The following is a 42,182-nucleotide window of genomic DNA, read 5'->3' as shown; positions in this document are numbered from 1 at the left end:
AAAACGAACCGACAGAGCGTGATGAAACCCTCGGTAAATTCAACTATGTTCTACCAGCATGAAATCCCGAAGTTATTTCCGAACAGCTCCTAAGGGTTTTCCCTTGATAGAACCACGCCCCCACGATCGCATTACTCTCAGCGCTCATACTAACGGTCGTCGTTATCGTTTCACCGAATTGCGCGTCTTTGGGGTCTGCCGGAGAGCAACTGAATTGATACCCCTCAATTTTTCGTCCCATCAAGAAGACATCACATTGGTCTTGGAGCATTCCCGCATCGACACCTGGAACAATCGCTAGCCGCGCACATTCATAGGCGGCCAGTTTCAAAGATTGCCGCAGATAAATCATTCGGCACGTTTCTAATGTCCCGAGTGAAACCGCAAGCAGTACGGGCAGGCAAACCACAAATTCAATCAGCGCAGCCCCACGTCTCGATTTGGTGCGTCGATGAGATGTCATGTTTCATGCCCGTTGTAAATATCGGAAAACGCTATCAGTAGAACTCTGGCGTAAGCTTTCAGACAATGAACGCTAGGTCACTAAAACGTGATTAATGTTCCGAAAAACACTTGCGTTAGCACTGGAGTCCTCATCGGCGAATCAAACATGCCGAATATCGCAGGTGTAAGGTTTTCCACCTTTGCGGCAAGTGAGCGATCAACAAGGTCCCCCCTCCCTGCAAAACCGAAATCGCCCGATGGAAGTAGCGATCGTGAACTCAACGACCTTCCCAGCCTCATCGGACACCTAGAAACTCGGCTCCTGTCCGCTTGAGTGATCCCACGCACGCATCACTGAATCGAAATGGTGAAACGTCTCCCAAAGGAACCGATGACGGAAGAATCGTTGCAACCAAAATCTTCGGAACATCTTCATCTTGCGCCCCCCTCCGCATTCATTTCGTTGCTGATTTTTGTCGTTGATTCGATGCCCGAATCATTCGCGACATAGTCTTGGAGTACTACTGTCCACTAAACAATCCATGCCACGGGGGCACACGAACTTAATTGTAGGGCAGATTGTTCGCATACTTATCAGACTATAAACACCATGGCCACGATTGACGTCACACTGAACCATCACCACGAAAACGCGGAAAAGCCTCAAGACTCATTTTCGGAACGTCTCGAAGACAGAATAGAGCGTCTCGAACAGGCGCTTCGACAGTGTCAGGCAACGCAAGCTGACTCGAACAAACTCAATCTATTGGTCTTTAGCGGGTACCGAGACCGCTTACTCGCATCATTCGTCATGGCCACCGGTGCGGCAGCCTGCGGAATGGAAGTGACGATGTTTTTCACTTTTTGGGGAACCGCCGCACTTCGTAAAGGCGGCCCACAGCTCGGCAAAAAATCCCTGGTCGAACGCGCATTCGGAATGATGCTTCCGAACTCGTTCAAACGTACAAAGCTCTCACAAATGGACATGGGCGGCATGGGACGATTGCTGATGGACAAGGAGATGAAGAAAAAGAACATCGCCAACCTCGACGATTTGATCGCAACCGCAGCCGAACTCGGAGTATCGATCCGAGTTTGTGAAATGTCAATGAACTTGATGGGAATCCGCCCCGAAGAGTTGATCGACTATCCCGGGCTAGAGTTCTGTGGAGTCGCAAGTTTTGTTGACGACTGCTCGTCCGCCAACACAACGCTTTCGGTCTAGGACGCTTCTCCTCATGCCGGACAACAACTCCACCGCACTCGATCTCGCGTCAACGAATACACCAAATTCATCGGTTGGCACGCCACGATCCGAACCGTCCCTCCAAGTCTCCGTCTGCGAAGACATGGTGGACGCATCCATTCTTTCGATCGATCATTTACTATCGCTCGCAAAGGCCGATGATTTAGCATCTCGGCCCTCGGCATGCATCAAATTGGTTGAGTCGATGGCCAGCTCAATGGCTCTGCTTAAAGCGGAAGTTCAACAGCGAGATGAACAACTCGAAAAGCTGACGCAAAAATCGGAAAGAATGGCTCGAGCGCAGGCCGACGCGATTGTGCACTCCGTCGAAATCATCGACGAACTGGAGATAACCAAGCGTAGCCTCGACATCGCAAGGACCGCGGCCGAGAACGCAGCACAAGACACAAAGCGACTCGCCGACACGATTTTCGAGCGAACGAACGACGCCGTCATGGTTTTTGAGAACGAAACCTGCGTTGATTGCAATGACAATACGGTCAAACTGTTCGCATGTGCTCGCGAAGAAATCGTAGGCGGGTGGCCCGATGCATTTCGGCACGCAAAACTCGAAGACGGAAATTCGGCAGATCCTAGTCTTCGATATTTATACCAAAGTGTTGACGATCGGAATTCCAAGCACGCTGAAGTACGGATGTGCGACGAAAACGGAAATCAATTTTGGTCTGAAATCAGATTCAGTTCCTTCTCCATGAGAGGAGGCGGTCACGTCCTCGTGGTTGTGCGAGACATCACAGCTCGCAAACAATTTGAAACGGAATTGTGTCGACACCGCGACTTCCTCAACAACGTCATCAGTGCCGTCCCTGATCAATTGAGTGTCCGTTCGTCCGATCATCGACTCGTCTTGGCTAACGACGCATTCTGCGAAGCTCATTCACTCACTCGGTCCGATGCAGTCGGACGCAAAATGCACGACCTCGGATTGGAATCCTATGCATTCCCCTCCGAAAACCTGCGGCATCCGATGGCTCCCGCGCATTCGAATGACGCGATTGAAGAATCCTTCGTTGCCGCAGACGGATCCAATCGTATCGCGTCGATCAAACACTCAACGTTCTCCGATGCCACCTCGGGAGAGTCCTATCTCATTGCGACATCGCGGGACATTACCGAAGACCGCCGACGAGAAGACCGCCTGCGGGTCCTAGCGAGCGTATTCAACAGCGCGTCCGAAGGTGTTGCGATTCTGTCCAGCGATGGACTCATTCGGGAAGCCAATCCGGCCTTCGTATCCATGGCGAGCAATGCGCTCGGCGTGCCGACATTGGAAGCGACCGGTCTGCTCGACGTACGGTTTTGCGATGCAATGCAGATCGATGCCGACCTGTTTGAGTCGACACTCAGTGACCTCAACTCGGGGACTCCTTGGTCCGGTAAGGCCACAGTGAAATCCGATACCAGCCGCGGGCAAGCTGTTTGGATTTCCCTCAGCCCTTCTCATTTCCGTGACACGAGCAGTGATGAAATCATTGCCTTAGTATCCGACATCACGGAACTCGAGAACAGCCAGATCGAACTCCATCGACGAGCGATGCACGACAGCTTGACGACCCTACCGAACCGAGTCTATTTCCGCGAGGAGCTTTCGCGACTAGTTAGGCTCGATCAATCACCGCACGACGGTCTTTCTGTTTGCTTCCTAGACTTAGATGATTTCAAATTAGCCAATGACTCGCTGGGGCATGCCAGTGGCGATCAGCTACTGTGTTTGGTCGGAGAGCGAATCCAAAAAAACATGGGCGATAAAACATTCGTAGCCCGGTTTGGTGGCGATGAATTCGCGCTAATCATGCAAGACAAACACCTGGCACGCGAGCAACAAGATCGCTTGCTAGACCAACTGATTCGTTCCTTCCGAGAGCCCTTTCGCCTTGACGGAGACGAAGCTCGCATCGGACTCAGCATTGGTGTGGCAAGATGCCCTGCGGACTCATCCGACGCAGATGTTCTCATGCGTAACGCCGATATCGCGATGTACGCCGCCAAAAACGCCGGGAAAAACTTAGTCCTCGAATTCACACACGAGATGCAGAATGGCGTCGACCTCCGCCATCAAGTTCAGTCAAAACTAAGAAGAGCGTTGAGCAATGGTGAAATTGACGTCTACTATCAACCAAAGATCAATGCTAGCACTCATGAACTGGTCGGATGTGAAGCACTCGCGAGATGGAAGACGAGCGATGGGCACTACATTTCGCCCGCCGAGTTCGTCCCGATCGCGGAACAAACCGGACTCGTCACGGGATTGGGTGATCTAGTTTTCGAACTCGCCGCGGAGCGAGCTGTACAATGGCATGAAGCCGGAATAATTCCGAAAATTGCCGTCAATGTCTCGCCGCATCATCTCAGACACCCACGTTTTTTGATGACGCTCGAATCAACACTTCGAAGTAGTGGTGCGAAGGCAGAGTGGTTTGAGCTGGAGATTACTGAAAACGCAATGATGGAAAATGTCGACCATGCAATCGATATGATTCGACACCTGGGGGAGATGGGATTCACGGTCGCCATTGATGACTTTGGCACTGGGTACTCTTCCTTAAGTTACCTCAAGAGCTTTCCCATTGACACGTTGAAAATCGACCTTTCCTTCATCCGAGATATATCAACCGACCCTCAGTCCGAAGCGATTGTACGGTCGATCGTTTCCCTCGGTGCTGGTTTGGGTCTTGATGTAGTTGCCGAAGGAGTCGAGTCCGTCGACCAACTTGAGATACTCGAATCCATGGGCTGCCCCATCGTTCAGGGCTACCTCATCAGTCGCCCTCTGCCCGAGAACAAATATCTCGCGTGGGTCGCCGATTGGAAACGCCAAAAACAGACACTCGGTGCGACTGCCAGTCTATGCTGTCAATGACAACTTTTGACATCGAATGATCAGTGGCGTTTGAGACGATACAACGGCCGTGTTTGCCGATGGCCGTGTCTATTTAAAATGAGATCGTAGTACCTCCGATAGCAAGATCTAACACGGTCGCAAATCCACCAATTTGGATCCCCGGAAGCGTTTTCGTTGGATACGTATCACTAGGCTTACCTGCGCTGCACGTTCGACTGCAGACGGAACAGAGAATGATTCTCCCGCCCTCCTGCAGATAGTTTTCAATCAGCTCCTCCAACGGTGGAAATCCCTGGACGGCGATTCCTAACGCACTTCCTTCGTACCCCCAAACCGCGCCGTCACTGGTCAGAAAAATCACCGTAGGCTTCGCAATGGCCAACGAAGAAACTCCGCACGAGAACGCCATGGTTGCGTTCTTACCGTTGTCCGCCTTTCCTGCCGTAAGAATGATCACCACATTCCCGTTTGACTCGCTCATACCTTGTTCAATCCTGTACTCAAAACAACACTCAGTGTGAAAAGCGGATTTGCAAACTACCTCGTCACTTGGGCGGGCCGAGTGAGATGACGGCTTTCTGTACTTCGCCGTCTGACTCGTAGCTCGTTATCTGGTGTCCCATGCGTCGTGCCCACGCTTCAACATCAGGCTTGAACGCCATGTCAGTAGCGGTTACCTCGATTTGATCACCCTCCGAGAGGGTTCGTGCGGCTTTCGTCAGTTCAACGATCGGCATCGGACAGTTCATGCCCTGGCAATTGAGGGAATGCACCTTCATTCTGAATCTCCTCACTCTTGGGTAGTTCGTGCGCCGAACAGATTGGAATCCTTCTCATCGCGATATCGCATCCATCGGACAAAGGGAATCCACAGAACAGTCGGAATCGACAAATTGAGACGGTAACATCGATTATGCACAAAAATCGCTTTAACGACTCGATTTCATGCCGCTCAAAAGGTAAATCGCTGGCAAGCGTCTGGCGTTGACATCCCCGAGTTCACGATCCCCCCACTTCATGCCGGGCGACTCGAGACGTCACGTTCAGCACACCTTCTGGACAAAACCGTATCCTCAACGGGCCTGAAAAGCGAACAGAGATCGGCGCCCGTACGATCGTATCGCCCGCCCGCAGCGTGACCTCTGAGCCCGCCAGCAAATCACACGAGGTTCCGCTTCCAATCCCTTTCCAGGGAAACTCACTAGCGGAGAAGAGGCGGTCCTTCTGCGACAAAATAAACGCGTATGGGTGCCGCATTACTCAATAGACCATGCTATCGTCGCCAAATCTCAGATGCTATGCTTTTGGCCTTCTCCAAATCCATAGGGGGCCGGCGTTCCAGCCTGACCGACGCTTCGATCAGGTTTCAAATGAAAAGCGTCGTTTAGCCCGATCAGCGGAAATTCCACACATCACAGGTTTTTGATAGGGCCGCGATGACAACCAACGAAGCGACACCAGACTACCGCAAGCCATTCATCACGATCACGATGCTGTTTTTCCTTTGGGGATTCATCACGGTCATGAATGACGTGCTGATCCCCTATCTGAAGGACAGTTTCGACCTCAGCTATTTCCAAGCCGGCCTCGTTCAGTTTGCCTTCTTCGGGGCGTTCTTCTTTGTCTCGCTGGTCTATTACTTCGTCTCGCTATCGAGTGGCGACCCCATCAACCGGATCGGCTACAAGTTCAGTATCATCGTGGCGCTGCTGATCTGCGGACTAGGATGCGCCATGTTCTATCCGGCGGCTGAATTCCAGGCCTATCCGTTCTTCCTCGGCGCGTTATTCCTACTCGCCACAGGCGTGACACTTCTACAAATTGCTGCAAACCCCTACGCGGCCATCTTGGGAAAGCCTGAAACCGCATCGAGCCGTTTGAACCTAGCACAAGGTGTCAATTCGCTCGGCACAACGATCGCACCGATCGCCGGCGGGTTGTTGCTCTACAAAGTGTTTGCGACCGACGGTGAAGTCACAATCGACTCGATCAAAATCCCGTACCTGATCTACGGTTCCCTTTTTGTTCTCTTGGCAGTCATCGTTTGGCGAAGCCACCTGCCGAGTTTTACCAAAGACGACGAAGGCTCCAGCAGCAGTCTCGGCGCGCTGCAATTTCCTCACCTGCGTTTCGGGATGATTGCGATCTTCATGTACGTCGGAGGTGAAGTCGCCATCGGCAGCTACCTGATCAACTTCATGAAGCACGAAGACATCATGGGTCTTCCCGAGTCAACCGCGAGTATTTATCTCGCATACTACTGGGGCGGCGCGATGATCGGTCGCCTCTGCGGTGCAATTTCCCTGAGCGACATCGCGAGCCAATCCAAGAAATACGGGGCGATGATCGCAACCGCGGTAGTCGTGTTTTTCGTTGTCTACTTCGTTACCGCGATCCGGTTAGATGACGGAGTGTTCACGATGGCCTTCATGACACCGAGCCAAGTCGCGCCGTTCTTCCTGTTGATCGCCCTCAATTTTCTTGCTTTCGTGTTCGGACAAGGCAACGCCGCTCGCGCGTTGTGGGTGTTCTCGCTTTCCATGATCGTTCTACTCAGCATCGCGGCCTTCACCGGCGGATCGCTCGCGTTTTGGGCCGCTCTCGGTACCGGACTTTTCAACTCGATCATGTGGTCCAATATCTTTACATTGGCCATCAAGGATCTGCGGCAACATACGTCACAGGGATCGTCGCTGTTGGTCATGATGATCGTCGGTGGAGCAATCGTGCCGCTGATCATGGGCGCCGCCGCTGACCGAATCGGCATTCAACTCGCGTTTGCAGTTCCAATCGTTAACTACGTCTATATCGCGTTTTATGGTCTGATCGGCCATCGCCATGTCGCCGTCGCCGATGATCAACCGGAGCTGGCCGCATGAACGACGATCGAATCGTTTTAACCCTCGATGCCGGCGGAACGAACTTCGTTTTCTCTGCAATCGACGGCGGCGGCGAAGTCGTCGAACCGGTTCGCTTGCCCGCCGAAACCAAAGATCTGACGAGAAGTTTGACGACGATCGTCGACGGATTCACACAGGTCACGCAAGCTTCGCCTCGGCCCCCCGTCGCGATCAGCTTTGCTTTTCCAGGCCCCGCAGACTATCCACGCGGGATCATCGATAACGTAGGCAACCTGCCGGCGTTCGCCGGTGGTGTCGCATTGGGCCCCTATCTCGAGGAACAGTTCCGCCTGCCGACGTATATCAACAACGACGGCGACCTCTTCGCCTATGGCGAAGCGATCCGCGGCCTACTACCTGCGGTCAACGAGATGCTCGAGAAAGCAGACAGTCCCAAACGATACCGGACTCTATTCGCCGTGACCCTCGGCACGGGACTCGGTGGCGGGCTGGTACATAACGGTGAACTGTTCATCGGGGACAATTCAAACGCGGCCGAAGTTTGGCTGCTCCGAAATCGGCTCCACCCGGAGTGCTTTGCCGAAGAAGGAGCCTGCATTCGTGCCGTACGCGGCAGCTACGCACGCATCACGGGCACTTCGCTCTCCGACGCACCGACGCCCCAAGAAATCGCATCAATCGCCGAAGGCCAATCGCCCGGCGACAAATCTGCCGCGATCACATCGTTCACCGAAATGGCACAAGTCGTCGGTGACGCACTGGCCAACGCCATGACTTTGCTCGACGGACTCGTCGTGATCGGGGGCGGAATCGCCAACGCCCATCACATCTTCATGCAACCGCTCATTGATGAGATGCAGGGACGTATCCGAACGTACGACGGACGCGAGATGGCCCGAATCGTTCAAAAAGTCTTTAACCTCGAATGCGAAGAACAGACTAAATCATTCGTGGCCGGGGCGAACAAAACGATCACGGTCCCCGGCAGCAATCGCCCGCTCTCTTACGACCCGATGAAACGCATCGGTATCGGAGTCAGCCGGTTGGGCACCAGCACCGCGGTCTCGGTCGGCGCCCACGCCTTCGCACTCAATGCGATCGATTCCCAATAGAGCTTCCGTTCCGACTAAACTGCGGAAAAGCAAGCCGTTGCGCAGTCGACACCCGCGTCGCTGCCGAGCGAATGGGTTCGCTCCTCTGCACCTCCGGCGCCGACTCGACGCACACACGAACAACGCGGCCGCAATCTGCGAGTAAAACAACACCACGATAGAGAGACGCCCCGAATGGCATTCAAGACTCACACGCTGATCATCGCAACATTATTAGGCTGTCTGATCCCGGGCGGCCTCTTCGCCCAAGCACCTGTCGATTGGGTGGATCCGTTGATCGACACGCACGAATCGCGTTGGTTCTATTTCAACTCCGCCTCACGCCCATTCGGCCTAGTCAACCTCAGCCCGGATACCCAAACCAAAGGATCATGGAAATCGGGCTACCTCTACGGTGACCAATCGATTCGATGCTTCAGCCACATTCATGCATGGCAACTCTCTGGCATTCCCGTCATGCCCATCGTCGGTGAAATGACTGGGCACCAAGGAATGGACGTCTATCAGTCGGAGTTTTCCCACGACGATGAAACTGTCGAAGCGGGTTATCACAAAGTCGTGTTGAAAAAATATGGCGTTACCGCCGAACTGACTTCAACCGTCCGAACCGGATTCCACCGCTACACCTATCCGACCACCTCCGACGCGTACGTCCTTTTCGACGTCGGCGCCATGTTAGGACACGGACCGACCGTCGAAGCCGAAGTCAGCAAAATCAATGAACGCGAAATCGCGGGCATGAGTCTGATGAAAGGGACGTCACGTCGCAAAAAAGACACACCCATCTTCTTCGTGGCGAGGTTCAGCGAACCGATCACCTCGTTCGGCGGATGGCAAAACGAGAAAATCGAAGACGTCACGGACTCCATTGCAGGCGAGGAGATCGGAGCGTTTGTTCGATTCGACACCAACGCCGACACGCCACTCTTGATGAAAGTCAGCATCAGCTACACGTCGGTCGATGGCGCACGGAAAAACCTAGACGCGGAGCTTCCTCACTGGGACTTTGACAAGGTAGTCAGTGAATCCAAAGACGACTGGAACTCACGCCTATCGCGAGTCGAAGTCGAAGGCGGTACGGACGCGCAGAAGACAAAACTCTACACCGATCTTTGGCGATCGATGCTCGGACGACGGATCGTCAGCGACGCCGACGGCGCGTACTGCGACATGACGACCGACGAGCGTCGAGTGCTCAACGTCCCTACCGACGCCGAAGGCAAACCCGCGTTCAACATGCACAACTTTGACGCTTGGTGGGGCAGCCATTGGAGCCTCGATATTCTCTGGCCGTTGGTTTGCCCTGACGTATATAGCGACATCTGCAACACCTCGATTCAGATGTACCAAAACGGAGGCCTAATTCCTCGCGGCCCCTCCGGAGGCAACTACACCTTCGTCATGATCGGCGACTCTGCTGCGCCCGCGATCACATCCGCCTACGCCAAGGGCATCCGCGATTTCGATGTGGAACTCGCCCTCGAAGGACTGGTCAAAAACACCGGCCCCACCGGTGGTCGCTACTACGGCGGATACGCAAAACAACCAACACCTGCGGCTTATAAAGAATATGAATCCAAAGGCTACATTTCGTGGGGTAATTCTCTTTCGGGTGGACACGGCAAAGCCGTCACCAGCCTCACGCTCTACAACGCCTACCACGACTGGTGCATCGCCCAAATGGCGAAAGACCTCGGCCAAGAAGACATCTACCATAAGTTCATCAAAGGCTCGCAAAACTATCGCCACGTGATCTGGCCCGAAAAGCAGTCCGCTTGGGTACGAGAAGCCGACGGCAGTTGGATGAAGAATTTCAAACCGCGAGAAATGCGTTTCGAACAGGACGGATTCTGCGAAACCAGTGCTGCGGTCACCACGTTCTACGTTCCCCACGATCCGATGGGACTCGCCGAGTTACTCGGTGGCCCCGACGCTGCCGCTAAGAAACTCAACGACCAATTCGAAGCCTCCGTCGAGGAACGCTTCCACCTGCGTGGCCGCAGCCATGGCAACGCCTTCGTTGATTATGCCAACCAAGACGGGACAGGCATGGCGCACTACTTCAACCGCATCGGATTCCCGTGGCTGAGCCAAAAATGGGTGCGTGCCGTCCAAAGTGCCACCTTCAGCGGAACGGATCCTTACAGCGGATACAATGGCGACGAAGACCAAGGGCAAATGGGAGCGCTGAGCGCATTACTCGCACTCGGCCTATTCCAGTTTGATGGTGGTTCAGGCATCGATCCAAAATATGACCTCACCGCCCCGATCTTCGACAAGGTGACCCTCAAACTCAGCCCTGACTACTACGGAGGAAACACGGTCACGATCGTGACTCAAAACCAGTCCGCCGAGAACGTCTACATCCAATCTGCGACCTGGAATGGAGAGCCGCACAACACGTGCTGGCTCTCTCACCACGACTTGATCCAGGGCGGTGTGCTCGAACTCAATCTCGGCAGCGAACCCAACAAGTCCTGGGGAAAATAGCTGCACTGCAGGGCTGTTTCGAACCGAAACCGAGTTCGAAGAAACCTCTAGGAAACCGAAACACGCTGACGAGCGTGATAGCATTTCATAGACGACGCACCCGAAACGCAGCCACGTCGTCCTGAACGTAACGCTCCGTCCTGCGACGGAGGCTACGTCTCTTTTCAAATCGCTCTAAACCGACGCGACTTCGCGATCACTAATTCTTGATCTTCGCCTGCTTCTTCAATCGGTTCAGTTTCGACGGGCCACCCTCGTTGATTTCCATCACGAAGCGAGCGAGATCCAAAAACTCTTCTCGGGTTTGCAATGTGTTTGCCAATCCGATCGGCATCGTCGAAGTCGTTGACTTGATCACGTCTTCAACGTCGTCCATCGGAATCACCCGCGGCTTGCCTTGGTCAGCCGAAATACTCAGGGTGATGTTGTCATCCGTTTCTTCAACCAGGAACCCCGACAGGATTGCCCCGTCGACCGTTATCACGTTCACCGTTTGATAACCGGCGAGAATCTTTTCAGATGGTTTCAAAATGGATTCGACCAAGTGTTCGTCTGTGATGTCTTTGCGAGCCGTCGTCAAATTTGGCCCGAGTTGATACCCCTCACCAACATCATGACATGTCGCACACCCGGTCTTCTCCCAATAGAAGAGCTTGGCACCACGCAGCACATCGCCATGCTCGCGAATACCACGTACCAAATCCGCAATCGGCTCGGCAAGTAATTCCTTCTCGAGTTCGCTAGCGGCGATATCTTCCTCGATTAGCTCCGGCCGACTGCCTTCCTCGAAGGGATGCATTTCCAACAACTCTTCAGGACTGTAGAAGCGTTGCCGATCTTCCGTCGCCGCACGAATACGTTTGACGTCTTCGAGCGATACTTCGTCTGCGTCATTGCCCCAACTGTTGCGTACATACGTCAGCACACTTGCAATCTCCGCGTCCGAAAACATGTTACCGATCGCCGTCATCGGCGGCACACCTTGATTGGGCTCGAAGACTTTGCCGCGAACGCGGATCTTGCCCCAAATTCCGTGCAACGTCAGCTTAATCAGTCGCTCTGGGTCTCCGTTCACCCATTCGCTACCCGCGAGTGGCGGATAGATCCGAACGATCCCCTCGCCATTGTCGCGGTGACACGCATAACACGACCCCTCTTCAAAGAAGACTTGTTGGCCGAGGGCATACTTTCGTGCAAAGTCTTTGTCCTTGAATTTCTTTGACTTCGTTCGGTAATCCTTCGGCTTCATCGCCCCTTCTAATTTCCCGGCGAGCAACTGATCGTACTCCACCAACAAATCATCGGGTTGGAACGACTTCTCCTTCACCAGCTGCTCAACATCGGACTTCATCAGCAACATTGCGGCGTTGAGCGCATTGCGGATCCAGCGGTCCGTTTTGTAGGACGCCACCGTCAACAAAACCTCCGCGCCCGGTTTTCCGCTCAGCCATGATCCGGCGGAAAGAGCCTCCAATCGAACACGAGGATGCTCATCCTTGGCTGCCGTTAACAGATACGTTTCCGGATGATCCAACAGGTGTAGACAGTGTCGAACCACACGAACCGCGGCCGATCGCACGCGATGATCTTGTGCCTGCAAACATTGATCGATCAACGCAGTGGACGGTTCCTGTTGTCCCCATGTCGCCCACAAGGATTCCAAAACCAAACGTTCGTCGCTCGCGTTTTCATTCGCAAAAGCCATCGCGGCATCGAGCACCGCCTGTTTATCGCGACCTCGTAATTCCCGGTGCGATCGCTTGCGTGCGTTCACTTCCGGCAATTTCATATTCTCGAACAGCTGGCCGATTTCAGCCCCCGCGATCGTGGGCGGATCGACGAGGGGACGGTCGGTCGCCGTAATTTGGTAGATTCGCCCGTACTCCGAATTACGCATCGGATCACGTGCACTGTGCTGCATGTGTCCGATCAACGTGTTGTGCCAGTCGATGAAATACAAACTCCCGTCCGGGGCGATCTCCAGATCGCATGGGCGGAAGTTTCCGTCCGATGATTGGATCAGATCCTGGCGAAACTTGCCTTTGATTTCGACACCGTCTTCGATCGTCTTGTATTGCTTGATCCCAAGGAACCCGATCGTGTTGGCGTACAAGTAATCGCCCTGAACTTCGTCCGGAAAGTGACTGCTGTAGAGGAACTCGGATCCCGAGGTGGGACGAGCGTGGTGTTCGTAATTGAACTTCGAAACCTTGGGAATTTCCGCTGAATGCGGCATCTTGATCGAATAGCCCAACATCCAATACTGCGCACCGCCGGACGCGTCGTTCACGAACGTCTGTCCGTATTCATCATGAGCGACGCCCCAAGGATTCGACACGTCCGATTGCATGACACGTTCTACCTTCCACGAACTCGGATCAAATCGCCAGATCCCGCCGTCCGTCATCCGCTGCGGTCCCCAAGGCGTTTCCACCTGCGAGTGCAAGAAACGACCTTCACACATGTAGATTCCACTACCATGATCGGAATCAAATGCCGAAATCGCATGGTGCGTGTCGTGCGGATCAAAACCATCGAGCAAGTACTCCATTTTGTCCGCGTGGTCGTCACCATCGGTGTCTTTCAACAGAACCAAGAACGGTTCCTGCGAGAGATAAACGCCTTCGGGAGCCAACTCGAATCCGATCGGCATGTGCAACCCATCGGCAAACACGATCTCCTTGTCCGCGCGGCCATCCCCGTCGGTATCCTCGTAAATCAAAATCATGTCATTCGGTTTCGAGTCTCCCGGTTTGTAGTGCGGGTAACTCGGCAGCGTTGAAACCCACAACCGACCCCGATTGTCAAACCGCATCTGTGCGGGGTTACCTAGATTCGGAAAGTCCTGCTCCGACGCGAACAACGAAACGTCGTAACCTTCCGGCAACGTGAACGTTTCCATCGCTTCTTTTTCGGCGTTCAAGAAATCCGGCGTACCGTTCTTTTCGCTTAGCCGAAAGTTGGTTTCCACCGACGACAAAGGACGCGTGATCGAGTCGTCGACCTCGAGCGTCGACGACTTCCCTTGAGCGATCGCCCAAACGTTCCGGTCACGCAGAACCGTCATTTGACGAATCTTCTCAATTTCTTCGGGGTAGTTGAAATTACCGTAGGGAGCCCATCGCCGTCCGTACGCGTGGACACCATTGAGCATTCGATAGTCGTTTCTCCAAAACCACGCTTTGTCTTGCACGGCTCGATACAACAATGAACCGGACTGGCCGGTCTCAGAATCCGCACCGAACAATTGGCTCATCAGGACCGGGGCGAGCTTTCGATAGCCCGCGTCGGACAGATGCACACCGTTGATTGTCAGCGATTGATCCGCCCCCTCGAACCACTGCATTGTCGGCGTGAAGAGGTCAACGAAGCCAACTTGTTTCTCTTTCGCGACTTCACCCACGGCATCCGCATAGGCTTTCAAAATCGCATTCCGCTGGCCGGCGTCGGGCAGGTTAAATTGCCGGAGTTGCTGCATCGCGATGGGAGTCGCCAACACGAGACGTGGCGACTGAGCGGCGTTTCGCTCATACGACCGCGACAGCGTATGATCGACGAAGGCACGTAGTTCGTTCTTGAAATTCTCGATGCCCTCCATGCCGTCAAAGGACTCGTTGAATCCGAAAAACGCCACGATCGTGCTTGCTTTGACAATCGTCAGCCACTCGTCCGGTTTCGGATAATGCCCTTCACCAAGGTGAGCTTGAATCTCAGGGTGAAACTTGTCTCCCCCCGGAAACGCCCAAGGATCTTTGTTACCAGCCTCCGGACGGTAAGCCGGCGTGTGTCCCGGAAATCCCATGTTGCGGAACGTCAACTCGAGATCGGGGTACTGCTGATAAAGTGCCGTTTCAAAGTGGTTGAACAACTCCATTCGCGACGCCAACGTGTTCCCCAAAAACACGAGCGACTCGCCTTTGCGAGGTTTCAGCGGCAGCGTCGTTGGAGAAGCCTTACCATCAACGGGAACCGGTTGCAAATACTCAGGCCGCACCCGTTTCTGTTGCTGGATTTCCGCGTCGGTGACGGTGGTGATCACATCGGGGACAACGCCGTCATCCAAATCGCCGCCCTCGGCAACGGCACAAGAAACGGAGACGGCCAAACTAACCGACACCAAAGAGAAACGGGCAAGACACCAAAAACTGCTGTATAGAGAAACTAGTTTCATATGCTTTTCGTACTGGACCTTGCCGACCGTGATTGGTAGCAGACAAGGCGTATAGAGGTGGGAAGGGAAGGTGGGACGCGAATGGAGCCTCATTGTAGTTAAGAAGCCCACCCCCGTGACCATCACATTGTGTCCGTTTCGCCTCCGTTGGCAACACGCGTCGACTCGGAAGCTGCGCCAGTTCAACAAGAAGCGACAATAATCAGACAAGATGATGTTTACCAAACACCGATCCGACGTGATCCGAGACGAAGCAAGCATGATTGCACTCGCGTGAAAAACGCAGCCTCGAATCAACATGTCGACGCGCAACCGACGCCCATCGACCAACGACATGCCGGTCCACCGCTAACGTATCGTCGCCAGAAAACCTTCCGCGTTCGCGATGTGCTGATTCCGCTTATCCTCATCCATTTTCTTAGCCATGCTGCACATCATTGCCCATCGTGAATTCTTCGACAGCTCGTCGGCGTGATTCCAAATCCATCGCCAGTACAACCCGTCCCATACCTCGCACCAAGGCCCACGCGGATAGTGACTCATTTTACGAATGTACGATGATCCCGAAAAATACGGTTTGGTCGTAATCACGCCACCAGCCGCATCTTGGCTCATTCCGTAAACGTTCGTCACCATCACCCAGTCATAGCTATCGATGAACATCTCCATGAACCAAAGATAAACGTCGTCGGGATCGATTTCGCAAAGAAACATGAATCCGCCCAAAACCATCAACCGCTCGATATGGTGACAGTAGCCGGTTTTCAGAATGCGACGAATCGTATCGTCAATCGGATCGATTCCTGTCGACCCGTCGTAGAAACAATCCGGCATCGCGCGGCGATGACGCCAGTGGTTCGTCGTTCGCATCGACACACCGAGATCTTCGTAAGTGGCCCGCATGAATTCCCGCCATCCCACGATCTGCCGCACGAAGCCCTCGAGTGAATTGACAGGTACGTCATTCTTCTCGGCGAACCGTATCGTCGCATCGATCACTTCGGAGGGTGTCAACAACCCGACATTGAGAGCGGGCGTCAAGACACTGTGCCACAACCAAGACTCGCCTTCCACTATCGCATCTTCATACGCACCGAAATTTGCAAAACGCTTCGCCAAAAAGTGCTCTAACCACTCGCGTGCGGACTCATGCGACGTCGGATAGTAAAGCTCGCCTAATTGACCGGGGTTTTCGGGATACGCCTGCTTAACGTACTCACGTGCGTTGGTGTCAAACTCGTCTCGAGCTAATGCCAGGTTTTCAGGAATCGTGCTGAGTAGCTTCTTCGGCACCTTCTTACGGTTCTCTTCATCGAAACTCCACTGACCACCAACCGGTTCACCGTCTTCCATCAAGAGATCGAGTCGTTGCCGTTGCCACTTGTAGAAGTCGGCCATGTACCACCGCTTCTTCCCGTCTCGATATTCCTGATTCTCTTCGGTCGTGTTGAGAAACCCCGGGTTAGGCAGGAAACGACAATGCACTCCATGCTTGTCGCAAGCGGCCAACAATCGTTTCTCGACGAGAAAGTCGGTCGGTTGCACCACACACAGCTCCTCGCCTTTCCCAAACGATCCCTTGATAAACTGAAGCAAGTCCGCCGTCGTTTGGTACGTATCAGGACGGTGCTCGATATACTGAGTCTCAAAACCTCGCGATCGCAAGCTTGACTCGTATCGCTTCATCGTTGCACGGTGCAGCCACAATTTTTGCTTATGAAATTGAGCAGGATGGTGCTGGTCCCCGAAGAACAACGAATGCTCAAACAGCACAATTCGTTGTGGCCCCAGCTCGACACCGGGATGCACGTCGAAGAGCTGGTTAGGAAGGATCAACAATTGCACGACGCGGAGGCCTCTCGTCTCGCAGACTTTTATAAATAGGTGGATTCAGTCAGACCGAATTGTACCCGTCGAGCAAGTCGCCTCCCGACCACCCGTTTTTCGCGTCAACGAATCTCGCGAGTTTACTTTCTCGATTGCATTTGAAGAGACAACGTCGCGCGTCTGGCACTCGACGCATCTGCAACGCACTTCGCGTTCTGTCCTCTTGCAACGCCCGTTTTTTGACCAAAAGGTCCAAACAGGCTAGAATAGTAAAATTCGCATAACGAGAATTGCACGCTAGGAAACGCAATGCCCTGGGAAAAGTCTTTTGACGAATCCGATGTAGTTGAAAAAACGATGCAAGTGTTCTGGAAAAAGGGATACGCCGCAACATCCATCTCCGACATCCTCGACGTCACCGGCATCAAACGCGGCAGTCTCTACAACGCGTTCGACGGCAAAGACGATTTGTTCATGCGTGGACTACTGAAGTATGACGCGGAACAACGACGGTCCATGATGCGAGAACTGGAGTCTGTCGACGATCCTCGGGAAGCGATCTCGATGTTCTTCGATTTCATCGTTCGACGTTCGAACTCGGATTCCGATCAGAAGGGCTGCTTCTTGGTCAACACGTCGCTGGAGTTTTCGCAGCACAGTGAAGCGGTCCAGAAAGTCGTCACCGATGCATTCAAAGAAATCTCTGCCTTCTTCGAGAAGCAAATCAAGCGAGGCCAGGAAGGCGGCAGCATCCCCGATACGATCTCACCTCGTGAGACCGCCAAGGCTCTCGTGGCCTCGCTCGTCGGCATCCGAGTCATGGGCAGAGGCACATTTGGCAAAGCCGCTCTCCAACAAATCGCCGACCAAGCCAAACGGCTGATCGCGTGACAGATTGATTTGAGAGCTGAAATAGCGAGAGCGATCGTGGCGGGCACAACGAGAAGATCGTCACGATCGTTGGACCGGTTATTGCCCTGTCCCTATCGGTCAACTCGCAATTCGCTGACACTTTGTCCACGTTTCCTGGGTGGTTTCACCGCTCTCCTCTAGAAACTCGTCACCCCGGTTTGATAAGTTCCGATCGGCGCACGTGGAACCGCGTTGGAGACCACGCCGACCGTCACGCACCCTCGGGACAATGCGAGCGATGAACGACTATCAAGATCAACCGGGCGGTGGATTCAGTAGTGTTGGGGGATACGACGACATCGCCGGATCTCAAGCCGAAGAACAGCGGCGAATGCAGGAAGACGAGCTGAATCGTCAAAGAATGGAACAAGCGGCGAACGACGCCGCTGCGGCCGCCGCACAAGCCGAGACAGAAAATTTACCTCGGCAACCAAGTTCAAACGCGGGCAGCAACAACAATCACCACAGCAGCTCACGTCAATCAACGACTCGCACGCAGAAACGGAAACCTGCTTCAGCGAAGAGTCCGCCTCCAGCCACGGCGAGCGAGATCAATACCGGATTCGCGATCCTCGGATTCGTCTTGGCTGGAATCTGGGGAATGGGACTGCTCGAAGGTGACGGCCGCTGGTTCAGCGGCTTAGTCGTCGGACTGATCGGAGCACACGTCGCGGGCTATTACCACAAGGTATTGATCGCGGCAGGATTGGTTGGTGGGTGTTGGTGGATTTTGTATCACTATGACGCGTCGAGTTCGATGCACGCTACCTCAACAGACGCGGTAGCAGCGACCACTTCCCACGAGACAATTTCCAAACCTTCAATCCCTATCGCTTCGACTATCAAAACACCGGTCGAGGCATTTGCCGAGACGACCGTCGCACAAACTTCAGAACAAGAAGTCGCTGCACGCTTTCCCTATCCGCCGAAGCCCAGCCTGTTGCTAAGGCCGCACCAGAACTTCACGACCGATCCAACGCGGATGCGTGAGTTTCAGGACATGATGTTTGACTACGAATCCAAGACGGGAAAATCCTTTCTTACCGATCATCGGTCAATGAAGCCAGTTTCCCTCGTTCGGTATGACTACGTCTCTCGATACGGTGACGGCGAACTGCTGGAAGGGCAGCTGCCCATTCCGGAGCTCTCTGCCATTGAAGGCGTGTGGGATTACAGCGGTCCCCAATTGTGGGAATTGGACTTGAAAGCAACGGTCGATCAACACTTTCTCTTTCGAACCAAGTCCCCCGACGGACGCGTCCGAGAGGGCGTCTTTCGGACCTATTCCGGCGACGGCCTTTGTTACCACCCCATGTCGAGACCGTTTTCAAAGGACGGCCGACAACACGAAAATTTCCAAACACCCGTCCAAGGCGGAGAGGTCTGGAGAGAATTCGTTCGGTCGGTATATACAGCCAAAACGGACGCCGAACTCCTCTCGCTCGACCCCATCAATCTCGCGATCGCACAGACCCACCGAAACATTGCCAAACAAAAAGCAATCCACGAAGCACAACTGCAACTGATCGACCGCCAACGAGCAGCAACTCTCCCGCTCGTACAAGCGGCCTGGCGCATGCATTCAACACAAACAAAACGATAGCCTCACGACAAACGGAAGCCCCTCCGCGAAAAACCAAAATCGCACAAAGCCACACACTCCCCCACTACAAAACCAACGAACGAAAGTGGCCGAGAATGCTCCGGCGACGGTGCCATTTATTTGTGTTCACGTCTAATTCTTAGTGACCGCGCCCCTTCCAGGCGAAAAAGCTGCCTGATGAGATGCGGGTGATTTAGCGCAAACATGCCAGTCACGCTTTGCCCCAATTGCTGAGTGGCGATTATGGTCGCAGGCCGCCTGCTAGACTGGCTGCGAGGCGCACGGTTCGACTGCGGCGCCGTTGAGCATGTGGGGCCTCCCGCGTGATGCCCCGACGCATCCGAGCCAATCGCTTCGTTGCATTCGACGACATAACTCGACATCGATGGAAAGCCATTTGTCCTCTCATCCCTCCCCGCTTCGAATCACTCGTATCGTGCTGGCACTCGCCGTGCTGATCGGGATCGGGTTCTCGATTCGATACAATCTCGAGCTATCTCGGCTTCGCGAAACGCACGCCGAACTTCGAGAACAGATTGGACTTCTCGACGTTGCGGATCCGAAAAAGGTTGCGATTGCCCACGTACCGCTTCCGGACGACGCGATCCCTCCCGGTGTCGAACACGCACATGTATGGCGGTACCGAATTCACATCCCCGCCAACTACGGACCGTCTTACAAAATTCAACGCGGACTCATCAAAGCAGACTCGCCACAAGGACGCGGAGGCTCGGGCAGCTCTTGGTCCAGCCCCCAAAAAAACAGCGAAGAAGCATTAGCCTCGATGGCGTTAATTAAGAGTGACGGCAGATGGATTTTTTGCCGAAGCACCGGAGGCGGTTCGAGCACGTCGAGCATGCCTAACGATTTCGATTTTGATAGCCTCGATGATCTCGTCATCGAGACGGCAATCTCACCTGACGACAAAACACGCATGTTTGAGACCGATGAAGCGATCTGTCTCATTCGCCTGCGAGAAAAAACTCTCGCGAAAAAGCGCAACGGCAAGAACGAAGAAGGACTCTATCGCGGCTTCTCTGTTTACCTCTACAGCGCCAAACACCGAGACGCGTTCGAGGCGTGGTCCGAAGGCGAGACAACGTCAATGCAAGGGACACCGATGAATGGAACGCCATTGCAAGGAGCAACGCCATGAAAGATGCCGAGCCCTCACATACGCCTTTGGACTCACTGGGTCCGACTGATGCTTCACCGAGTGGTCACTCGCCGGCCGAGACACCTCCGATCGTGACGACCACTTCACCACGCCGACGAAAACGCAAACGCGTACGATTCGGATTGCTCGAGTTGCTATTGCTAACCGCTCTCGTTGCCGCGTGGTTGCCGGTCATTCTAGCGCAGCGGAAAATCCCCGTGTTCGAATCCGAAATCGAAACGATGCGTTTGGCGTCAACCCAGCTTATCGTCGTCGATGATCGGAAACTGAATGCGAGAACCATGCCGAGCATCTGGAGCAACATCAACAGTTGGAAATACTACTTACCCGCCAACGCAGACCACGAGTTGCGATTGGCGACAGAGCACATTAATTCAGTTAGCTCACCGTCGGATTATCTCGCCGCGGCGTTACCCGCAGGAGAGCACTCAATCCACTTCAAGTGCACCAACGACGCCGACGGGTATCACTCCGTCGTGTACGTCGATGACGAGATTGTCTTGGAAAAACACCACCCCAAATCATGGATCGACTCGCAGGGCAGTTCGAGCACCGGTGACTTTTCGGGTCAATCGACGGCCTATCCGTTGGATGTGCCGCTCAAGCTCAAGATCCAGCGTTTTTCAGCGAAACATCCGCTCAAAAAATATCAATCGATGGACGTACCGGACGAGTACGACAGCAAGGGCAACTATCTTTGGATCTCGCCGACCGCAACGGTGCCCGAACCCAGCCCCGTCTTTTATCTCTCAGGCAACAAATACTCACACGATGGAGTCGGCCATCGCCAAGGCACAAAAGTTTTCAGGTCCCAACAAACCGGATTCATCGGACTGATCGGCATCCTGCCGTCGATCGAGGCAACGCGGGGTGACGACCGACAATTCTATCCGTATTGCCCGCTCGGCATTACGGTGCATCCCGTCCTCAACAGCCAACAAGACGCTGACGCTCGCGAAGAAAACGGCACATCGCTGGGTGTCCCTCTTTCACTGCGAGATTCGTTGACGCCACCCGAGCGACATGACGAGAGCTACGCACGCGAACCAATTACAAAGGCATCCATCAAAGAAGACGGCAAGTCGATGCGAATCTTCGCGCACTACAAACCGTTCAAAACGGGAGCGAAACCGATCGTCGAAATTTTCTTTGACGCCGCGCATCCCAACCGCGTCGGGTTCCTTCCTCATGCCGCGCCGGGAAGTGCGCCCATGAAAGCTTGCCAATTCATGACACGATTTGATGCCCGGTATCTATGGCGGGAAATCGAATTGTCCACCGATGAAACGCAGGAAGGACCGAGCGAACACGGGCGTCAACCGCTCGCCTCGCTCTACCCGAACACCGACTTCACCGAACCAGACTATCCGACCGTCGCGGACATCGCCCCGTTCGCGTGGCGAAACATCGCGATCTCGAAATTGCCGATCTCCAATTCGCTTGTTGCAACGATGCAGAACACGAACGTCCAGACGCGTCAACTAAACCTGACGACGAACGTCGCCAATGCTACCGAATTGAACTATCCCCCGGGCTTGCCTGACAACTGGCGTTACGAAGGAATTCCCAATCGACAAACCTGGTTATTGCCGACGGCGGGTTCTGAAAACGAGCCAGAGATCACGATCGAATTGAGAGGAGGCTCCGTCTTTCCGACCGCGCAATTGCCGGTGCCCGGTGGGCCAGTGATTCAGAACGTTCGCATCACAGTCCCGATGCCCGCGCAAGCCCCAGTGTGGCTCGAGATTGCGGCCGACCCAATCGCTGCGTCGCAATAGCGATCGCGTGAGTCTCAAAACGGGCGACTGCCACCTGGAGGCTCCGTCGGGACGAACCCGAGCGAAGCCGCGAACACAGTTTTTTCTACCGCAGGATGCCTATTGAGCCACTGCCGGTTCGGGGACATAGGTCGCCGGTGGATCGGCGGTAGTGGCCGAGTGGCCGAGACGGAAGTCTTCTGGTTTCAGGCCGCGTTCTTGAAAGTACGCACTGTTGAGAAAACCGAAGAACGAAGGCTGATAAGGATCCATAAAACCGACGTCGGCCTTCTCCGGAACGTCTTCACCGGTCAGATACAGACACGCATTTACGATCATGCGACGCAGATCTTCGTTGCGAAAGTCAACCGCTCCGCCTGCTGTCGTTGTGAACGCTTGACCGGTTTCCCCCGACTCAACCGAGTACGGCTTCACCCAAGCGTACGGCATCATCGGGTCATTGCGACCATCCGTTACCGGTGGCGAGGCGGGATCAAGAAGTTGCAGAACCTGACCACGCAGCAATACGGTTGCCTCGTCTTCGTCGAGATGCACGACACCGTAAACATCACTCGGCGTGTAAACGTCTTTGACGCCGTTAAGGATCGGGTGTTCCGCATTTTCACGAACGATCAAACCGCGAGCGCCTTCAACCTTATGCTTGCCATGGTGGCTGTGCCAGTTCTCGCCGAGCACGTTAATCCCGAAATTCTTCCATTCGATACCGCCATATTTGCCACCTTTGAACGCGTGCGTCGCCGTGCGATACGCTACCAACGGTTTACCCGCTTTCAAGTAATCGAGAAACGGTTTCATCTGCTCATCAGGAAGCATTCGAAATCGTGTCGTCAGGACGCACAGGTCCGCGTCCGCGAGCGTGTCCATACCAGGAATATTACTGGGTTCGTACGGGTTGATCACTCCGGTCTCGCGATCAATCGCAAACAGCACCGTACACTTGAACCCGAATCGTTGACTGAGAATCTTAGCGAACATCGGACACGACTCTTCCGAACGATATTCTTCGTCGCCGGAGATCAACACAATATGTTTTCCGTTGGCGGTGCCTTCAGCCGGTTCGATCACGAGCCGATCGTCAGCGGACGCGTTTACGAGAATCGCGAAACTCAAGGACGCGGCGAGACATCCCAACAACACGTGACGGAAAGTTTGGCGCGAGCGTTTCCAGATAGTTTGCAGATGGTTTGATTTCATGTTGCTCTGTGGTAGGGAATTGGGGAGAGGGCAAACGTTGTAAAGCAAGTGATTCAGCGCGAGTCCCGGGCGTCGTTCACACCGGGGGCATCTCGCGTGCGAATGACAATGTAATCAAATCAGGCGCACCAGTGTTTCCAACGAAACGGCGACGACGGCCTCTGCCGCAGGAAACCGGCATACCTGCGACCGCGTTGTACGCCATCCCGCCCCACGTCCGTGTTCAACTGCACACCGTTTCCGCAGTCAATGATTTTACAATCACAGGTTTCGCAGTCTGCACCGCGCGTGCAAAACATCGGCGCGTGTGACGAATGTGGACAAGGTCGCTGCCCATTTAATAACGCAAATCGCCCAAATGTTCGCTTCGCATCCTAAGTGCGCACTGTTTTGAAACGGCTACGCGTCGTTAGGGCAACTCGACGAGCTGTCGGCGGGCGTCGATTTGATCGTCCATCAATCCGGCTTCACGTAGTCTTTTCATAACAGCGGCTTCTGCCGAGGCGACCGCGTTGGGTGTGCGAGCGACACGCACGACGATACCGCTCGGTTCGCCTTCAACCGTTCCGGCGAAAGCGATAATTTGCTCGATACTCATTGCCTCGCGTTCCGACTCGCCCGCCTCGGTTTGAACCAAATACTGATTGCCGTCGATCAAGATATCCACGACTGAAGGAAGCACCGGGATGACGGGCGTGAGTTCCAATTCCGACGCCGCCTCTCGCATCGCCGCATCACTATCCAAACCGCTTTCTTCAATAGCAATATCTTCGGCCAACGATTCGTCGTCTGGATCGGCGTCACTGGACGTCTCGCTCGGACGCGACACGCTCGGTGCGATTGAAACCTGGCCCTCCGGATCGCTGCCGGTGCCGTCACGAAACCCGAGACCGAAATTCAGATACTGGCTCGCGATTAATAACGCGATTCCGCCACCGATGACGACCGGAACTCGTTTACGCATGATTAGCCTGTCTTAGATGAGGGTGAACGATGGGATGTCAATTAGGATCAGGCGACGGACCGAGGACGGTGTATTCGAACCGCGTTTCGGGTGTGTCCGCTCGAAGACGTTCGAGCGTGTGCGGCAGTGCATCGACGAGCGGCTGATAGACCCCCGCGACACTTTGAGGTGAATACGATATTAACAGAATCACCAAACCTTTGGGCTGCGGCAATTGCTTGTACGCGGCGAACAATCGGTCGGCGACCTCGTCAGTACGCTGCGACTGGGACCGCGATTCCAGCCGGAACGTTTCGCGACGTTCCCCCGCCATGATCACGATGCTGCCGTTGTCGGTGGCGTGGACGGTCCAAATTTCGGCGCGCTTGAGCAACTCGGCGTGGCCGATCAAAAACCGCACCACTTCATCCGGATCGGCTTGCCCGAGTCGACTGGCCCGTGCGATCGCACTGGAAACGGGATCGTTTGAAACGACCTCGCCTGAGACAGGGTCAACCATTGTTTCTTCAGAGACATCCGCACCGCGAAACGACTCCGCCCCCGCGATTTCCTTTTCGTCGAGCGAGAACCATTGCTTCAATTGGCTCATCGCGAGATTCATTTCAGCTAGCCGCATGTCGGTCTGGCTGACCGCTTCGTCACGAGCCGCCCGGGCTTGGTCTCGCTGCTGTTCGAGCTGGCGTCGTTGAGACTGCAACGCTTCGCGGATCCCGGTCAACTCGCTACGTTCGCGTGCGATCTGATACGTCAGTTTTTCACGCTCGGCCTCCAAAGACGCAGTCTGATGCTGCGACGCTTCACGCACATCGAGAAACTGAGCGAAGACGATGATCAACAACAAATCCATCAACGGCGTCAATTGAAAGCGCGTGCGGCGAGACCACCACGTCTTGGCAAGCCGGACGTCGCCCGACGACTGGTTCGGCGTTGGATGCGGTGTCGGTGTATGAGCGGCGCCGTCGTTCACGCGGAAGCATCCGTGGGTTGGTCGCTCGACGTGTTAGGATTCGACGGATCCGATGATTTGATTTCGTTGGCAGTCGGTTCGTCACCTCGCTGTTCGTTATCGGACGGTCCGTTGCCGGACTGCTCGTTGATCGACAACTCGCGTTTCACCTTGGACGCCATCTCACGGACGCCCAATCGGTTTTCCGACAACCTCGCGAACCCCGGTTCCACCACACTGCCGATCAGCATCAGCACGATCGCGGCGGACAATCCAGCGAACGTGCTCCAGATCGCGTCGCCGAAACGCGTCACGATGATATTCACGGACGCCTGATCATCGGCAGCGAGTGCGGAACCGATCGCGAGGATCGTGCCTAATACCCCTGCGAGCGGATAAGCCTCAATCATCGTGCGGGCGACGTTCCACGCGGTTTCAAACCGGAGCGAGTGCAGGTAATCACGACGCTCGTCAATGATGCGAATGCGATCGGCCAATCGTACGCGATCGGGACTGTTGTATGGCTGCGCCATCACGTCACCAATGTCTGCCAAGAACGCGTCGATCTGATCCGACAAATGGACATGGAAATCCATGCGACTGCGATGCGGCAACCCGGCCGTGAATCGCTCGAGCGTTTGGGCGATCCGTTTGCGATCCGATTTCGCCCATAGTGTCAGGACGACGAAGGCGAGCACATGGACCGCCGCGGCGGCCAAAATGGCGAGCGTCGAATAAGAGGAAATGAGTTCCAACATATAGTTCGGGGCGGCCCCGTGGTCGTATGAAAGGTAGACGGCGAGAGTGCCACTTCCGGCCGAGTCGTTGACGTGGCATCATCTGGGCAATCGTCTCCGCAAAAGACGTTGTCTTAACGAGATTCCCTATCGAGACGGCCCGAACATTCCTGGCACAATTTTGCACGCGTGTTCCCGATTCTCGACCAACATCCCCCTGACCGCAAGAGAGATCGCGAATGAGCCTGCTGCGTTATAACCCGGCGGGTGCGTTGGCGACGAACCTAGGCGATAATTCACGCGGCGTCACCGCCGAGCAGTTTGACGCTCAAATCGAGCCTTTGAAAGACCGCCGAGAGGCTTTGCTAAATCATTCCGGCACCGGCGTGCGACCGGAGTTCAATCGCCCCGAACGACTGTTGATCGAGTACGAAGCGCTGCGTGAGAAGTCTGAATTGGGTCGAGTATTTCGTGTCGCTAACCGATTGCATGATCACCTCGATGCGGTCGGCGTGATCGGTGCCCCCTCAGCGTTGATCGGCCCCGCCGCGCTGATGCAAGCGTGTTGCGAACCGTATCACAACGAATTACCTCGAGCAGCCCGAGGCAGCAAGCCACGCACCTACTTCAGCACCAGTGGTATCGACAACGATGCTGTCGAAGGTCTGCTGCGACGATTGAACCAAGACAACGTGTTGAGCGAATCGGACACGCCCGGCCCCAAAGATCGGTACGCGGTCATCGCCGTCGACGCTCTCGGTAACGATCCCGAAGTGTCGGCTACCACGGCGATGGGCTTACGTTTGTTCGCAAACCAGCTCGCCGAGTCTCTCGGGGATCAACACGCGAGATGGGCTCCGAAACTGATCACGCCCGTTGCTAACGACACCGGACCGGTGCGTGAACTCGCCGAAGAGATCGGATGCTCCGAAATCTTCCCGTCTCGCGAGATCATGGGTGGCCCCTTTGGAATCTATTCCGCGGCGACACTATTGCCCGCCGCGTTTCTCGGACTGGATTGCATTCAGTTCCTGCTCGGCGCTGCGGCGATGAACGACCACTTCGTTCAATCCGCCGCAGACGAAAACATAGTTATTCAGTCCGTCGCGATTCAGAACTCGCTAGCATGCGACCGAGCAATCCGCGACCACATGTTGGTGCACTGGAATCCCGCAATCGCGGGTCTCGGCAAGTGGCATCAATCGTGGAAGCGGCACTCGACGGGAACTCGCACGTCGACCGAATTACAGTCAGGTTCCGCGTGGACCAACAACCTAACCTGCGATATTGCGATCACTCAACTGATCGTCGAGACCGTGCGGACCGATCAAATCGAAATCGAGAACGGGCATCCCAAAGAGCGATCGCTGCCCGACGAAACTTCCTGCGACGACGCAAAAGTCGAAAAGAGGCGAAAAAGGAAGAAGAACGCCGCTCCCGCGATACCGGTCATTCCGGATCGAATGCAGGCCGCGATCGAAAGATCTCGGGAATCTCTACGCCAGGGCGGGTATCCCACAACAGAATTGATCCTACCGAGCCTAGAAACTCATACCATCGGACAATTGCTCCAATTTTGGTGGCTCAGTTCGGCGTTAGCGGCGACCTGAAACACTGGCGTTGGGGTCGCCGGTGTGCATAATACAGCGGTCCCGTTTCCCACCTCCGCGCATTTCCTTCCTGCGAGACAATTCGATGAAACGTCTGAACCGACGCGATTTTTCAACATCTGCTGCGACGCTTTCCGCCGGGCTTGCCCTGGGCGTTCATTCCAGTGCATCGGCGGCTACGTCCGGCCAACCCAGCGAGCCACTCGGCGTTGCCGTTTGCGGTGTCAACAGCCGGGGAATGTCACACGTCGGCGGTTTCCATAACGACCCGCGAACGGTGATTCGTGTGCTGGTCGACGTGGACTCGAAAGTGGGTGAAAAACAGGCCGATAAAGTCGAAGAGATGCAAGGCTCGCGTCCCCGCGTAGTTCGCGATGTCCGTGAAATTTTGGACGCGGACGATATCCAAATCGTTACATGCGCGACTCCGAATCACTGGCATGCGATGATCGGCGTCTGGGCGATGCAGGCGGGCAAAGACGTCTATATCGAAAAACCGATTAGCCATAACGTTCACGAAGGCCGAGCCCTGGTCGCCGCCGCGAAGAAATACGGGCGGATGTTCCAAACCGGCACCCAGTGTCGCAGTAGCCTCGCGTGCATCGACGCGATGAAATTCATCGCCGATGGTGGCATCGGTGAGGTCAATTTGGCTCGCGGGTTGTGCTACAAACGCCGCAAATCGATCGGACCGATCGGTGATTACTCCATCCCAGACAGCATCGACTTCAATTTGTGGAGCGGCCCGGCCAGCTATACGGACCCGAAAGTCACCCGCCAAAAATTCCACTACGACTGGCATTGGCAGCGTCACTACGGTAACGGTGACTCCGGAAACCAGGGGCCTCACCAAACCGATGTCGCCCGATGGGGACTCGGCCTCGATCGCCACCCAAACTCGATTCTCACCTACGCGGGACGTTTAGGATATCAAGCGGAGCGAAAAGATCCGAACTATGTCGACGCCGGTGACACAGCAAACACCCAAGTCAGCATTTACGACTATGGCGACAAGACGATCGTTTTCGAAACCCGCGGCTTGGGCGTCAACGATTCAGCCGACAAGGAATTGAACGAATTGTTCGGCTCAACCCGAGGCAACAAAATCGGGGTGGTGTTCTACGGTACCGAGGGATATGTCATCCAGGGTCCGAGCTACGAGACATGCCGTGCATTTGATTTGAACAAGAAGGAAATCCGATCCTTCACACATAATTCAAGAGAGAACGGCACCCTCAATAATCTCCACATGAGCAATTTCATCGATGCTGTCGTTGACCGCGACGCGTCGATCTTGACGGCCGACGCCCGCTGCGGACACTTATCCGCCTCGATTGCCCACCACGGAAACACGTCCTATTATCTGGGCCAAGAGAACCGGGCGACGCCGGATGAAATTTCCGCTGCGGTTGAGAAGTTTGCGTCACGTGATGACGATGCCGCCACTCTCAAACGAACACTTCAACACCTACGTGACAACGGAGTTAATCCCGACGTAGACATGCTGTCACTCGGCCCGCAACTCACGTTTGATCCCCAAACCGAACGATACCTCGGCAACGACGAAGCCAACACGATGCTGACCCGTCAGTACCGCGAAGGATTCGGAGTTCCTTCCGCAGAAGATATCTAATGACCGCTGACGCCGAAACGATTCGCTACCGAGCCGCCACTGGAGACACTCCGGCGGCGGTCGACCTGCTCGACCAAACGCGAATCCCGGCGGAGCTGGAACGATTGGTTTGCGAAAGCCTACCGGAACTACACGACGCGATCGTGCGGCTCGTCGTGCGAGGTGCACCCGCGATCGGCATCGCCGCCGCGTATGGCGTGACGCTTGCGCCAGTCGATTCGTCGGCGAGTCCTGAGAACGTTCGCCGGTGTTATTACGACGCGATCGAATACCTCGCAACCAGCCGCCCGACGGCCGTCAACCTGTTTTGGGCGCTGGACCGGATGCGTGGCCTCGTTGAGGCGTCGACTGATGAAACGATCGGCGATCTGCCGCGACGACTCATCGACGAAGCGACTGCGATTCATAATGAGGATCGCAGCATGTGTCGTGCGATGGGCAAACATGGCGCCACGCTGCTCGGCGATTGCCAAACCGTGCTGACACACTGCAATGCCGGAGGGCTCGCGACGGCAGAATACGGCACGGCGCTTTCACCGATTTACTATTTGCACGAAAAGGGTCACACGCTCAACGTCTTCGCTGACGAAACGCGACCGTTGATGCAGGGTTCACGCCTGACCGCGTGGGAGCTTTCCCAGGCGGGCGTCCCCGTGACCGTTTGCACCGACTCGATGGCGGGCAGCCTGATGCAACGAGGACTCATCGACGCCGTGATCGTCGGCTCCGACCGGATTGCAGAAAACGGCGACGTCGCCAACAAGATCGGAACCTACCCGCTGGCGGTTTTGGCGAGATATCACGACGTGCCGTTTTACGTCGTCGCACCCACCAACACGTTTGACCTCGAACTTGAGTCGGGCGACCTCATCCCAATCGAGCAGCGCAGCGAAGACGAGATGCGATACACGCTCGGAGCCGATTCGAACGTCCATACAAAAGGCCGGATGGCGGTTCCCCGCGAGGCCTCTGTGATTAACCCGGCGTTCGATGTCACCCCCGCGGAACTCGTTACGGCGATCGTGACCGAACAAGGCGTGATCAAACAGCCCACCCGGGAAAAGGTGCAACAACACTTCGCGGCGATTCAAACGCCAGCGTCTTAGCCAGTGGCCTTGCGGTCAACACGCCGAGCACGCACACTCAAACCGTAACGATATTTTCTCGAGCGAGCACTCTTCGCTCGATGCCAGCAAGTTCTCGCATTGAGAGGATCTTCCCCCGATGAACGATCTTCTCGTCACCCAAGCATTCGCGTGGCTCGTGACAACGCTAATCGCGATGATGGCGATCGCGAGCGCAGTGGTAAAACTGCTGAACTTGCCCGCGATGAACGCGAAGTGGAATCAACAACTCGGGATGCCCGATTCGCTACGGAACGGGGCCGCGGCACTGGAAATTTCCGCCTCGGTGTTGTTCGTCCTTCCGGCGACCGCCATGATCGGTGCTGTCATGCTGACCGCGTATCTCGGCGGCGCAATCGCGTTGCACTTGCGTATCAGAGCGTTCCCGTTCGCAGCTTACGCGTCGGTGATGATCGGCCTGATTTGGGGCGCCGTTTCACTTCGCTGACGCACTCCAATGACCGCGACGCAAGTTGCGTAAACCCCGCGTTTTCGACGCCGCAACCACGCTCGCACACGCGGCAACGGTCGCGACACTGAACGTCCCTATCGGACGATCTCGATCAGTTCGATGGCCGGCTGATCGTTGCACCGAATCAGTGCCGTACGTCCATAGACGGTTTCGCCGGGATCGGTTTTCAGGAGTGACGCCAACGCAACGCCGGGCGTGACTTTCCACAACTGATAACGTTCGACGGATCGCAACACGTTGTGCTTAATCAGAACGCGGCCGAGCGGAATCTCTCCGCTGGCGATCTCCAACCACACTTCTCGTCCCAACGTCGACGGATCCAAACGAACCAGTCCGTACTGGACGACTTTACCCGTGTTATGCGTCACGAGTGTGATCTCTCGTGAATACGTGACCGTTCGTTCCGCGATCGCCAACCGAGCGTCCGTTTTCAACAGCGGATCGTTCTGCCAAACCGATTCGCCGTCATCCAAAACGCTACGACTCCGGTGCACCACCACATCAACTTCGTCTTTGTGAAACGCTTCCACCGTCACCGTCATGTGGCTGTGATGATCGAGCAACTGGCCATAGATGGGCGGGCACTCGGTCACCTCATCAAACGTCGCCAACGTCGACGTCGACGCGTAAAACTCCGCAAGCAAGGAAGCGATGTTGACTTGATGGCGACCGCTTTGAGGCTCAGCCGCCGAGATGGTTTTATCGGACATGATGACTTGCGGGCTGGTGGGAGATCCGGAGCCGGCTCAACGCCACGCCTGTGCGTATGGCGTTTCGTCAAACTCAGGATCGATGAGGCGGGATTTGCGTCAAAGGGAAAGGATGTCTCGGTCGTCGATTCGCTAGGCAACCGGCGCCGCGATCGACAATTGGATCGTGTTCGGCGTCGGCATTTCGGGGCGTTCGAGGACCGTGTCGACAAGGAAGTAGAACAACCGGCGAAGGGGTTCGGACTCCAATTCATCGGCAACCTGTTCCGCCCGAGCCTGGTGCTTGTCGACCAACTGCAACGACATGTCGAACACACCCGCCTTGCGATACAGACGTCCGGCGATCGACAACCGTTCGCTGGCGGGAATCGCACAGTCGTCCGACGCGATCTGCAATAATGTTTCCTGATCCTCTGTATCGAGATGCTGCAACGCGAGCGCCCACAGCAACGTCGGCCGTCCCGCGATCACATCGGCCCCGGCACTCAGTTTATTCGAGTCGTCACCGATCCAGTCGTTGAGGTCGTTGATGATCTGGAACGCGACACCGAGATTGCGAGAGAACTTACGAATCGGCTCGACGAGTTGCTCAGCGTCGCCCGCCATTCGCACGCCGCTGTACAATGCCGCCTCGAACGCCGGGGACGTCTTCAACGCGTAAATCTTCAGAGCATCAATCGGTTGCAGACGTCGATCTTTCGCATCCCGCCACAGCAACTCCGCCCCTTGCCCTTCGGACAACCGAACGTGAGCGGCGGCGAGTGAATCGAGCAGGTCCACTCGCGTCGATGCGTCAACCTCGTCGCCAACCATTCCGCGACTGAGCAAGCGATAACCGAGTCCGATCAGATAGTCGCCGACGTTGATCGCCGAAGCGACACCAAACCGATGATGAACCGCCGGCTGGCCATAACGGTAGGCGTCGTTGTCCTCAATGTCGTCGTGAACAAGACTCGCCTTGTGGAACGTTTCGATACTGAGCGCAGCACGTCGGACGGCGTCGGGGATCGCCGCGGTCATCGCTTCGCCGTCGCCACACGTCGCGTCGCCACCAGTCATCGCGTCGTAGGCGGCCAAGGTGATAAAAGGGCGCGAGTGCTTGCCACCACGGGCGAGAAAGTCGTACGCGATCGCTTCCGTGGCCGCGATCGGGTCAACGCCTTCGAGATGCTCCGGACGGATTGCATCATCCACATGCTCGGCAACCTCACCGTTGAGACGCTCGACCGCGCCTTCAACACCGCCTTCGACCGATAACGATGTGCGGCGTGACGCGGCGATCAAAGGCGACTCGGGATCCGGCAATCCGATTCCACGCATCGGAGGTGCGAGACGATGGAGGCTTTCACGCCCGAACAGCCCACCGGCTGCTCGCATCAAGTGCACGTAACTGCGGGTTTGCGTTGCGGCGGGAACGTAAGGCGTTCGGATCATCTCCTCAACCCACGACTCGTCGACTTTTGTGTTTCGGCAATCGCTCGACAACAGCGGCACGGCCATGCAAGGGATTCCCGCAAGAAGCACCTTATCAATCGCCTTTTCCAGCACGTTCAAACACGCCACGCCGACGACGGCATCGACGTAACCGCCAACAATGATTTTCAAAACAACAGGCGATCCTTCCGCGACAAGAACGCGATAGCCCATTTCTTCGGCGACGCTGCGGAAATCCGCAATGCTACACGCACCACATTGCTTACAGTTCATCCCGAACTGGTCGTAGTCCGCCGGGCAACCTTCGGCGTGCTTGAGGCAATGTGGCAAAAGGAACAGGCGTCGTTCAGGCGGAACGGCTGAAAGCTGATTTCGCCAAAACGCGCTGCTGATGTTGACCATCGTCCAACCGAGCAAACCCTCGGGCAGATCCGCCTCTTCGAGCATTCGCCGTGCGACTTGCTCCATCTCATCTTTGGTCAACGGATTGTCATGATCGAGCCGATCGGCGACCTCACGACAACGGTCCCGCAAACTCTCTCGCATCGCGAGCGTTTCCGGCACGTCTTTGAGATGACTGGTGTTGCGGCGGTTGTTTCGGGTCGCGCGATTGCGATTCGATTCAGTACGCGTCGGGGGGAGTCCGGTCGACAAAATGTTTACCTAGGGAGAGTCGTCTCGGGTCGGGAAATGGTGTCATCCAAACCGGCAACGCGGCCCAGGGCGGCCGTCGTGAAGATCAATGGATAGAGGCGTTCGTGGTACCACAGCTTGGCGAAATAGAATCCGATCGGCCACGCCACGTCGAGTTGCCCGGCACAAGCGGCACGAATCAGCCACTGCGAGCCGGACAGTATAGCGTCTTGGGTACGGAGAGTCAGGGAAGGCCCCCCGGGAACAAGATCGCAAATTCCAGCAAATTCGGTGGTGTTCAAACGCTCCCACAAACTCGCGAGCGCCTCGACCGCGAGAGCCGTTTCCTCCACCGAACTGACAACGGAATCGTCCACCGCCGATTCGCCAGACGATCCCTCAACGCGAGATTCGATCGACGAAAGCGTGGCTGTCTCGGACGTGAATTCACCTGACGTGTCCGATACTTGCAAGGTCATACCGTTTTCAACACCGCTCGAAACCGTTTGTCTCGCGGGCATCGGCAGCAAAGCTGAGTTTGCGTTTGTTTTCGCCGCATTTCCTGCCGCCCAAAACCGGGTCACCGACTCGCCACCGCCCCAACCACCGTCGTGGTTCTGGGTTTTCAGCAGGTATTGCACACCTTTGACGACCGCGTTTTTATCGAACCGCGGGTGAATGTCCACCAACACCTTGGCGGTGCCGTAGATCGGGTTGTCTTCTTCTTTACGATCCTGATTACCGAACCACAACGGAACCCACGATCCGTCCGAACGTTGTGACTTCCGCAGAAACGTCAGCCCCTGTGTGATCGCGGCATCGCTTTTTGGACAATCGGGCAACTGTTTCAGAGCCCGGATGGCGTGAGCGGTCAGATCAGTGCTGCTGCGGTCAAACGGCAGCTTCCCCCAACCACGACAAAACGTTGGCCAACCTCCGTCGCGATTCTGCAGCCCGAGCAGCCATTCTTTTCCGTCGAGAACCGCACCGTCGATTCGCTCGCGTTGCTGAACAGTAACATGCTCACGCAGATTCGATAGCGCCACCATCGCTCCCGGAGTGTCGTCGGCGTCGGGGACCGCGCCTGATAAATCCGTCCACCCCCAGCCGCCCGGGTCGGCTCCCGTGAAGGGATGCCGCCGAGTGTGCTGACACGACAAAATCCAATCCACCATCGGCTCGCTGGCCCACTCCCGCTGATCCGCGGGATCATTCGTCATTGCCGCGACCGACAGTGACGTCACCCACGTCGCGAGGTTGGTGTCGATCGGCCAACTTCCTTCCGGTGTGATCGATTCTTCGAGAAACTGTAAGCCGCTCTCAATCACACGGCGTCTGCGTTCGTCCGCCACACTGCGTGCTTTCGGTGACGCGCCCAGTTCGAGCGAGTGTGTTGCCGTCGCATCCACCAAAGACATCACGACGAACGCCGTCAACGGTGTGGCCTCGAGATACCCACCACTGTCAGGCTGCATCCTCTCGAGCACCGCGAGCGTCGGATTGATCGATGCCCGTCGCACCCACGACCAAGGCGGCAAACATCCCGACCGAAGAAACTTCGCCTGCCCGATTGCGACGAGCGCTGGCACCGCATAGCTGACCACGGGCATGCCGAGATATCGATACATCGACTGAGGAAACACCGCGGCTTCAAACGGCAACGCAGAGACCTCCGACCACGGCACCAACCCCGCAATCGCAAGGTTGTTCAAAATAGGAACAACAAACGTTTTGTCTTTCCCATAACGCTTGCGCAATGCGGAAATCCCTCCGGCGGCCTCGAGATATCGCTGCAACCGAAGAAGACGTTCACAGACAACTTCCTCGGACGACTCGGACGGCTCCGAAGATTGGCGAGTACCAATCGGCTGCGCCGAATCAGCCAACAAAACCGTGTTGACTTGCGGCGTCCAAAACGCGTCAACACGTCGAGCCAACGTCTCCGCCGCCAACACCAGATAGCTGGTCGCGATGTTGGAATGGCTTCGATTGGTATCACCAAATCCCCCGTCGTCATTCTGCTGTTCCTTGAGCCACTCGGCCCCACGGCGAATCAGATCGAGATAACGTTCGCGCCGATCGCCACTGGGCATCTGCTCGCACGCGATGGACAACGCACTGATCGCGGTCGCGGTACTTAACGCCGACGCCGACAACTCACCCGTCCAATGGGCATCCTCACCACGATCAGCCAACAATCGGCTGCGCAGTTGATCGAGCGTCCTGCGGAGCTGATCGGAGAAATCGGCGGCTTGGGGCACGTTGTCTACGGGCACTTTGTCGTCGGGTTGGAGTTGGGCGTTGGGGGGGGGATTTGTCGGCGGGCAGGATCGACGTTGGCCGATTGGTTCGTCGTGCGGCTGGGGTTCGGGCCTACTGCAAATCGGTTGGTGAGGGAGGGCATGCGAAAAACATCGCCTGGCTGGACTCGAAAGGAGACCACGCGACAAGGGTCCCTCGCAAGATGTCTAATCGTACCCGATTCCCGCACGCTGCTGATCGCTTTCTGATCCGATTTTGAGAGCGACTGGCTCGCGTCATCACTCAAACGCTCCGCCCGAACGCGAACCTCGGCCTCCTCATCGACGTCAGTGTGTTTTTACTTACGTAATCGATTCGACCATCATCGCTAAATATCCGAAACGAAGTAAACGTCCGGCACGAGATCGCCCCGCAAAAAAGCGTTGGGGTGGGATTAACCACAGTTCATCCCTCAACAGCGGGGCATTTTTTTGTTTCTCCGTAACTCCTGCCCGGTTGTTTTTTTACGTTGATCAACGATAGTCGAGAATATTGTTCCCCCCATCCGCAATTCCTCGCAGACAACGCGATGACCGAAAAGACTCAATCTCCGGCTACTGACGACCTCCGAATCCGCGAGATGAAGCCGCTAATGCCGCCGCGAGAACTGATGGGGGAGATCCCAGCGACACCCGAGGTCGCCGAAACCGTCGCCGCCGCCCGCGCTGGCATCAAACGCGTTCTCGATGAAGAAGACGACCGGCTCGTTGTGGTCGTCGGCCCGTGCTCGATCCATGACCCGGAAGCGGCGATCGAATACGCGACACTGCTCGCCGCCGAGCAGCAGAAACACGCGGACAATCTATTGATCGTGATGCGGGTCTATTTCGAAAAACCTCGCACCACCGTCGGCTGGAAAGGTTTGATCAACGACCCCGGCCTCGACGACAGTTTCGAAATCAATCGCGGACTGCGAACCGCCCGGGGCCTGCTCCGTGACATCAACGCCATGGGACTGCCAACGGGAACCGAATTCCTGGATCTGATCAGCCCGCAGTACATCGCCGATCTCGTCGGTTGGGGGGCCATCGGTGCCCGCACGACCGAGAGCCAGGGCCACCGCGAATTGTCATCCGGCCTGTCATGCCCAGTTGGTTTCAAGAACGGAACCAGCGGCAACGTGCAAATCGCGGTCGACGCAATTTGCTCCGCTCAACGTTCACACCATTTCCTTTCGGTCACCAAGGAAGGCACTTCGGCGATCTTCGCAACGACGGGTAATAGCGATTGCCATGTTATCTTGCGTGGTGGAGCTCACACGAACTACGACGCCGCCAGCATCGATTCAGCGTCCGAACTGCTCACCAAAGCGAACCTGCCGTCGCGGATCATGATCGACACCAGCCACGCGAACAGTCGCAAGAAACACACGCGACAACGCTACGTTTGTCGTGACATCTGCAGCCAAGTCAGCGAAGGGGATTCGCGGATCATGGGCGTGATGGTCGAGAGCAATCTCGTCGAAGGTAACCAGAGCCTCGGCAAAGGTGACTTGGTCCGCGGCAAGAGTGTCACGGACGCTTGCATCGGCTGGGACGAAACCGTCCTGATCCTGCAAGACCTCAGCGACGCGGTCGTCGCGCGACGCAACGCATAGCACGCCTCTCTCATCATCGATGCAGGCCAAATCGAGAACTTGGGCGCACCGAAACGCCCACCCGCGACTCGTAGCCAAACTCGCTCGCGGTGACAATGAGGCAAATTGACGCGAACGAATGCAGCAAACGAGCCGAATCCCGCTCCACACGTAAAACGCGGGTAATTACGGGCCGCAATAGGCAGTCGCGTGACTCCGTGGACGGAACGGACGCAGGCACAACCGCCTTGGAATATTTGAGCCAATGCGTCACGATACTCGCTCGACGGCTCAAACGCCCGAGCCTCGCGCATTCCGTTCCTGTGGAGCATCCGGAGAGATCCCTTGAGTATCGCACTGACGTGGCTATCCCACGCAACCTGGTTAATCGAAGTCGACTCCTACCGAATCATTCTCGATCCGTTTTTGAGCGACAACCCAGCCGCTGAAACTACGGTCGACGCACTCGAATCAATCTCCCACGTTCTCGTTTCACACGGACACTTCGATCACATCGCGGATGCCGAAGCGATTGCTCGACGCAACCAATGTCCGATCGTCGCGAACTTTGAAATCGCACAGTGGTTTTCGGGCAAAGGGTTCGGCAAAGACGACTTGCCCGAGCCGATTGCGATGAACACCGGCGGCCAGATCCAACTCCCGTTCGGCAACCTAAAAATGGTGCCAGCGCTTCATTCGAGCAGCTTGCCCGACGGCAGCTACGGCGGAAACCCTGTCGGCTTTGTCTTATCGGCTGGAAAACAGAGCGTTTACTTCGCGTGCGACACGGCTTACTTCAGCGACATGCGATACTACGCGCACGGCGTCGACGTCGCGATCCTTCCCATCGGCGACTTGTACACGATGGGCTTCGACGATTCGATCCAAGCCATCCGGGCGATCGAACCTCGCGTCACCCTGCCCGCTCATTATGGCACGTGGCCACCGATCGAACAAAACCCGAATTCATGGGCTCGAAAAGTCCGCGAACACACGCCAACCAAACCCGTTGTGCTGGGCATCGGCGAGCGTTACGAAGTCTAACGTCTTACCAATCGATGCCGCAGAAGATCGACCGGAAAGGCACCGACAAAGCGAATAATCAATCGCGGCCGACTCCGTTTGCGGTAACTCGGCGAACGGCGACCCAATCAACGGCAATTCGCGAGACCGCATTTCGAACGACTCGTTGCGCAAACGAGGCGATGCGTGAGCGAGGCGAGGTGCCGCCATCGGTGATTTCCACCGCGACGTTGCTTTGAATTACTGAGGCCGTTTCGAGTTGTTCGCGACGCGTGCTTCGCGGTGAAGACGTGAAGCCTGTTAATGAAGTGAAGGTGCCGCCACACTGCGGCATGTGTTGTATTCCTGTTTCCATTCCTCCTGCCGCACACACTCCTTTGCCATCCCCCTCCCCATTGCAATTTCGCCCCGCTCTCGCCGCGATGAAACCATACGCCCCGGGTGAGCAACCGCCGCCGGGCAAATTCATCAAACTCAACACGAACGAAAACCCGTTCCCTCCACCTCCCGCGGTTGTGGCAGCCATTACCGCGGCGGCGTCGGGACCGCTTAACCGCTACCCCGACCCGATGGCGACCAGTTTCCGCCGTGCCGCCGCCGACGCACTCGGGCTGCCTGGCCCCGAATGGGTGCTCGCGGGAAACGGCAGCGACGAAATTCTGACGATCCTCGTCCGTGGATTTGTCGGCGAAGGCCAATCGCTTCGATTGCCTTACCCGAGCTACATCCTCTACCGCACCCTGGCGGACATCCAAGGTGCCTCGTGGGAACAAGTCCCGTTTGCCGATGACTGGCAATTGCCCGCGGCGTTCGGAGAATCTCGTGAGGACCTGCGTCTCGTTCTGCTGCCCAATCCGAACAGCCCCAGCGGCACGATCGTTCCGCCGGCCCAGATCAAAGAGATCGCCGACTCGCTCGATTGCCCGTTGGTTGTCGATGAAGCGTATGTGGATTTCGCTAATGAAAACTGCCTCGACTTGGTAACGCAAAACGAACGCGTGATGGTGACGCGAACGCTGAGCAAATCCTACGGGCTCGCGGGTTTGCGATTCGGATTCCTTGTTGCCCAACCGCACATCGTCGCAGAATTGACCAAGATCAAAGACAGCTACAACTGCGATATGATTTCTATCGCCGCGGCCACCGCCGCGATGCACAGCCAAGACTGGTTGGCGGAGAAAGTCGCCGCACTGAACGTCACCCGCCAACGCATGGCCATCGAACTCGGCGAAATGGGTTTCGAAACCGTTCCCTCGCACGCCAACTTCGTCTGGTGCACACACCCGAGCGGCCAACACAAAGCGATTTATGAATACCTAAAAGCAAACCAAATCCTGGTTCGCTACATGGAATTCCCTGAATGGGGCGACGGCCTAAGAATCAGCGTCGGCACCGACGAACAAATCGACGCATGCCTCCTCATGATCCGCCGCTTCCTCAACCAAAACAGCTAAACAAAGACACCCCAGAAGCCAAGCGGCCGAACGCTCCGCGGTCGGTGGAGAGGTAATTCTGCCACTCTGGGTTCGGTGGTTTCTCGGTGCTGTTGGCGACTGGTGCTAGAACCAACCACCGAGACGATGTGAATCATTCGATGTGATTGGCTTCTGGCATTTCTGACCACCTCCAATTGGTGCCACGCATCAACCTACCACCATTACGTCCTCACCTCCAATTGGTGCCACGCATCAAACTACCGAGAGTCCGACTGCCGCAGCGTCTCCATCGAAAAGCGGCATGCCTTCACCCGACCGCATACCGCGTTTCCAGGGCCAAAACTACGCTGAGGGCGCAGACAGGTAGACCAGTTTCGGGTATCCACCAACACCTCCAAATGCTGCCACGCACCAAACTACCGAGAGTCCGACTGCCGCAGCGTCTCCATCGAAAAGGCGGCACGCCTTCACCTGACCGCATACCGCGTTTTCAGGGCCAAAACTACTCCGAGGGCGCAGACCGGTGGAGCAGTTTCGGGCATCCACCAAAGGAAGCTAAATAGCGTGATACAGGCTAAACAAAGCAGACGGATGCAGCGGCTTGACCTTGATGGTGATGCTTACCGCAACGCTTTGCATCCTGACGCATCGACTCTGGCGAGCCAACACAGATGGACTTTCCAAAATACCTTTGCCACTGCCAAACCAAGTCTCGCCACATAGACGCGTCAATCCCAAGATCAGTCAACGAACTCGCAAGCGAATCTGGGACCTTAGCAGCAATTCCCTCAATGCCCTGCTTTGCTGTCCACCGCAACAACCTCAAATAGTCGCGAATCGATACATGCAGAAACCCCTTGTCGCTCGCTCGCAGCCCGTCCCGATTCACCTCCGCCTCGCTGGATAACTTGCCCGGCGATAGCGTCAGTGGCGCCAACCACGCATCGCGGCGGATCCGCTTGCCAGTCGGACTACGCTTCTTCTCCTTCTGCATCTTCTGAAGCTCTTCGATCGGCGTTTCGCGAATCTGCTTAGCCGCCTCCGCCGTCGGGACCGGCTTCAGGTCAAATGCAGCTGAATCGATCCGCTTTCCCTGGCTCGCCTGAATCCGATCGAATGCTGATGTATGCGGAGCCTTCTCGGGATCCGACGTCATCGCAGCCCGCACAGGGTTCAGATCAACGTACATGCTACAGGCGAGCAACCCAGCCTCGTCCACGATCCGTTGGGCCTTGAATCGCCCCTCCCAGAACCGACCAGTACACTCGTCTTGCTTGTTCGCCAATCGAGAGATCGGCTCCGCGAGCGAACGCATGAACCACGAAATATCCGACATTCGCAGGCGAATCTCAGCGATTCGCTCGGCATTTCCAGCCAAGGCTTTCACCTCATGCTCGGTCGGTTCGGCTAAGTGCTCTTCCATTCTCCGGCCCGGGAATACTCGCAGCCATCGAATGGCAACCTCAGAGTTACTCCAGCTCGCCACCACATCAGGCCGATTGCGAAGGATCACGTGTAAGTGGTTGCTCATGATGGCGTACGAGAGCACATCGATCCCAAAGACCGATGCGAGTGCCTCCATCCGGCGTCGGATCCACTCTTTTCGAAACGAATAGTCTTTGCCCGTCTGTGCGTCGACCCCCGCAAGATACGCCCTCCGCACGCACCTCTGCATCGCATGCACAATACAGATTTCACCACTATCAAACTGCTCTTTTCGCTTCGGTCTTGGCATCAGAAGTCTCCACGGTGAACAAACCAAACAACAACACCATATCACTCAACAACCCCCAGTCAACCATTTGGTGGGTGGCACGAATGGCACAGTCATTGACATATCTACTTTGTTTCAAACAAGTTGTCTCCAGCAGCGAGTCTTGCTCGTAGGACCTCGCGGGGTTGCAT

The 42,182-nt window shown here is 55.8% G+C and carries 31 protein-coding genes; 16 read left to right on the top strand and 15 right to left on the bottom strand.

All coding sequences use genetic code 11. The annotated features are described in order from the left end of the window. Window positions 1-43: 43 nt before the first annotated feature. Entirely contained in the window at window positions 44-463 is a 420-nt protein-coding gene (locus tag FHS27_RS29495; RefSeq protein ID WP_184309815.1) for a TadE/TadG family type IV pilus assembly protein, read from the bottom strand. Between the two features lie 591 nt (window positions 464-1,054). Here FHS27_RS29495 and FHS27_RS29490 point away from each other — a divergent pair. Both FHS27_RS29490 and FHS27_RS29485 read left to right on the top strand, forming a co-directional pair. Further along, entirely contained in the window at window positions 1,055-1,669 is a 615-nt protein-coding gene (locus FHS27_RS29490) for a DsrE/DsrF/DrsH-like family protein (protein WP_184309813.1), read from the top strand. Window positions 1,670-1,682: 13 nt separating this feature from the next. Next, on the top strand, window positions 1,683-4,571 hold the full coding sequence (locus tag FHS27_RS29485) for a sensor domain-containing protein (RefSeq protein WP_184309811.1): 2,889 nt from the start codon (window positions 1,683-1,685) through the stop codon (window positions 4,569-4,571). 73 nt (window positions 4,572-4,644) lie between these two features. Here FHS27_RS29485 and FHS27_RS29480 read toward each other — a convergent pair whose 3' ends face one another. Further along, window positions 4,645-5,034, bottom strand: a complete 390-nt coding sequence (locus tag FHS27_RS29480; protein ID WP_184309809.1) for a DsrE family protein — start codon at window positions 5,032-5,034, stop codon at window positions 4,645-4,647. Window positions 5,035-5,098: 64 nt separating this feature from the next. Next, a complete protein-coding gene (locus FHS27_RS29475; protein WP_184309807.1) occupies window positions 5,099-5,332 on the bottom strand; it encodes a sulfurtransferase TusA family protein in 234 nt (77 codons plus the stop codon). A 657-nt stretch (window positions 5,333-5,989) separates the two neighbouring features. Here FHS27_RS29475 and FHS27_RS29470 point away from each other — a divergent pair. The 3 genes from FHS27_RS29470 to FHS27_RS29460 all read left to right on the top strand — a co-directional run bounded on the left by FHS27_RS29470 (window position 5,990) and on the right by FHS27_RS29460 (window position 11,016). After that, window positions 5,990-7,432, top strand: coding sequence for a sugar MFS transporter (locus tag FHS27_RS29470; RefSeq protein ID WP_184309805.1), 1,443 nt, complete (start codon window positions 5,990-5,992; stop codon window positions 7,430-7,432). After that, window positions 7,429-8,526, top strand: coding sequence for an ROK family protein (locus tag FHS27_RS29465; protein ID WP_184309803.1), 1,098 nt, complete (start codon window positions 7,429-7,431; stop codon window positions 8,524-8,526). Before FHS27_RS29470 ends, FHS27_RS29465 begins: the two co-directional genes overlap by 4 nt. Window positions 8,527-8,700: 174 nt before the next feature. Further along, window positions 8,701-11,016, top strand: coding sequence for a GH92 family glycosyl hydrolase (locus FHS27_RS29460; protein ID WP_184309801.1), 2,316 nt, complete (start codon window positions 8,701-8,703; stop codon window positions 11,014-11,016). Between the two features lie 199 nt (window positions 11,017-11,215). Here FHS27_RS29460 and FHS27_RS29455 read toward each other — a convergent pair whose 3' ends face one another. Together FHS27_RS29455 and FHS27_RS29450 are read right to left on the bottom strand one after the other, a co-directional pair. Then, window positions 11,216-15,187, bottom strand: coding sequence for a PVC-type heme-binding CxxCH protein (locus FHS27_RS29455; protein ID WP_184309799.1), 3,972 nt, complete (start codon window positions 15,185-15,187; stop codon window positions 11,216-11,218). A gap of 348 nt (window positions 15,188-15,535) precedes the next feature. Next, window positions 15,536-17,032 carry a cryptochrome/photolyase family protein gene (locus FHS27_RS29450; protein ID WP_184309797.1) on the bottom strand — a complete coding sequence of 499 codons (1,497 nt, stop codon included), beginning with the start codon at window positions 17,030-17,032 and terminating at the stop codon, window positions 15,536-15,538. A gap of 291 nt (window positions 17,033-17,323) precedes the next feature. Here FHS27_RS29450 and FHS27_RS29445 point away from each other — a divergent pair, with 291 nt between their 5' ends. The 4 genes from FHS27_RS29445 (at window position 17,324) to FHS27_RS29430 (ending at window position 22,484) form a co-directional block, all read left to right on the top strand. Continuing rightward, entirely contained in the window at window positions 17,324-17,905 is a 582-nt protein-coding gene (locus tag FHS27_RS29445) for a TetR/AcrR family transcriptional regulator (RefSeq protein WP_184309795.1), read from the top strand. Between the two features lie 259 nt (window positions 17,906-18,164). Continuing rightward, complete coding sequence (locus FHS27_RS29440; protein WP_184309793.1) at window positions 18,165-19,529, top strand: hypothetical protein; 1,365 nt, start codon at window positions 18,165-18,167, stop codon at window positions 19,527-19,529. Between the two features lie 397 nt (window positions 19,530-19,926). Next, entirely contained in the window at window positions 19,927-20,685 is a 759-nt protein-coding gene (locus tag FHS27_RS29435) for a hypothetical protein (protein WP_246421277.1), read from the top strand. Beyond that, on the top strand, window positions 20,682-22,484 hold the full coding sequence (locus FHS27_RS29430) for a hypothetical protein (protein WP_246421275.1): 1,803 nt from the start codon (window positions 20,682-20,684) through the stop codon (window positions 22,482-22,484). Before FHS27_RS29435 ends, FHS27_RS29430 begins: the two co-directional genes overlap by 4 nt. Window positions 22,485-22,583: 99 nt before the next feature. On the opposite strand, the gene FHS27_RS29425 is transcribed toward FHS27_RS29430, so the two are convergent. The 4 genes from FHS27_RS29425 to FHS27_RS29410 all read right to left on the bottom strand — a co-directional run bounded on the left by FHS27_RS29425 (window position 22,584) and on the right by FHS27_RS29410 (window position 26,346). Beyond that, entirely contained in the window at window positions 22,584-23,678 is a 1,095-nt protein-coding gene (locus FHS27_RS29425) for a ThuA domain-containing protein (RefSeq protein WP_184309791.1), read from the bottom strand. Between the two features lie 409 nt (window positions 23,679-24,087). Next, complete coding sequence (locus FHS27_RS29420; protein WP_184309789.1) at window positions 24,088-24,642, bottom strand: hypothetical protein; 555 nt, start codon at window positions 24,640-24,642, stop codon at window positions 24,088-24,090. Window positions 24,643-24,679: 37 nt separating this feature from the next. Continuing rightward, entirely contained in the window at window positions 24,680-25,609 is a 930-nt protein-coding gene (locus tag FHS27_RS29415) for a hypothetical protein (RefSeq protein ID WP_184309787.1), read from the bottom strand. Beyond that, entirely contained in the window at window positions 25,606-26,346 is a 741-nt protein-coding gene (locus FHS27_RS29410) for a MotA/TolQ/ExbB proton channel family protein (RefSeq protein WP_184309785.1), read from the bottom strand. The genes FHS27_RS29415 and FHS27_RS29410 overlap by 4 nt, the downstream gene beginning before the upstream one ends. 218 nt (window positions 26,347-26,564) lie before the next feature. On the opposite strand from FHS27_RS29410, the gene FHS27_RS29405 reads away from it, so the two are divergent. The 4 genes from FHS27_RS29405 to FHS27_RS29390 all read left to right on the top strand — a co-directional run bounded on the left by FHS27_RS29405 (window position 26,565) and on the right by FHS27_RS29390 (window position 31,140). Beyond that, entirely contained in the window at window positions 26,565-27,935 is a 1,371-nt protein-coding gene (locus tag FHS27_RS29405) for a glucose-6-phosphate isomerase (RefSeq protein ID WP_184309783.1), read from the top strand. 85 nt (window positions 27,936-28,020) lie between these two features. Beyond that, window positions 28,021-29,568, top strand: a complete 1,548-nt coding sequence (locus FHS27_RS29400; RefSeq protein WP_184309781.1) for a Gfo/Idh/MocA family protein — start codon at window positions 28,021-28,023, stop codon at window positions 29,566-29,568. Beyond that, window positions 29,568-30,674 carry an S-methyl-5-thioribose-1-phosphate isomerase gene (gene mtnA, locus FHS27_RS29395; protein WP_184309779.1) on the top strand — a complete coding sequence of 369 codons (1,107 nt, stop codon included), beginning with the start codon at window positions 29,568-29,570 and terminating at the stop codon, window positions 30,672-30,674. Before FHS27_RS29400 ends, mtnA begins: the two co-directional genes overlap by 1 nt. Before the next feature lie 118 nt (window positions 30,675-30,792). Continuing rightward, window positions 30,793-31,140, top strand: coding sequence for a DoxX family protein (locus tag FHS27_RS29390; protein WP_184309777.1), 348 nt, complete (start codon window positions 30,793-30,795; stop codon window positions 31,138-31,140). 98 nt (window positions 31,141-31,238) lie between these two features. Here FHS27_RS29390 and FHS27_RS29385 read toward each other — a convergent pair whose 3' ends face one another. From FHS27_RS29385 to FHS27_RS29375, 3 genes are all read right to left on the bottom strand, one after another. After that, window positions 31,239-31,874 (bottom strand): hypothetical protein, encoded by a 636-nt coding sequence (locus tag FHS27_RS29385; protein WP_184309775.1) that lies wholly within the window; start codon window positions 31,872-31,874, stop codon window positions 31,239-31,241. A 132-nt stretch (window positions 31,875-32,006) separates the two neighbouring features. After that, complete coding sequence (locus FHS27_RS29380) at window positions 32,007-33,872, bottom strand: polyprenyl synthetase family protein (RefSeq protein ID WP_184309819.1); 1,866 nt, start codon at window positions 33,870-33,872, stop codon at window positions 32,007-32,009. A gap of 95 nt (window positions 33,873-33,967) precedes the next feature. Then, on the bottom strand, window positions 33,968-36,217 hold the full coding sequence (locus FHS27_RS29375) for a prenyltransferase/squalene oxidase repeat-containing protein (RefSeq protein WP_315854753.1): 2,250 nt from the start codon (window positions 36,215-36,217) through the stop codon (window positions 33,968-33,970). A gap of 554 nt (window positions 36,218-36,771) precedes the next feature. Between FHS27_RS29375 and FHS27_RS29370 the strand changes: the two genes are divergently transcribed. Beyond that, on the top strand, window positions 36,772-37,839 hold the full coding sequence (locus FHS27_RS29370; RefSeq protein WP_184309773.1) for a 3-deoxy-7-phosphoheptulonate synthase: 1,068 nt from the start codon (window positions 36,772-36,774) through the stop codon (window positions 37,837-37,839). Between the two features lie 324 nt (window positions 37,840-38,163). Then, window positions 38,164-38,862 (top strand): metal-dependent hydrolase, encoded by a 699-nt coding sequence (locus FHS27_RS29365; RefSeq protein WP_184309771.1) that lies wholly within the window; start codon window positions 38,164-38,166, stop codon window positions 38,860-38,862. A gap of 58 nt (window positions 38,863-38,920) precedes the next feature. On the opposite strand, the gene FHS27_RS29360 is transcribed toward FHS27_RS29365, so the two are convergent. Continuing rightward, window positions 38,921-39,196 carry a hypothetical protein gene (locus FHS27_RS29360; RefSeq protein ID WP_184309769.1) on the bottom strand — a complete coding sequence of 92 codons (276 nt, stop codon included), beginning with the start codon at window positions 39,194-39,196 and terminating at the stop codon, window positions 38,921-38,923. Window positions 39,197-39,236: 40 nt separating this feature from the next. Here FHS27_RS29360 and hisC point away from each other — a divergent pair, with 40 nt between their 5' ends. After that, window positions 39,237-40,295: a histidinol-phosphate transaminase gene (hisC, locus tag FHS27_RS29355; protein WP_184309767.1), complete on the top strand. Its 1,059-nt coding sequence runs from the start codon at window positions 39,237-39,239 to the stop codon at window positions 40,293-40,295. A 556-nt stretch (window positions 40,296-40,851) separates the two neighbouring features. Here the strand turns inward: hisC and FHS27_RS29350 are convergent. Then, on the bottom strand, window positions 40,852-42,012 hold the full coding sequence (locus FHS27_RS29350) for a transposase (RefSeq protein ID WP_184309765.1): 1,161 nt from the start codon (window positions 42,010-42,012) through the stop codon (window positions 40,852-40,854). Further along, window positions 41,981-42,182, bottom strand: a 202-nt coding sequence (locus FHS27_RS30850; protein WP_221225482.1) for a hypothetical protein, incomplete at its 5' end; no start/stop codon positions are given. The genes FHS27_RS29350 and FHS27_RS30850, both read right to left, overlap by 32 nt.

This window comes from Aporhodopirellula rubra (assembly GCF_014192335.1).
GTDB classification, from domain to species: domain Bacteria; phylum Planctomycetota; class Planctomycetia; order Pirellulales; family Pirellulaceae; genus Rhodopirellula; species Rhodopirellula rubra.
This window is presented reverse-complemented; position numbering and strand designations above follow the sequence as displayed.

Excerpts from the sequence above, each read along its gene's own strand:
- FHS27_RS29405 (WP_184309783.1), top strand. The coding sequence starts at position 26,565 with ATGAGCCTGCTGCGTTATAACCCGGCGGGTGCGTTGGCGACGAACCTA.
- FHS27_RS29370 (WP_184309773.1), top strand. The coding sequence starts at position 36,772 with ATGACCGAAAAGACTCAATCTCCGGCTACTGACGACCTCCGAATCCGC.
- FHS27_RS29400 (WP_184309781.1), top strand. The coding sequence starts at position 28,021 with ATGAAACGTCTGAACCGACGCGATTTTTCAACATCTGCTGCGACGCTT.
- FHS27_RS29390 (WP_184309777.1), top strand. The coding sequence starts at position 30,793 with ATGAACGATCTTCTCGTCACCCAAGCATTCGCGTGGCTCGTGACAACG.
- FHS27_RS29455 (WP_184309799.1), bottom strand. The coding sequence starts at position 15,187 with ATGAAACTAGTTTCTCTATACAGCAGTTTTTGGTGTCTTGCCCGTTTC.
- FHS27_RS29430 (WP_246421275.1), top strand. The coding sequence starts at position 20,682 with ATGAAAGATGCCGAGCCCTCACATACGCCTTTGGACTCACTGGGTCCG.
- FHS27_RS29470 (WP_184309805.1), top strand. The coding sequence starts at position 5,990 with ATGACAACCAACGAAGCGACACCAGACTACCGCAAGCCATTCATCACG.
- FHS27_RS29475 (WP_184309807.1), bottom strand. The coding sequence starts at position 5,332 with ATGAAGGTGCATTCCCTCAATTGCCAGGGCATGAACTGTCCGATGCCG.
- FHS27_RS29440 (WP_184309793.1), top strand. The coding sequence starts at position 18,165 with ATGAACGACTATCAAGATCAACCGGGCGGTGGATTCAGTAGTGTTGGG.
- FHS27_RS29420 (WP_184309789.1), bottom strand. The coding sequence starts at position 24,642 with ATGCGTAAACGAGTTCCGGTCGTCATCGGTGGCGGAATCGCGTTATTA.
- FHS27_RS29410 (WP_184309785.1), bottom strand. The coding sequence starts at position 26,346 with ATGTTGGAACTCATTTCCTCTTATTCGACGCTCGCCATTTTGGCCGCC.
- FHS27_RS29465 (WP_184309803.1), top strand. The coding sequence starts at position 7,429 with ATGAACGACGATCGAATCGTTTTAACCCTCGATGCCGGCGGAACGAAC.
- FHS27_RS29360 (WP_184309769.1), bottom strand. The coding sequence starts at position 39,196 with ATGGAAACAGGAATACAACACATGCCGCAGTGTGGCGGCACCTTCACT.
- FHS27_RS29445 (WP_184309795.1), top strand. The coding sequence starts at position 17,324 with ATGCCCTGGGAAAAGTCTTTTGACGAATCCGATGTAGTTGAAAAAACG.
- FHS27_RS29425 (WP_184309791.1), bottom strand. The coding sequence starts at position 23,678 with ATGAAATCAAACCATCTGCAAACTATCTGGAAACGCTCGCGCCAAACT.
- FHS27_RS29350 (WP_184309765.1), bottom strand. The coding sequence starts at position 42,012 with ATGCCAAGACCGAAGCGAAAAGAGCAGTTTGATAGTGGTGAAATCTGT.
- FHS27_RS29460 (WP_184309801.1), top strand. The coding sequence starts at position 8,701 with ATGGCATTCAAGACTCACACGCTGATCATCGCAACATTATTAGGCTGT.
- FHS27_RS29490 (WP_184309813.1), top strand. The coding sequence starts at position 1,055 with ATGGCCACGATTGACGTCACACTGAACCATCACCACGAAAACGCGGAA.
- FHS27_RS29485 (WP_184309811.1), top strand. The coding sequence starts at position 1,683 with ATGCCGGACAACAACTCCACCGCACTCGATCTCGCGTCAACGAATACA.
- FHS27_RS29480 (WP_184309809.1), bottom strand. The coding sequence starts at position 5,034 with ATGAGCGAGTCAAACGGGAATGTGGTGATCATTCTTACGGCAGGAAAG.
- mtnA (WP_184309779.1), top strand. The coding sequence starts at position 29,568 with ATGACCGCTGACGCCGAAACGATTCGCTACCGAGCCGCCACTGGAGAC.
- FHS27_RS29385 (WP_184309775.1), bottom strand. The coding sequence starts at position 31,874 with ATGTCCGATAAAACCATCTCGGCGGCTGAGCCTCAAAGCGGTCGCCAT.
- FHS27_RS29495 (WP_184309815.1), bottom strand. The coding sequence starts at position 463 with ATGACATCTCATCGACGCACCAAATCGAGACGTGGGGCTGCGCTGATT.